The following is a 52,347-nucleotide window of genomic DNA, read 5'->3' on the forward strand; positions in this document are numbered from 1 at the left end:
CGTGCTGCCGAAGGCACACAAAATGAAGGAACATGGCGGCGACGGCGATAGTCGGGAGCATCATCATTTGTCGTGGGTGACAATGACTGGGATCAGTAGGTCACCCCAGTTGCCGTCGCCACCATGATGCCGGGCCGAGCGGACCAATTCCACGGAAACGCCTGCCTCGACCGCCTTCATGACGGTGTAGTTGAGGCGATGCAGATCGTTGGCGAGCATACGGATAACGGTCTGCTGATCCGTGGTCATGCTTGAAGATTGTTCTTCTGCTCTTTCCTTGACGCGTGCTGGCGAATTCATGGAACTGTTCCTCCTGTTTGTCGCCGGGCTGTTATTCAGCAGCCGGTCTGAACTGTGCTGTTTCAGTCGATTCCTTCATGGCGGTGGTCGAAGACTGGCCGCCGGTGATTGCGAGTGACACGGCATCGAAATAACCGGTGCCGACTTCACGCTGATGCTTGGTCGCGGTGTAGCCGTTGGCTTCGGCTGCAAATTCCGCCTGTTGCAATTCGGAATAGGCTGCCATCTGCCGGTCCTTGTAGCCGCGTGCCAGTTCGAACATGCCGAAGTTGAGCTGGTGGAAACCGGCCAGCGTGATGAACTGGAACTTGTAGCCCATCGCGCCCAGCTCACGCTGGAACTTGGCAATCGTGGCATCGTCGAGGTTCTTCTTCCAGTTGAACGACGGCGAGCAGTTATAGGCGAGCTTCTTGCCCGGATGTGCCTTGTGTACGGCTTCCGCGAAGCGGCGGGCCTGTTCGAGATCCGGCTTGGATGTTTCCATCCAGATCAGATCGCAATAGGGCGCATAGGCAATCGCACGGGCGATACATGGCTCGATGCCGTTCTTCACCTGATAGAAGCCTTCCGCCGTACGGCCAGCATCGTAATCGACGAAGGGCTGGTCGCGCTCGTCAATGTCCGAGGTCAGAAGCTTGGCGGCTTCCGCATCCGTGCGGGCAATAACCAGCGTTGCCGTTCCCATCACGTCAGCAGCCAGGCGCGCCGCGTTAAGGTTGCGGATGTGCGCTGCCGTCGGGATCAGAACCTTGCCGCCAAGATGGCCGCACTTCTTTTCCGAGGCAAGCTGGTCCTCGTAGTGAACGCCTGCTGCACCCGCCTCGATGAAGGCTTTCATGATCTCGAAAGCGTTCAGCGGACCACCGAATCCTGCTTCAGCGTCGGCAACGATGGGGGCAAACCAGGTATCGACCGAAAGTCCCTTGCCTTCGGCGGTTTCGATCTGGTCGGCACGCTGCAACGTCTTGTTGATGCGCTTGGCCAGTTCCGGGGCGGCATTCGCCGGATAGAGTGACTGGTCCGGATACATGGCCGAAGCCGTGTTCGCATCCGCTGCAACCTGCCAGCCGGAGAGGTAGATTGCCTTCAGTCCGGCGCGAACCATCTGCATGGCCTGATTGCCGGAAAGCGCGCCCAGCGCATTGACGAAATCTTCCTCATGGATCAGCTTCCAGAGGCGGTTGGCGCCCATCTCGGCCAGCGAATACTTGATCTCCACCGAACCACGCAGCCTTTTTACATCTTCGGCCGTATGCGCACGCTGGATGCCGTCGAAGCGACCCTTTGGTGCCGAAGGAATAAGGCTGTAAAAATCTGTCATTTCGGTGTCTCCTCACACTTTGGACTGGTTCTGGAAGAGCAATTTGTCTGCGCTCTTTCTGTGACCAGATTTACAATCGAGATTGTTAGTGCGCCAGAAAAACCAATAAAAAGAGCTTATAATTGAGGTAATGCTGTCGGAGTTTTGACTGGATGGCACTGTAAATTTGTAAATCTTGTCAAAGTTGAATTTTACAGCTATTTTGTCATGAATTGTAAAACTGCCGTTATGGGTCGGGAGGATCAGGTGAGCGAACGCAAGATATTTGCCGGCCCACGCATCAGGCGCATCCGCAACGAGCGAGGCTTGACCCAGACGGCGATGGCCGAGGCGCTTGGCATTTCGCCGTCCTATCTCAACCTGATCGAGCGCAACCAGCGGCCCTTGACGGTGCAGCTCCTGTTGAAGCTCGCCAGTGTTTACAAGCTCGACCTCGACAGTCTTCAGGCCGAAAGCGGCTCCACGATCACGGGGCTGAAGGAAGTGTTTTCCGATCCACTTCTGACCGGTGAACTGCCGGGCGATCAGGAATTGGTCGAAATCGGCGAGGCCGCGCCCAATGCTGCCGTCGGCATTATGAAACTTTACCGTGCCTATCGCGAGCAGCAGCAACGCTTGTCCGATTTGTCGCAATTGCTGTCGCATGAGGGAAGCGGGGCTGAGCTTTCCGCGACGCGCCTGCCGCTCGATGAAGTGCGCGATGTGATGGCGCGGCGGGCCAACCATTATCCTCGTATCGAGGAAGAGGCGGAGAGCTTTTACACCCTCCTTAAGCCGGACGGGGATTTACCCAGCGCCTTGAAGGACTGGCTGCGCCGCGAGCATGGCATCACGGTTCGCACGTTGCCGGTCGCCACCATGCCGAACTGGCGCAGGCGTTATGACCGGCATTCGCAGCGGCTGTTTATTTCGGAGCGTCTGTCGCCCTTCGATCAGTTGCAGGAAATTGCCATGGAGGCGGCATTGATCCGGATGCAGGTGGTGATCGGCGCAGAGACGGAAGGCTTGAAACTGTCGTCGGGCGAGGCCAAGCGCATCGCGCGGTTCGAACTGGCGCGCTATGCGGCGCAGGCTTTGATGATGCCTTATCGCCAGTTTCGCGATGCAGCCGTGCGGGCCCGTTATGATGTCGATGTGCTACGCACGCGTTTCGGGGTTTCATTCCAGCAGGCGGCAAACCGACTGACTACCTTGCAGCGACAGGGGGCAAGTGCGCAGCCCTTCTTCGTGATGGAAATCGACCATGCGGGCAATCGCCTGCGCGTTGCAGGGGCGGAAGGTTTTCCGACCCGCTTCGGCGGTCAATGCCCCAAGCTGCCGGTCTATGCGGCTTTCGCTCAGGCAGGGCAGGTGCTGGTGGAACCGGCGGAACTGCCGGACGGCTCGGCTTTCCTGACAATTGCCCGCACGCTGGAAGGGCCGCAGGGCGCATTCAGCGAGCGTCCGCGCCGGACAGCGCTGTTGCTTGGTTGTGCGCTGGAAGCGGGGAGCGACACGGTCTATGGCGCGTCACTTTCAAAGGCTGGCAATACCGAGATCGGTCCGGCCTGTCGTCTGTGCGAAAGGCAGGGCTGCATCACTCGTGCCGAGCCACCGCTGACACGTCCGCTCGGGCTGGATGAGATGGTGGCGGGGTTATCGGCCTTTGACTTCCAGTAGGGGCGCGATATTTCGGCTTTGCTGGCCTGCAAATGGCGTGGCTTTTCGCTTCCGGTGCTCACGTACCCAAAAGTACGCTCCGCTCCGGTTCTCAAGCCCCACCATTTTCGACTCAGCACAGCCCAAATCTTATTGCCCCACGGATGGGGGCGGGTGGGTCCTGCGATGCAATTTTTATGTTCGTCCTGTCACGACCCTGTTGACGAATGCTGTGCAATCTAAAAAAGTGCAATAAAGAAACAGTATATCCACCTTGAACCTGCACCGGAATTTATCGTGCAGATTGGAGCAAATGATGGGGATCAAATCCTTCCTTCTGGCAACGACCGTCGTGACGGGCTTTGTAGCGGCTGCCACATTTTCCGCGAGCGCGCAGGAGCGGGTGGTCAATATCTATAACTGGTCGGATTATATCGACGACTCCATTCTCAAGGATTTCACCAAGGAAACCGGGATCAAGGTCGTCTACGACGTTTACGACTCCAACGAAATTCTGGAGACCAAGCTTCTGGCCGGTGGCAGCGGCTACGATCTCGTGGTGCCATCGGGCGAATTCCTTGGCCGTCAGATTCCGGCAGGGGTGTTCCTGAAACTCGACAAGGACAAACTGCCGAACCTCAAGAACATGTGGGATGAAATCTCCAACCGCGCGGCAACCTACGATCCGGGCAACGAATATTCCGTCAACTACATGTGGGGCACGACCGGCATTGGCTACAACAAGGCCAAGATCAAGGAAGCGCTCGGCACCGACACGATCGACTCCTGGGACGTGCTTTTCGACCCGGAAAAGTCTGCGAAGCTTAAAGGTTGCGGCATCTATCTTCTTGATTCGGCCAGCGAAATGCTGCGCCCGGCTTTGAATTATCTGGGTCTCGACCCGAATTCGCCGTCGCCGGACGATCTGCAGAAGGCGCAGGACCTTTATCTGAAGATCCGCCCGAATATCCGCAAGTTCCACTCGTCTGAATATATCAATGCGCTGGCCAATGGCGATATCTGCATGGCCATCGGCTATTCGGGCGATATCTTCCAGGCACGTGATCGCGCTGAAAAGGCAAAGCAGGGCGTCGAGATCGGCTATTCGATCCCGAAGGAAGGCGCGCTGATCTGGTTCGACCAGATGGCGATCCCGGCAGACGCCAAGCATGTGCCGGAAGCGCTTGAATTCATGAACTACATGATGCGTCCGGAAGTGGCTGCCAAGGCTTCGAACTACGTGTTCTATGCCAATGGCAACAAGGCGTCGCAGGAGTTCATCGACAAGGAAATTCTTGACGATCCGGAAATCTATCCGACCGAAGACGTCATGAAGAAGCTGTTCGTGCCCACGCCTTATGACACCAAGACCCAGCGCGTGGTCACCCGCGCCTGGACCAAGATCGTCACCGGCCAGTAAGAGCCGAAATACTATGGGACCGATATGTCCCGCCCGACATCGTGAAGAGCGGCCCACTGTGCAGACGGAGGGCCGCTCTGCGTCTTGTAATACAGCAAATTATCGAGAGCGGTCCCGCTTTATAGACAGGCTTTTGGTTCCGGGTAGATCGGATAGGGGAACGGAATGGAATCTTTTGGCAGTTTTCGCCGCAAATTTGCGCCCTGGAACGATCCGGCGGCCAAGCCCTTCATTTCTTTTGAGAATGTGACGAAAATATTCGGCGATTTTACCGCCGTCGATGATCTCTCGCTCAATGTTTTCAACCGCGAGTTCTTCGCGCTGCTTGGCGCTTCCGGCTGTGGCAAGACCACGCTGATGCGCATGCTGGCAGGCTTTGAGGAGCCGACATCGGGCCGCATCACGCTCGACGGCCAGGATATGCGCGGCATCCCGCCCTATAAGCGCCCGGTCAACATGATGTTTCAGTCCTATGCGCTGTTTCCGCATATGACGGTCGAGAATAATATCGCTTTCGGCCTCAAGCAGGACGGCATGGCGAAGTCGGAAATCGATGCGCGCGTCGCTGAAATGCTCAAGCTCGTGAAGCTGGAGCAATATGGCAAGCGCAAGCCGCATCAGTTGTCTGGCGGCCAGCGTCAGCGCGTGGCGCTCGCCCGCTCTGTCGCCAAGCGCCCCAAGGTGTTGCTGCTGGATGAGCCGCTGGGCGCGCTCGACAAGAAGCTGCGCGAGGAAACCCAGTTCGAACTGATGGATTTGCAGGTCAAGCTTGGCATGACCTTCATGGTCGTCACCCACGATCAGGAAGAAGCAATGACCATGTCCGACCGCATCGCGGTGATGGACAAGGGCCGTATCAAGCAGGTGGCGACGCCGGCGGAAGTCTATGAGGCACCGCGCTCCAAATTCGTGGCCGACTTCATCGGCAATGTGAACATCATCGAAGGCGAAGTGGTGAAAGCCGCCAATGGCGAGGCCGAGATCGCTACCGAAAAATTCGGTTTCCACATTCAGACCGAGACTCGCGAAGAACTCAATCCGGGCCAGAAGGTCTGGTATGCGGTGCGTCCTGAAAAGACGCGGATCACACGCGAAAAGCCGGACGATGCGTCGGTCAATGCGGTGGAAGGCGAGCTTTGGGATATTGCCTATTTCGGCGATATGACGGTGTTTCACGTGCGGCTCGAAAATGGGCGCACGATCAAGGCTGCAAGCCTCAATGCCGTGCGCAAGACGGAAAATCCGCTGACCTATGACGAGCGCGTCTGGGTTTCCTTCGATACCGATGCCGGTCTGGTGCTGACCGCCTGAGGAGGGCACCATGCAGAAGCTCGTCGCTTCCATTGCCAGCCGTCTCGTCATCGCAGTGCCTTATCTCTGGCTGCTGGTATTCTTTCTCGTCCCGTTCTTCATCGTCTTCAAGATTTCCCTGTCGGAAGTCGCGATGGCGATCCCGGCCTATATGCCAACTTTCGATCTGGCACAGGGGTTCGCAGCAACGTGGGAGAAAATCAAACAACTCTCCTTCGACAATTATCTCTGGCTGTTGGATGATCCGCTTTATTACAAAGCCTATCTGTCCAGTGTCCGCATTGCGGCTATCTCCACCTTCCTGACCTTGCTTGTCGCCTATCCGATGGCCTATGGCATGGCGCGCGCGCCGACGACAATCCGTCCGACATTGCTGATGCTGGTGATCCTGCCGTTCTGGACTTCGTTTCTGATCCGCGTCTATGCATGGATCGGCATTTTGAAGCCGGAAGGCCTGCTCAATCAGTTTCTGATGTGGCTCAACGTCATCGATACGCCGCTCAATATTCTCAATACCGATACGGCCATCTTCATCGGGATCGTCTATTCCTATCTGCCGTTCATGGTGTTGCCGATCTATTCCTCGCTGGAAAAGATGGACTATTCGCTCATCGAAGCGGCACAGGATCTCGGCTGCACACCGTTCGCCGCTTTCTGGAAGATCACTTTCCCATTGTCGCTAGCAGGTGTGCTTGCGGGCTGCTTCCTCGTGTTCATTCCGGCCGTAGGTGAGTTCGTCATTCCGGACCTTCTCGGTGGTTCGCAGACACTCATGATCGGTAAGACGATCTGGAGTGAGTTCTTCTCCAATCGCGACTGGCCGGTCTCGTCGGCGGTGGCCGTGGTGCTCCTGATCCTGCTGATCATTCCGATCGTAATTTTCCAGCAGGCGCAGGCGCGGGCACAGGAAAAGGGGAAATAGGATGCAGAACAACTGGTCCCGCTTCAATATCGCATCGGTGGCTCTGGGCTTTGCCTTCCTTTATCTGCCCATCGTTCTGCTGGTGATTTACTCGTTCAACGAATCCCGACTGGTCACGGTCTGGGCAGGGTTCTCGACCAAATGGTATGTCGAGCTGTTTCGCAATCAGGCGCTGATGGATGCGGCATGGGTGACGATCCGTGTCGGGCTTCTGTCCGCAACGATTGCCACTGTTCTGGGCACGCTCGCAGCGCTGGCGCTGACACGTTATACGCGCTTTCGTGGACGCATCCTGTTTTCGGGCATGGTTTACGCACCGCTGGTCATGCCGGATGTCATCACCGGTCTTTCATTGCTGCTGCTGTTCGTGGCGATGAATTTCGACCGTGGCTTCTGGACGGTGACGCTTGCGCACATCACCTTTTCGATGTGTTTCGTGGCGGTCGTCGTGCAGTCGCGTCTGGTGAGCTTTGATCGTTCGCTGGAAGAAGCGGCAATGGATCTGGGTGCGCCGCCGGTCACGACCTTCATGAAGGTAACTCTGCCGGTCATCCTGCCTGCCGTGGTTTCAGGCTGGATGCTTGCATTCACCCTGTCGCTCGACGATCTGGTGATTGCAAGCTTTACCTCCGGTCCGGGCGCAACCACGCTGCCGATGAAGATCTACAGCCAGGTGCGCCTTGGTGTGACGCCGGAAATCAACGCTGTCTGTACAATCCTGATCGCGCTGGTGACCATTGGTGTCATCATCGCCTCGGTCGTCAACAAGCGTCGCGAAGTGCAGCGCCGCCGCGACGAGCAGGCGGCATTCCGTATGGGATAATGAAAAACGGGGCTTACTGCCCCGTTCCCATGGATGACGGTGAAATAAATGGCCGATCCCACGAGCCGCCGACGAAGAAATTGAGCGGCGGCTTGGCGGGCGGAGTTTCGGCTGGCGGCTGGCTATCCTGACCGTCTGTGCTGCCTTCCTGTGGCTGCTGCGGCTGGCTGTTCGGGAAAACGACTTCACCACTCAGCGCCAGACTGCGATCCACGAAAGGCACAATACCTGCCAGCGTCAGCGTGCCATCGGAAGTGTCGAGACGCGCATTTTCCAGCGTCGCCACACCATCGGAAAGATTGGCTTTCACATCCAGACGATTGAAGGCAAGCGCGACGTTTTCCTTCCGCTCCAGAGCGAAGAAGCGCTGGCTCTGCGCCTTGGTCAGAAAATCCTGCACGGCAAAGCCCTGCATCTGACCATTGTTGAGCTGGATGGAAACATTGCCCTGCGCATTGGTCAAAAGGCCGGACCAGCGATTGGCCGGACCTTTCATGAACAGGGAAACATTGCCTTTGCCGCTTACGAAAGGCTTGTCGAAGCCAAGTGCCGTAAAGAACTGCGAACTGTCGATATCTGAGGCGTTGAAACGCAATTCGCCGCTCGCACTTTTCAGGTCACGCACGATCTGCACATTGGCTTGCATGATGCCGTTGAAGGCTTTGGCGTCGCCGATGTCGAAGATGGCACGTCCGCCTCGTATCTGAACCGCAGCAGCTACACCCGTCATGTTCACCGGGCCCGCCGTGGCACTCTGCGCGGAAAGGCGAAGGTCGACTTCTGCGCGATCAATGAAGCTCGTATCGACCACGTCGCGGTCGTGATTGTTGCGCTCGTTCGGCGAGCGCGCGCCGCTGTCGGGCAGTGGAATGAAGGCTGAAAACAGGCGACCAAGGTCAAGCTTGTCGAAAGCCAGTGTTCCGGTTACCGCAGGCTGTTCCTGTTCCAGACCGATCTCGATCACGCCCTTGGCCGGGCTGTCGCTGGCGGTCATTTCCACATCGGCGAATTTCAGCCGTTTCGGCGTCGCGGTTATGGTGGATTCCAGCGAGAATGCACCGATTTCGGCGCTGCCCGCAATTGGCGGAAGGCTGAGCCAGCGCACCGCGCCGCTGAGTGACGGGGTCTTGGCAGTCAGATCTCCTTCGAAAAAACGATCCTTGGAAATATTCGCCTTGCCCTGAAATGTGAGGCTTAGCGGATTGGCGGTCAGGCTTGCGGTCACATCCGATGTGCCGCCCGCCAGAAGCGGCAGCGCTTGTGCGGCAGTCAGGCTGAACTGGGAGGTCTCTTCGCGCCATTTGGCGCTGCCTTTCAGCGTTGCGGCACTCGATGTGCGCGGCCATTCCAGCGTTGCGTTGACATCGGTTATCTGTTCGTCACTGGTGATTTCCGGCTCGCTATCCGGACGGTTGAAGGCAATCGTCCCATCACGAACCACGACACGGCCAAACGGTTGTGAAGCCTGCTGCGTTGCCTGTGCATTATCTCCGGAACCGTCTTTTTGCAGGGCGCGCTGCGCACGGATCGCGGTGCCGAGGCGTCCGTTGGAATTGGCGATGGCGTCGAGGAGCTGTGAGAAATTCGAAATCGGTCCGTCGAGGTTCACATGCGGACGGACGATCTGCGTTTCGGAAAACGAGATATGTCCCATGATGGCATCGAGCGGAGAAAGCTCCACATCGATGCGATCAGCGCTCATGAGTGGCTTCTGCCCCTGATCGGTAAGTTTGCTGAGCGTCACGCCGTTCAACGATGCGCGCAAAACGGGGAACACCTTCAGGCGAGGGGCTTGTCGCAGTTCAACGCTATAGCCGGTCCAGGCGCTGATTTCCTGTGCAACGCGGATACGGATGGCATCGGTAGAGACGATAAAAGGCACCACGGCCAGCAAGGTTGCTGCAGCCGCGGCGCAGAGAATGACGAGCGCAATTATGAGGCGCGTAAATCGGGGCCAGCGCATCAACCATCCAATCAGTGAAGTTTCATAGAAACACGCCACGTTTTTTCTTCGCGCCGCGCCTCTGGTATTCGTTTTTTGCATATAGTTATCGCAAAACTGCTGAGCACTTTTGCGCGACGTATTTCAAGCTGTAAACCAGCAATGGGTCAAAGCAAAGACGCTAGTTTTATGATAAGTCGTCTACGGTTGCAGAGAACGGAATCAAATCAACAACGCTGCTTCTTTCCTATGGTTAATCAATTGCTGCGCGGAAATTAACCCTGATTTTACAGTCGCTACTAATGCGTAAATTCTGAACGAAGAACTTAAGGCGTCGTTAACCGGCTTCACGCGATAAGGAATGCAACACTGAGTGATGATCGAGCTGCCGTTTCCGGTGCTCCGTTGCGAATTGCTTTTGTGTCCTTTGTCTCTGAGATTCTGATAGCGCCGGTTCGTCCGGCGCTTTTTTTTGTGTTGAATCAGGACATGAAAAAACCTCCCGCAAGGGGAGGTTCTTTAGTCTTTCAAGGTGCCGATCAGTCAGCCAGTACGCGTGTGGGCGGGAAGGCAATCTCGACCACCGTTCCGTGTCCCGGAGTGGAATCGATGGCAAATTGCGCCCGATTGGCTTCTACCATGGCTTTTGTCAGGGGCAGGCCCAGCCCGGTGCCTTCACTGCGCCAGTCCTTCGCGGTCTCGGCCTTGCGGCGTTCCAGCGCGTTGACCTGCCGGAATGGTTTCAGTGCCTGCTCGACCTCGGATTTGGTCATGCCGATGCCGGTATCGCGCACCCGCATCACGACATCGCCGTTCATTTCATAGCTTGTCGACACGATCACCTGACCGCCCGGAGCCGTGAAGCGCACAGCGTTGGACAGAAGGTTCAGGGCTACCTGCTTGATTGAACGCGTATCGGCAACAATGTCGGGCAGGTTGGATTGGAAGCTCGAACGGATGATGACGCGCTCGCGGTTGGCCTGCGGTTGCATCAGTGCAATGGCTTCGGCAATAGCATCGTTGAGTGAGACCGCTTCAAACTGCATGTCGAGAGCGCCAGCTTCGATCTTTGAAATGTCGAGCAGATCATTGACCAATGCCAGCACGTGATTGCCGGAACGGTTGATGTCGCGCAGGTAATCCCGGTAGCGATCATTGCCGATGGAGCCGAACTTTTCATCGGCCATCAGCTCGGAAAAACCGATGATTGCATTGAGCGGCGTGCGGATTTCGTGGCTGATGCGTGCCAGAAACTCTGTTTTCTGGCTTGAAGCGCGTTCAGCTTCCTTGCGCGCATTGGTCAGTTCTTCCTCGGTGCGTTTCCACTGGGTGATGTCACGCAGAACGGCGCAGAACCCACGCGTGTGCGGTAGTTTGCCGATGGTCATGAACAGCGGAATAAAGCCGCCCTTGGCTTCGCGGCCGATCACTTCGCGCCCATCATTGAGGACACTTAGAACACCGTTGCCGGAAAGTCCGTGCAGATAGTCCATGGCGGCGCGCTGGCTTTCGATGGCGAACAGCATCGAGAAGAACTTGCCTTCCGTCTCGTCGCGTTCATAGCCGAAGAGGGCGGAGGCCGAATGGTTCATCGAGCGGATGCGGCCTTCAGGGTCAATAAGGACAACGCCATCCGTCGCCGTGTCGAGAATGGTCTTCAGTTCCTCGACATGATCCGCAAGTGCCTGCTTCTCGTCGTCCTTGTCGATCGCAACCGGCGCTTCAGCGGGGGGCGCAACGGCTTCAACGGATACCGGTGCAGCTGCCACCGGCATCAGGCTCAGCATGAGTGCGCGGCCTTCGCGCCAGGAAATGGCGTTGAGATGCGCATCGACAGGTTCTTCACTGCCATTGGCGCGGCGCAACACCATACCCTGTCGCGTTTCGCCATCGTCGCTTTCGCTGTTGAACAGCACATCGACGCCACCCGCACCGCGAATATCATCAAGCGATTCATAGCCGGTGAGATCGAGCAAGGCCTGATTGACGTAATGGATCTTATCGCCCGAATGAATGATGACCGGCACAGGCAGATTGGCCAGCAGGGCCGTTTCATCTCCATAGGCCATTCCGGATGACGGAAGTGATGCTTCGTCGGCGCTAACTTCGTCGATGAGCGACGCTTTCACTTCGGTCTTTTCGACCGGCTGCGAGCTGTCAATAACGGTCTCGTCCGATATGGCGACCGTTTCGGTTTCGGCGCGCGAATTGGCAAGACCCTGCTTGCGCAGACGATCAGCAATTTCGCGAAATGCGTTGCGCTCGGTCTTGGTCAGCCCGCCTTCGGGACGCTCTTCGCGCTCCCGTTCTTTAAGCATCCGTGCCTGGTCCGCAGCCACTTTCTCTTCTGCGCAAGCGTTCAGTAAGCTGATCACCTTATCGGATTCTCGGCGTCCCGGTGTTGGCGCGATATCCAGCGGCGGCTTGGGCAGCGTTGCGACAGGACTGTCGTCATTGGCAATTTCTTCGCCTAGCGCCAGAACATCGTCGTCTTCGACAGGCGTTGCCGTTTCGACCGGTTCGCTGACGGGCTTGCGCGCCTGCGGAATGCCGCCTGCAAGCACCAGTCCGATTTTTTCCGGGTCCTTTTCGGCCTCAGCCGGACGCACCAGGCCAAAGCCGCGGAAACCGGTAAATTCCCGATCGCGCGAATAAACGGGCAGGGCGGCAAGCTCGACCGGCACGCGCAAATCCGTGCCTTCCACCGGCCACATCAACCGTTTTCCCGACCATGTGTCACGCTTGTCCAGCAGCGCCGCAATACTGCCATCAGGGTCGAAGCCGAAGACATTGGCCACATCGGCAAAGCGACGCCCGACGACATCAGCCGCATTCGGCCCAATCGTGGCGGCGAGGTCCGGCGATATTTCGCTGAATGTGCCGTCCGGTCCCACCTTCCAGATGAAGCGCGCGGGCGGAGCATCCTGTTCGAACACAAAACTGCGGGGCTTCTGCTGATCAGCGGAAGCATCTTCAGTATTTGCGCTCTCCACAGGCTCTGGAAGTATCTCTTCCAGAATTTCTTCGGCTTCACCCTGCAGAGCAGCGGGTGCTTCCAATGTCGCGACGGGAGCATCACCAATGATGCAAAGAAGATGCATGGGCGGTGTATCGGTCAGCCGCGTAATCGCTCCCGGCACGGAATGCTTTCCGGCGCGGATACGGCGCTTGACGATACGGTCGGTCGCATCTGCAGCTTCGATGACAAGGTCTTCCAGTGTCGTGGAGGAAATGTCGAGCACAGCAAAACGCGGGCTTGCGGCAATCACCCGGCTGTTCGCGTCGATCAGCGCAATATGCGTGCTGTCGTCGCTGAGGCCGGAAATGATGTCTTCAGCTTCTGTGTCCTTGCCATCGGCAGTCAGCAGCAGCCCGGACACGCCGTCGGGAAGTGTAATATGCGACACGCTGAACCGGGTAAGGTCGGAACGTAGTCCGCCGCCGAGGCGAACGGAAACGGTTCGGGTTTCACCCTCCGCATTGCTGTTCGAAGAGGCGATCTGCCGGCGTGTGGCGATGGGCAGATCAAGGCCGCCGCCGATCATGTCTTCCACGCGATCGAAGCCGAAAAGCTGCGCGCCGGGGCCGTTGACCCAAAGCACTGCCGACAGGTCGTGCTTCAGCACGAGCTGCGCATCGCCCTTTGCAAAGCCTTCGCGGATAGAATCCAGCGCGGCAATATCGATGAAGGGGTATGATCCTGACATACCTGTCCTTACCTGTTCTTTCGACCGCCCGCAGTGCTCGTTAACACCCTGTTAATAAGCCTCTTATGGGCGCGGGTCCACATTGCCATTTGGTATGGGCTGCATTTTCTGTTTCATTAGTTAATACGGGAAAGGCAATTTTACAGGCTCGGGCCAATATCCGGGTTGTGCACAGCCGGTCACCTATAATGGTTACCAGCCGGTGACCGTTAACAGCAGGATTTGATATTGAACCCCGCAATTGGGAATTTCTCAAAAAAGAGAGCTATAATCACTTGCAATATGGATCGATTCTCCGTATGTGACCCCCTGTCGGCGACGCCAGAGCGTCACGCAGCCGACACAAAGGTACGCGGTCGTAGCTCAGTTGGTTAGAGCGCAGGATTGTGGCTCCTGAGGTCGTTGGTTCAACTCCAACCGACCGTACCAATTTCACTTTCAGGCCATCACTATAAGACATTGAATTTACAGCGAGAAATGACAATCGCGCTGTAAGGCTATTGTTGCTTGCGGAAAATTTGGCTACATATGCGGACACAAACGGGTGCACTTATGGGTGCACAAATTGCCGGATTGCATATGTGGAGCTGCCTATGGGGCGCAAGATTGACGATAGCAGTGCAGACCGTCATCTGACCAAAATCAGGGGCATTTACTATTACCGCCGTCGCGTACCGGGAACCATCGGAACGCTCGATTCTCGCTCTCCCATCATTAAACAGTCAATGCAAACGACAGATCTGGTCGTTGCGCGATCCAAGCGTGATCTGCTCGAAAAGGCAGATGGCGAGCTTTGGGCCTCGCTCATCATGGGCGGCGACAAGGACGAGGCCAGAGCGAAATACGACGCTGCAGTTAAGCGCGTGGAAGCTCTAGGCTTCACATTTCATACGGCAAGGGAAATCGCTTCCGAGCCGCTGGATAAGATCCTCAAGCGCATTGAGACCATCCTCGCGCCGAGTGCCCCGGTTATGCAGGCCGCCGCCATTCTGGGTACCGTCGATGCGCCAAAGGTGACGATCAATCAGGCGTTCAAGATTTATCGCTCTCAGATTGCAGCCGACCAGCTCCGCGACAAGAGCGAGGCGCAGCGCCGCAAGTGGGTGCAGCAGAAGCAGTCGGCGGTGAATTATTTTGTCGAGTTGAATGAAGATAAGCACATTGATGAGATCACCCGCGCTGACGCGCTCAAGGTCTATAATTTCTGGTTGAAGCGGATAGCCCCTGACAAAGGGGAAGCCACGCACACAGCGACGGCTGGCAACCGGATCCTGTCGGATCTGAAAATTCTCTACGGTCGCTACTTCACGCACAATGGTGAAAGGAACCGCGAGAACCCTTTCGCAGATCTCGGTTTTATCGAGAAAAAGAGATCCAGACCGCCTTTCAGCGCCACCTGGATCAAAGATAGTATCCTCAAAAAGGGTGCCTTGGCTGGTCTGAATGATGAAGCGAGAGGCGTTGTGCTCGCTATGATCGAGACGGGCGCGCGCCCCAGCGAGATATGCAACCTTCGTCCTGAGCATATCCACGCGAACGATAAGCTGCCCTACATAGAGGTAACAGCTATCGAAGATGGCGAGGGCAAGCGGGAAATCAAAACGGAATCATCCAAGCGCATTATTCCGCTCGTTGGGATAGCTGTTGAAGTGTTTAAAAAGCACGGTGGGGGATTTCCGCGTTACCGGCATAAAGAAACCCATATGTCGAACACGCTGAATAAGTTCTTCAAGAACAACGGGCTGTTCCCAACCGACAAGCATAAGATCTACTCGTTTCGTCATGCGTTCGAAGATCGGATGAAGGAAGCTGGTCTGGATGCAGAACTGCGCCGGTCGTTGATGGGGCACACCATCGACCGGCCTAATTATGGGGAGGGCGGTTCCCTTGAATGGCGCCATAATGAGCTGCAGAAGATTGCGCTGCCGTTTGATGCGTCGATCATATAACTGAAGTGAGCGACAGGGAGGATAAAGTGGCCTTATCGAATCAATGCTTAGTTGTTATGTTTATGATTAGTATTCTGGTTTTGTTCTCACATTCTCGGGGCTTAAATGGCTTTTTTTCGTAAAGACGCTAGTCTTGATCAATTGGCCAGAACTCACAATGTTGCTCAGTTTGTGAGTTTTTCCCCTGCGAAGCTCGGTCCAATCCAGCAGTTTTGTCGGGTCAGGGGATTTGAAGCAAACTATCGGTTTCAGTCTACGGCAGTTGCGGTTGGGTCTTTGCTCAATGCGAGCAATTCTCATATGGTTAATATCCGTAGCTATAACGCAAATGAAATGCAGAGCCGGGAGTTTATATACGGGCTTACAGATGCACGGCTTATTGAACTCCATCTTGAACGCCTTTCTCAGGAAGGGGCGTTCACCATATTGAACGAAACAATCAACGTCTCTGACGGAGGTGTTTCGGGGGTCGTTCTTGGTGATGTAGTGGAATTCCGGCCAGATGCTACTCCCAGAGGAGTTGAGAAGCCCGGCTTTGCTTCTCTTCCGAGAGATTGGGCGCAGCGATTGCTGAGCATAGTCTACGGATTTGGAATAGAGTTTCCGAAAGAAAAGTCAGCGCGTGTTGAGTTCAGTATCCACCCGATAAAAGCAGGTTGGCGAAGGTCTCATCTGTTGTTTTGGGAATATGAAGAACACGCGAATCCATTAAGCTCCTCATCGATCATCACTTGGCCAAATGATTTTTCTCGACTCATTGGTGATAAAGCTTATGGACTATTAATGGCTCATCTGTGTGGGGAATTGGTTCCTTATACAACGGTAATCGGTCGGCGAGTTGCTCCTTTTTCTTTCGGTAGGCAAACCAGTTCTGGCGATGTTTGGCTCAGAACATGCCCCGTTGAACAGGTGCCGGGTAAGTTTACGACCGTGTTGGGCTGGATAGATCCCTTCCGATTGCTTCAACAAGAGGATCCTGAAAGCGAAGCCGTCGCATCAGTGCTTTCACAACAATCAATTGACTCAAGCTGGTCCGGTGCATGCATTGAGACAGCTGATGGCAAAGTTGTAATCGAAGGTGTTGAAGGATATGGCGACCGTTTTATGCAAGGTGAACACGAACCTGAGTCGTTGCCGCAAAATGTTCAAATGCAAGTCCTTCGTGTCGCCAACGATGTAAAGCGGCATTTGGGCCCGGTTCGTTTCGAATGGGCGTATGATGGTTCAAATGTTTGGGTTTTGCAGCTGCATCACGGTCGCAGCGCTTCTAAAGGGCACTCGATCGTACCCGGAGAGGCGCAGAATTGGCGAGACTTCGACATTCGTGACGGGCTTGAGGCGCTACGAAGTTTATTAACCGAACTTTCGCCTGACGAAGGCATTCTATTAAATGGTAATGTGGGGCTGACTAGCCACATAGCAGATGTAGTAAGGCGAGCGGGCGTTCCTACGCGCATCCAAAAATAGTTGGATCACAGCAATTAGCTAAGCTTAGACATTCACATTTAGGTTATGGAGGGAGCTACACATGACCAGTACGGCGATGTTACAAGCATTGAAGGCAGTGCGGAAAGAAAATACGGCGGTACGAGAGGCTTTACGGCTAAGAACCGAAAGACTAGAGCGTGAGCAGAATGTATCGAGAAAACCGGGGCCGCTCAAAAGTGCATTAGCAAATTCTTTGAAGAAGGGCTAGAAATGTATTCTGCGGGGGATAGAGCAAGAGAAGTACCTAAAAAAGACGGTCAAGAGCGAAACTGGCGTGACGGGTTCAGCCGAGATTACGGTCGGATCATTCATAGCGCCAGTTTTCGCCGTTTACAGGGTAAGACACAGGTCTTTCCGACGAACGAATCTGATTTCTTCCGGAACAGGCTGACTCACTCGTTAGAAGTCGCCCAGATAGCGGAGGGTATCGCTGAGCAGCTAAACTACAATTATAAGAGCGTTTTGCAGGTAAAAATCGATCCAACGATATGTGCAACCGCGGGCTTAATACACGATATAGGACATCCCCCATTTGGGCACAACGGGGAAAGAGCGCTTGATCGTGCGATGCGGCGTCTGGGCGGGTTTGAAGGGAACGCTCAAACGCTTCGAATACTTACAAGACTGGAGAAAAAGCGAAAATACGACGTCGCAGAGCGGGGCGATTTTAGAGCTGGCTTTAATCTCTGTTACCGCACCCTTGCTGCTGCATTAAAATATGATCAGTTGATCCCTGCTCGGCGGGCTAAAACCCATAAGAAGCCCGCTAAAGGCTACTACTACACTGAAAGTCAGATTGTTGCTCGTATAAAGGCAGCTGTACTGAATGGATATCAGATGCCAGAGGGGCAAAAGTTTAAAACAATTGAATGTTCAATTATGGATTTAGCTGACGATATTGCATATTCCGTTTATGACTTGGAAGATTGCTTGAAAGCTGAGTTCGTTACTCCCGCAGGCGTATTTTCTGAGAATGGTGAACTCTTAGAGCGAGTCTCGGAGGAGGTATCAAGGGAGCTTGGCGAGCCTATTCAATCACAAGACGTTGTGGATGTATTTGGAGAGGTGTTTGGTTTCGACCAAGTGGATGCTGAAGCGGAAGAAGAAAGAGAAAAAAAATCGCGGACGCAAGAATTCGCTGATATTTACAAGGCCACTCAGTTAATTTGCCAGAATGCTTACGAGCGGACGAGTCTATCTTCGGGTCTCGTTCATGATTTTATTACAAACGTTCAACTAGAATACAATGAAGACTGTCCCCAGTTGAGTACAGTTAGCCTTCCACGAAAGCTTAGGATACGGCAACAGGTCTTAAAACAGTATACGTTTTACTCAGCTATATTTTCTCCTCGTGTGAAAATGGGAGAGTTTCGTGGAGATCAGCTTGTAACGGAAATATTTGAAGCGCTAATCGGCGATAAAGGGGACTTACTCATGCCCAGCGACGTCAGAGAAATGTATACGAGTGCCCGAAGAAAGTATGAAAAGGCCCGCATCGTCTGTGATTTTGTTGCTGGAATGACCGATAGATACGCTATCGAATTCTGGTCGCGATTAAAGTCAAACGATCCTCAGAGTATTTTCAAGCCAATCTAAAGAGGTCAACGCGCGCCAGGTAAACGGCGCGCGTTTTTTGCTCTAGCCACTATTTCAGCCATCTTGCTTTCTGTGGATGAAAGTGTTTCCAGCTCCCGCTCAAGGCGTTCATATATTGGGAGGCATTTAACGCCATCTGGGCCAAGTCGCACCATCCACTGGGCAAGCGCATCCATCGCACGCTCAATGCGGTCACGCGTGATTGGCTGTGATTGACTGGACCCGGGGTTAACCACGTTTGCTGCCATCCGGTAGTTGAATGAGAGTGACCGCCTTCATCGGCGCATCCTCGCGTTCCGAATGATGACAAGGGCGGCGTCGTCGTCGCCAGATACGCCATGCAGGGCCATCGCCACTTGGCACGGGTCGATCTTGTGCTTTTGCCAGAAGTCCTGCTCGTTCATGGAATGCTGTTCACGGTGCATTTCCGGTGAGAGCGGAACCGTCCAGCGGTCATCCGGCTTTTCAGCCTTCCCGGTTTCCCGCTTCCCAAGATGTGGAGCGGCATAACGGACATGAGCGGCGTCAACTCCATACTGCCCGGTAATGATGCACGGAAGGGTTCTTACCCAAGCAAGATGTTTGCCATTCTCAATGCGCGGGCGCTTCTTCCCCTTCGCCGGGGCCAGTGAGAATGCAGTGTCATATCGTGGCATTCTGAATGCAGCAGCCATGTCAATGCCTCGCGTAGCCGAGTTCTTCGGCCAGTTGCTCGGCCATCAGGCCGTTAAGTTCGTCGTAAAGGTGGCTTCGTGGGCGGTGCTGGCGCTTGGCCGTCTCGATTTCTGCGATCTTGGCGTTAATCTCGGCCTGAAGGTCGCGGCGCTCCGGTTCGGGGAAAAGCCAGTTGAACAATTTTGCAATGAAAGAGGGGATCATGCTGCAGCCCTCGCGGTTGCGCCGGGTTCCACGCCTAGCAACCTGTCGATTGCGGCAAGAACGGCTTCTTTGCTTTCCTGAAATTCGCGTTTGCCCATGGCCTTGAGGCTTTGGCTCTGCGCGGTGTAGACCTTCACAACGGCTTCGTGGAAAATCACGACAGCGTAGTTGTCCATCGGCTTGATAAATGCGGCTACGCGCTCGGCTTCCGCCTTGCTGCCGCACACTACGGTGCGTTCGTCGGCAAACCCGCATTTGACCAGCATCTTTTTGCGCAGATGCTCGGCAGTCGGATACTCGGCCAAAAGATGGTCCGGCAGCGTGTTCCAGGCATTGCTGATGGAAGCGAAATAATGATTGTGGCTCGCTTCTGATCTATCGTGGTGCTCGACAAGTTTGTAAGTTTCACCAACGACAAATTGGCGATCTGCGCGGGATGCCCAATAAGGGGAGGCTGGATAGAAGGCCTCTCCATCCCATGAGAGGAGGATAGGAGCGCTGGACATTATGCTGCCTCTCCTGTCTTGCGAGCAGGTTTATCGGCCAGCTTTGCTTCAATGATTTTCTTCAGTTCAAGCGCATCGGAAGGGGCTTTAGCCCAAAATGCCTGCAAAGGTTGCTTGTTTGCGTCCTGCCAGCGTCGAACGTCTTCGGGATTGGAAGATCGGATGAAGTCAGCAGCACGGTCTGCAAACTCACCCACTGGAACATTTTCCAGCTGCCAGCCATCGCCCCACGTGACGGTAATTGCGTTGTGAGCACCGATGCGCTTTGCACGCTCTTCCTGCTCGTTATGGGCGACAATTTCGGACGCCGTTAGATCGAGCGTCTTTGCGCGATCCAGTTCTTCCTCAACATAGATTCCGCTGAATTGATCTGGCCAGCCAGCACGCAAAGCCTGAGCCTCGGCGCATTTGGTTATCATTACGACTGGCATTTTCGCCCAGTTGCCCGAAGTGTCGAGCATCTGCCGTCCAGTCTTTTCGCCGCGACCAGTTTCAGGATTATCAATCCACTCATCTTTGAGCGGGGCAAATTCATCCCAATAAGCCTCGCCAACGACCTTGAACCACTCGCCCTTGTTGTCCTGCTGCCAGAGATAAACGCGGGCGTATTCAATGCCCTTTGGGTTCGTTGCCGATTTCAGTTCATCGTTGAAGACAACTTCAGCCGGCTCCGATGCTGGCCGATAGTTCTTGCAGCGTTGAGCAATGACGCGGAGACCGTCGCGAGAGACGACAATCGACATGCGCCGTTTGGATTGATCCTTGGCGTTCTTGCCGAAAACGAGAGGCATAATCTGCTTGCGGAAAGGGTCGAGGCCATAAGACCGCGCTGCCTCCATGAACAGATTGAATTCGTCGTCATTGCAGTCCTTGGCAATCGTGTGCTTAACGAGTGCGATCTGCTTCGGCGTATGTTCGAGAACGGTAACGTTTCCCATTACTTCCTCCGTACAGTCAGGCTCACAGAGCCGTTATCGAGGCGCGCGCCGGGAATAACTTCTCCAGCTTCGAGCGCTTCGAGCAGTGATTTCTTGTTGAGCTTGGGCGCTGGAGGCTCTTGCGGCGTCCAGAACCGAGAAGGGATATCCGCCTCAGCTTCGATAACCGTCCCCGGTTTCACCTTGCGCAAGGTCAGGGTCGCTGTAGGCAGACGCATAGTTTCCTGCTCTGCGATGAGCATTGCCTGCTCAATCGAGGTTCTAAGGAAGTCGGTCTGCTTGCGTATGGCCGAGCGGCGTTCTGTAAAATCGTTGATCTTTGATGTTAGGCCAGCGTCCAGAACGTCATTTTCATCGACCTTGTTAAGAGCCTCTGCGATAACCTCAAGAAGATTGGTTTCGCTTTCAATCGCGATACCAACGCTATCTTCATCATCCATTCCCGCTTCACGAAGCTGCGCTATGATGATCCTGGCTGCATCTTTCTGACGGATTAGAGCGTGAGAAACATTGCTCATGCTGCAATTCCTTCCTGTTCCTGTAGAAGGTCGGTGAGTTCGAAAAGCTTTTCAGCGAGATAGCGGCGGGTCGGGACGTGTGGATCAGTCTTGAGACGGTGCTCAATCTCTGCGATCAGCCGCTTGACTTCGGTTCCGGTGAGGTGATCAGCCATTTGCTTCACCTCTGGCTTTAGCGAGAGCAGTCAGCGCCGCATCAAGCTTCGATTGCGCAAAATCGATATCCGAGTTGTTGCCGTCATCTCGGGCACAGTCGACGCTGTATTCAAGCGCTCCGATTGCCCCTTGAAGGGCTTCATAAAGATCAGGCCCTGCGGCGATCAGATGCCCATCACCTTCATGAATGGCAGCGTAGAACCCTGACCCATCTGGGAAGCCAATATATCCAGCTTCTTTTCCGGACGGTTCAAAGTCCCACGGCCCGGGCGTAAACTTTGTCTCGGCCATGTCTCTCACCTCCACCGGCTGTCAGAGCCGATAAACAAGCTCTGCTTGGTCGTGATGAAAACCGGGCCAAGTTCTTCGATGGAAATGGCGCGATGAGCGTCTTGAAGAGCGTAGCCGAACTGCTTGGCGTTGAATGACGTGTTCCGCTTAAACCAACGCTCGAATTGCTCCGGCGTAGCTTCGGCGCGGTACAGTTCAATGTCCTTGAGTTCCGCAGCCTGTTTTGCGCGGTAAATGGACCATGCAAGATGCATGACGCGCTTTTGGCGGGCGGCTTCACGTACCGGCTTTGGTGCGCTTGCTTTCAGGCACGTGAGAGCCTGTGCAAGGTCGTTGAATGTGGTCTGGATTGAGGTTTGCATAATCTGTTCCTCGAATAAGCATTCGGGAAACCGCCCTTCCGGGCGGAAACCGGAAGGCTTAGTTTTTGCCTGACATGCGGTCTTTGAAAATTTTCTGCGCCTCCGCAAAGGTTTCCGCGTAGACGATGATAGGCATTGGCCCGTCTGAGAATTTGTAAGGCTTCATTTCAGTCCTCGCTCATGCAAGCGCGCAAATACTGGTCTTCGTCGTGACACTTCACTGACCCCCAGTCGCCGAACGTTTCGTCTGGGAAACCGTCATCACCGAGCACGTTGACCGCATGAGACAGCACCCACGATTTGCAAAGAGCGCGGCGGGTGATTTCGCTACGCGTTCCCGTCACGGTTTCGTTGACAAACGTCACGTAGTCGGACTTGCAGTAAGAAATCGTCCGGGTCATGCGGTCCATTTCGGGTGTCTCCCCTTGTTTTGTTGAGGCGTATATTATACGCATACGTATAAACGTCAACACAGAAAATGCGTGAACGTATAAAAATAATTGCGTTGCCGTATAATCGCGCATAATAAAAGCCCCAGCATTAACTGGGGCTTTGCATTTGGTTAGGAATAAGATGTCAGGTTTATTTTATCAGTGCGAATATACCAGCCGTAGCGGCTATCACAGCAAACGAAAGTCCAAAAACCGCGATTAATAACGTGATGATCCATCCTTGGTCAGGCTTGCCATCGAGTTTGGTATCAATGCGCGCGAGCTGGCGCTGTATGCTCTCAAGCGTACTGCGTGTATCCTCTGCAAGGCTTTCGAGTTTAGAAACGCGTGCTTCCATGTCATCAAATGTGCCACCGCCATCGCCGGATTTCAAGGATGATGTTTCGTGTTGACGCAATAGGTCTAGGCGTTTTTCGAGAAACCGAATATCGATGGGAGCTTTATTGGTCATCGTACTTCTTTATGTTTCTCTCAATGATAACATCTAGCGACGAGGAAAGTTGGTCAATCTCTTCCTTTATCAAAGAGCCGTCTTCTTTGGGAAGTTTTCCTTGTATTTTAACCAGTGCAGCCAATATCTGGATTAGACCGTTCATTATATCGATCTGATCCTTTCGAAGGGATTTTTGCTCTTCATATTGCTGCTTCAATAATTTGAAAAGTTCCGCCTGAAAATCAGTCGCCATTTTTTGCTAATCTCTCAAACTCTTCTATTGGAAGCGCTGATTTCAGCACTGTATCCACCTCATCGAGATAGCTTTCCCACATCGGACGACCTTCGAATTTTGTGTCTTCTGGCACTCGGTTTATCCGGCACAGGGCGCGGGCTGCTTTTCGCGGGGAGGTTTCTCTTTAGACATTTTCTGACACCATTCTTAAGCGATCTTCAACCGCCCCTGAATGCCGCCTTTGCGTTCGATGTGACGAATAGAGGTGCGCGGCAGAACGGCGAATATCTCCCCGACCCATTCCAATTGGGCATTCTCAATTGCCGCTGCGTTCCAGGAGAGAAGATTTACCCCGTTTACGCCACGCATGACGGTTTTGATGAAGCGTTTCCCATCGGCAGTGCGCACAGCAGCTTCTTCACCATAGAATGCTTCAAGTGGTCGCTTCTGATCTCGATAGACGATAACGATATGCCCATCCTTATATACCGGTAGCATAGAGTCGCCTCGTATCTGAAAAGCAATCATTTCGTCCGGCAGCGGGAACGGGACCTGTATCTGATCCAAGCCATCTGGCGGTGTCTGTTCGAAATCTGGCTCTATCTCGGCACCTGCGCCTACATAACCCATAACGGCAACAACGCTTCCCTCATCTTCAGATGCTTCAGGAGCCTTAACGACCGCGTTGTACAGGTAAACGATAGCATCGCGCCTGTGCCCTTCGGGTTCGGAACCCTTCAGCCATCGGCTTACTGTCGCTTGCGTCGTATCAAGCCTCTCGGCCAACTGAGATTGGTTCCAGCCGGTCTCCTTGAGGATAGATCGAAGATAAAAGTCAATTTTTCTCATAGCGGTAGCTAGCCACATTGCGAGCAAAAAGAAAAATACGAGCGCGTATAATCTTCCGCTTGAATTCTATACGTATGCGTATAATATACGCAACTATGAACACGCTCCGACACATCCGAAAGAATGTCTTCAAGCTCACCCAGACGGAATTTTCTGCTTTGGCAGGAGTAACGCAGGCAACGATATCTAGGTGGGAGAATGGCGTCGCACCATCTCTGGATGAGATGCGGGCCATCCGTGCGGCCGCGTCCGAACGAAAAATTAGATGGGAAGATGCTTGGTTTTTTGAGCCTCCTTCTCCCAAGCGTCCGCGCAAAGAGGCGAAAACAGTCGACCAACCACCAACCCTATCAGGAACCGTATAATGAGCGACGATATTACATCGGAAGCGCAGACGATTGCCGTTGGCCAGCTTCGAGACTTCATTGAGCGTTACGAGCGCCTTGAAGAAGAAAAGAAGACGATCAGCGACGATCAAAAAGAAATTGTCGCGGAACTGAAGGGTAGCGGCTTCGACGCCAAGGCCTTCAAGGAAATCATTCGCCTTCGCAAGAAGGAAGACCACGAGCGTCAGGAAGAAGAAGCGATGCTTCAGCTTTACATGGACGCTCTGGGGATGTCGTAAGCCATGACTGCGACCGTTTTCCCAACCCATGATGGAACATTCATCGCCTCTTGCCGTAAGACCGGCAGGAGCGCGAGCGGTCGCACGCATGCACATGCATTGCAGAATTTTCATTCGTTGGTGAACTCCTCCCACACTGACGAAGAAAGCCGCGCCACCTTCAAAAAGCTTGGCGCGGCTCCCTTTTCGAGCGAGGGGCGGCGATGAGGAACAAGCCCCGCTCAATCTCAAATTCACGAACCCGTGGGGCGCTTTTTGCGCGTTCTTTCAAGTCCAGAGCGTTCTCCCACGGTAGGAGAAGCGGCGCTCTGGCGCGTGTCCGGGTAACTACCCGTCGCAACCTTGAACAAGGCAGGATCACGCTCTCCCGCTTCTTCGTCATTTCCTCGGGCAATTGCTGCTTTTCGTGCGTTCTGCAAAACGCGCCATGCTGCATGCCCGATGTGCTCCATGTCCGTCCTTCTGTCTGGTTCCGGTCGTCTCTGATCAGGAACTTAGCGAAGGGCTTTGTGCATGACGGACTCAAAAATTCAGTCAATCGAACATCAATTGAAATCGGAGCGCTTGCCTATGAGTAGGTGCGAGACGGCGGGCAGATATGTGCGCCAAATGGTTGAGAAAGAGTCGAAAGGTTGGGGCGATGAAGCAGAAGCTTTGAAGCGCCTGAGTAGCCGTTACCGGATTTCCTTCTGGACACTCAACAACCTCAGAATTCGCCGCGCAAAGTCGGTGAATGAAGAAGTCTTCCCCCGCATCCGAGCCGCATATCTCGACTTCTGTGAAAAGCACATTGCTCGCCTGCAACACGAACTTGAACTCGAAAAGGCGGTGAACGTCGATGCTGATATGGAGGATTTTATGGGCGAGGCTTCGCAGCTTCTGGCGAAGGTTCGTGAAGCGAAGAAAACATCCAAGACAACAGCTCGAACGACGCGAGGAGGGTGAGAAATGAACCCTGTCGCTGTCGCTGTTCTCTCAACTCTCCTAACAATCGTGCTGGTCTGTTTGATCGGCGTCTATCTCGCATGGAGGATGTAATGGAAGCCCAGAAAATACCGCATTACGTGAAACCGGCTCTCGGCCGTCTCTATGGGGGGGCAACCCTTGCTCGCGAGGTATCGCAGACAGAAGAAGCCATAAAGGGCGGTGGTTTCGTTTATTTCACACTGCCAGACGGCAAGTCAGTGGGGCCAGCCTCGGGGAAATGGCTAATCGAAAATGGCTTTGTAGCAGCAACTGGAGACGATTTGTTTCCGGGTGGCTCGCAAACCTATCGGATAGCGTGAGGCCCTGATGCTCTCCCTGCGCCAGATGCACGATATCGCCATAGGCGAAGTGCGGTCGATGGATGACCTGCTTCGCAAAGGCCGCACGTCCAAGCCGCCGCGTCCAGATGTGTGGATCGCGCAGCATGAGCGTATTCGTCAGCATCGTTTGCAGGTCGTCAAACTGATCGAAAGCGAGATTGACCGCCGCAAGGCAGAAGGTGGGGCGGCATGATCAAGCTTGCGCTCCCATTCCCACCTTCTGTCTGGGATATTTACGTTGGATGGGGCAAGGCGCGCCGCCTTTCGCCGGAATATGCGAAGTGGCGCAGCGACTGCGGCTATTTCCTCAATGGGAAGAACGGCTTCATCGAAGGCCCATTCAGCATTCAGGTTGCCTTGAAGCGTCCGCATAAGCGCATGGACCTCGACAACCGCATGAAAGCGCTTCTGGACGTTCTCCAGCACTACAAGGTCATCAAGAACGACAGCCTCTGCGAACGCCTCACAATGACGTGGGACGCCGGTTTGAAAGAGGAATGCGTCGTTATCCTGCAGAGTGCCGAGGAGGCGCAGGCGGCATGAAGAAAAGCAAGCTCTATGGTTTTGACCTTTTACGTCAGCAGACGATCGCTGCCGTTCTGGAAGGGTTTGAGGAGATTGATGAGTGGGTAGTGGGCGACAGCGAAATAGAACGCCTTCTATGCGCAGCCTTAGTAAATCGTGTCCATTACGGCGTTTCTGAATTTCGAGAAGTTCTAATCCCTCACAATGAAGCTGCTGCTGCTGGCTTCTTTACAGAGCCAGAATATAGAATCTCTCTGATTTTGCAGCCTCAGGTTCAGATAGAACAGTTTCGGGTTGATTTTGTTCTGAGTGCATGGACCTTCGGGAAATTCCATGTGAACCACCGTCGCGTGGATATGCCGCCTCACTGGCGCAAGCTTGTGATCGAGTGTGACGGACATGACTTCCATGAGCGCACGAAAGAGCAGGCAACCAAGGATCGCAGTCGTGATAGAGAGCTAAGCAGCCTCGGTTATGATGTGTTCCGCTTCACTGGTTCCGAATTGTGGCGTGATCCGTGGGCAGCAACAGACCAGCTTCTAAGCTGGGCATTGCGTGGGTGGTGATCATGTCAGTAATCGCCACAGCCGTTAAACACATGCTTGCCGCGAACATGTCTCATGATGAGATAGTTGCTGCTATAGCAGAAATGGAAGATAGCTTTTCGCCGGGGGTGGTGCACACCAAGAGGCAGGAGCGCAATAAGCGCTATTACGAGCGTCTTAAATCGTCTGAAAAGCGACTTAATAAGACGGAACAAGACGTTTCAGACGGTGGTGCCCTTTCCCCTGAAAAAAGCTCCCCCACACCCCCTAAAAAACAAACCCCTATCGATCCCCCTTCGCCCCCTAAAGGGGGCTCTTCCCCCACTGGGTCCGGTGTTTCGGAAGCCTTGGACGCCTATCACGCCGTTGCTGATCGATGTGGGTTGGCCTCGGTGCGGGTTTTGACGCCAGTTCGCCAGCGGAAACTTGCCGCCATGGTTCGCCAGCACGGCATGGCTGTTTGGCTCGAAGCTCTCGGCAAGGTCGAGGCAAGTGATTTCTGCACCGGACAGAACGACCGTGGCTGGAGGGCTGATCTGGATTTTCTCCTCCAGCCGTCTTCGTTCACGGCGCTGTTGGAAGGTCGATACGACAACCGAGACGGCTTGAAACGCAAAGAACCACCTCCAAAGCCCCGAAATATCGGGGATGCAATACGCGACGAAGCAAGGCGACTTGGAGTTTTGAAAGATGAACCAGTTAGCGAAAACCGAGGATTTCACGACGAAGGCCACCGAGCAGGAAATGTTCGAGTGCTTGACCTTGCTTTCAAGCCTGCCCTCAAGGGCTTCGGCTAACGATCAGGTCAACATCGCGGGCTACTATCTCGCCCTCGAAGGTGTATCCCGCCACGGTCTGCAAACTGCAATGAAGCTGATTTTGCAGGGCTCGCTTGGTCATGCCTTTCTCCCTTCTCCCCCGGAGTTGCGCCAAGAGTGCAACAAGGTCATGAAGCCTATTCTCGAAGCTCAGTCGCGTGATGCCGAGCGGGCGCGGATTTTGAAGGACCAGAAAGAAATGCTGGACGCTATGAACGGCGGTCACTGGACGCCAGAAAGCCGGGCGAGGGCGACGGAAAGGTGGCAGTCGGCGCGGGCGGCCATGCAGGAGCAGAAGGCTGCGGAAAACGAGCATGACGCAGCCATTGCGCGCTTGCAGGCATCGGCAGCAGCCAACGGCCATGAACTCGATCTGGAAACCATGAAACCGGTTTCAACCGGATCGTTCAAACAAGCGGGAAAGGCGGCATGACAAACCATCCCCCAGTTAGCCGGAGCACTTGCCCGTTGTGGCTCTTTCGATCCGGCAAAGACACATTTGAGATTGCGGCCATTCTCCACGTCCCTGAGCAGGAAGTTGAACGGCGTATTCACATTATTCGAAGTCATGAGACGCGTAAGAAAGCCCGTTTCGAGCGGCACAGCGAGCAAGCGGCATAGGAGAGAGCAATGCTCTACATGGGCAGCAACCTACCTGCAGAAGTCCAGACGCAGAAAAGCATCGACGCTTTCTATGCAAAGACTGGCCCTTGCTGTGCTGGCTGCGATCACTGGCGTTGGATGAGTGCGACAGTTGGCGAGTGTGTCCGCTTTCCTCCTAACCAGAACCACGACGCGGCGGCAGGACTTGGCATGGCTTCATGTTCATTGCCGCGCTCAACTTCAAATCTGACAAAACGGGATCATTGGTGCGGCGAGTTCCGAGACGATCCCGATCAAGACTAACCCCAAGTCAGCGAGGAATGGACATGGCGAAAACCAAAGCGGCAAAGATGAAGGCGAAACGCGGAAGGCCGAAGAAGGAGGGAGCTCTTCGCACGCCTTCTGGTCAGATTAGTAGGGCAAAGGAGCCGCCAGCTAAAGTCGCCCAGCTTGCGAGGATGAGGATATTCGGCATGACAGCATCGGAAGCGCTTTCGGATTTGTCAAGCGACAATCTCGGTAGGCTTCACATGGCCTATAAACGCGACAAGTCGGAAGGCATCAGCACAAGCCAGTACGACGCCGCCGAGCGCTATCGTGAAGTGCTGAATGACCGGCGCAAGGCCGAATGCTCTCCGGCTGCTCATTACGACCAAACAGGCACCGTCGGAACATCTGATCCAGACGATTACGAGAAATGGGTTGCTCGGGCAAAACAAGCCTATAGCGATGCGCGGAGGGCCATTGAAGAGGCTCAGCTTGAGGCACGAAACTCGAACCTATTCGCTGCCGTGCAGTTCATGCTTGAGAACGACCAATACTTACCTCACATGTTAGGGGATATTCGTCTCGCTTGTAATGCACTTCATCGACATTTTTTCACACAAACTCGTAAGAAAGTCGCATAAGTGTCTTGTCACATCGGGCGAAGCAGAATAATCTGCGCATAGTTTCAGGGTGCAAAATAGCGTCCTGATAAGAATCCAGCGGCCTTCGGGCCGCTTTGTTGTTTTAGGCGAGCCGATGTTCACCGCATTTTTAGCGGCCTTCACATTGCTGATCTGTGCGCCTGTGGCGTATCTTTGCCTTAAACTGCCAATGCCAACCTTGTTCAAGTTCGTATACATGGCGGTAATCGTGTTGGTTGCAGGTATCACAATTATTCTTGGCAGGCATTTAGGCTAAGGGAATGAAACCCTCTGCATAGCGGATGGGCACCAATACGCGGCTTTAGGGGCGCTTTATAAGGGAAATTGACGGCAAGGTTGTTGCAATAGTGGATATTATCGAAGCTCATAAGCGTTCCATCCATCACCGACCTGAGATCGAGGCCAGCGGGAAGTGCGGGTGCTTCTACTGTCTGGAAATATTCGAACCGGGTGCAATCACAGAATGGGTTGATGACGATGACACGGCCCTTTGTCCCCATTGCGGCATTGACTCAGTGATTGGTGACGCATCGGGCTATCCAATTGTTGGCGCCTTCTTAACTCGGATGCACAGGCATTGGTTCATGAACGAGGTGTAATGCCTCAACGCCAAGCACCGGGAGCGATATACCCGGAGATCCGTGGAAGTCGGCTCGCGCCAAATCAGAACGGCGGCGCTGAAAGCATCAACATAGCAACAAATGCTGCCGCACTGGCAACAGCAACCAGCAATATAAAACCAAGCACGGGCAAGCGATCCAGCCAGGTGCGATCACGATCTTTTAGAAGTTCGGTCTTGATCCGAAACTCCTGGTCAAACTGGTATCGTCTGGCCCCGCGCCAATTAGCTTGAAAATCTTCCTGCTCCATGCGGGCGAGTTTGAATTGAACAGCTTAATTTCTGGTTGAAGTCCCGACCCCGCCATAGAGCGGGCTTTTTCATTTCAATAATCGGAGAACGATATGCGCTAGTCGTCCATATCCTTCAAAAAAGGAGCGACGGTCGGTCTCGGTTTAGTATCTTTATGAAATCGATCGATTGCGGTTTTGCAGAAAATTTCTACATCCATCGCGCCGTTGTTCATGGCGCTTGTCATGCGCTTATCAAAGGTTGGGTCTTGCATAGGCTTTATATATTCAAGGTTTTCACCGAGGCTATCAATATAATCATTATTCAAATCGAGCGAGGGGCAATAAACAAGGGCTGCAAAGGAATCCGCAAGATTTGCCATGTACTCTTCCTTTGAAACGCCGGGGAAAAACCTAGGTTCTCGGCCATCAGCAATTGCCGTTTGGTTGGATAATAACAGCAGTAGAGCGATTAGAGCTTTCTTCATGTAAATTCGTACCAAACTAATTTTACAAACATTAAGAGGCAGATTTAAAACAACGAGCCAAATTTATGCAATCCCAAAAGTCATCCTCATAATGCGGCGTAAGTGGGCAAGATCGGCATTAAATCTTTGGGTTCCGAGTAACCCATTCCCGATAGATCATCAAAAGAAGGGCGATCGGTAAAAGGACGCCTAATGGAAACGTGTACTAGCTGGCTATTGCAAGTGTAGCGGTGGCGATAGCTGCTGTGATAATTCGTCCCCAATGTCCCAAGATGTCTCCTTATTCGACGCCTTCCTATAGCATAATCCGAAATTCAATGATTTGACCATGCGTAGACGCACATTCCTCAAATTCCTTAGCCTCGCTCCTGTAGCTGCTGCCGTTCCTGCAATGGCGCTGCCAAGGGCGGAGAAGCCACTGGCTACCGGCGGCGTTTTGAAGGGTAAGGTGGGTTACCTCATGGGTGAGACCCCGGGCGAGAGCATTCTCATTGATGTCGACATGTCCGCGCCGAGCCGTCTTGTGATCGACATTGACGCTCTTAACCGAGACTTGGACGATATGCACAAATGGCTGGGCGATGAAGGCCGCCGCATTATCAGCGAGCTTTACTGGATTGGCCGTGTTGGAGGCGAAGGGCTAGTAGCCAAATAACCACGCAATGCCGCCGAAGAATAATGCTGACAGAGCGGCACTGATGATTAAGGCAACAATCCCGGTCGCGTTAAATTCGAAACGGCCCGTAGTCGAATGTCGAATATTTTGCCTGGCACTGCCAATAATGCCGATAACCGCCCCAATGATCCACCACATGATCCCCTCCGGTAAACTAACGACGAGATAGAACCCTGAGTCTCATGCTGAAACAAGATGGGGTTTCGGCCCGGCTTCTCAGAAGTTTCTGTCTGTTTCCCCGGTATAGGGTTGAGATATATGCGTGGCTTAACCGTCCTGCTCGGCTATCCCTTCGATGTTTTCGTTGAGGTAGTTGGATATTTCACGGGCCTTTTCAAGCGAAATACCGTTAGCTAGCCGTAGATTGACGTGCCCCCGAAACATATTCAGATCGTCGCCTGAGTGCGGTTCCACAACGATGAAACACTGGCCGCCGTCAAATTCTCCGATGCGAAAGTGCGGTCTTGCGATACGTAGAGCCATTTCGTCCTCCCAAGGTTAGCCCATGCCAGTTCTGAAAAATGCCCGTCATGAAGCGTTTGCGCAAGAGCTCGCCAAGGGCAAAACGGCTGATGAAGCGTATCGGATGGCAGGCTTTAAACCGAACCGCGGGAATGCAGCGACGTTAAAGCGGAAACAAAGCATTTCAAAACGCGTGAGTGAGCTTCTCGAATGGGAGCAAACGGTAGAGCGCAAGGCCACTGAAAAGGCCATCGACAAGCTTGCGATCACCAAAGAGCGAGTGCTCGCAGAACTCGCCAAGATCGGGTTCTCGGACATCCGTAAAGCCATCAAATGGCAAGGATCGCTCGTAACCGAGGAAGACAATCCCGGTGGCGGCGACGTGCTGGTCATCAAGAACGTGATCACGAACAACGTGCAGCTCGTTTCGAGCGACGAGATTGACGACGACACGGCGGCGGCTATTGCGGAGATCAGCCAGAATTCAACCGGCGGGATTAAGCTGAAGCTGCACGATAAGAAGGCGGCGCTTGTCGACATCGGCAAGCACCTTGGGATGTTCATCGAGAAGCACGAGCATTCAGGCGAGATTTCGCTGACCGTGTCGCAAGAGGATGCTGAACTGTGAGACATGGCTTCAATTCAACTTACGGAGAAACAACGACAGGCTAACCGCCTTTTGGCTGGTCCTGCGCGCAACATCATGCTGCGCGGCGGCTCCCGGTCGGGAAAGACCTTCGTACTTGTCCGAGCCATCATTCAGCGGGCAATCAATGCGCCAAGCTCTCGGCATGTCATTTTCCGTTTCCGGTTCAACCATGCCAAGACCTCGGTTTGGTCCGATACGCTGCCAAAGGTTTTGAAACTGTGCTTTCCATCGCTGCGCGTGCGGTTTGACAAGACTGACTTCTATGTCGAGTTACCGAACGGTTCTCAGGTCTGGATTGCGGGGTTGGACGACAAGGAGCGCGTTGAGAAGATTCTCGGGCAGGAATACGCAACCCTCTATTTCAATGAAAGCAGTCAGATTCCGTGGGCATCGGTGGAAACCGCAATGTCCCGCCTGGCCCAGAAGTGTGAGCTCGCCGCTCAAATAGCGAAAGCCACCGGACGGCAGTATCTGGCGCTTAAGGCCTATTTCGACTGTAACCCGCCGTCAAAACTGCATTGGAGCTTTCAGCTATTCCGGTCGAAGATGAAGCCTGGCACGAAAGAGGCGCTTCCCAATCCCGACGACTACGTCGAGATGAAGGTAAACCCGTCCGATAATGCCGATAACCTGCCGGCGGAGTATTTCGACGTGCTGGCCTCGATGTCGGCAGCAAAGCGGCTTCGTTTTGAAGCGGGTGAATGGGCAAGTGAAGTCAACGGCGCCTTGTGGGCGCTGGATGACCGCATGGCTGCCGATGGCAAAATCATGCCGGGTATAGACAGCCTGCGCGTGAAGCAGGCCCCGGAACTTGTTCGAATTGTGGTTGCTGTCGACCCCTCGGGTACGCGGGGTGATGACGGTGGCGACGACATCGGCATTGTTGTCGCAGGTCGTGGGGTAGATGGTCACTCATACATTCTCGAGGACGGCACTTGCCAATTGTCGCCGGAAGGATGGGGCAGGCGGGCAGTCGACCTCTATCACCGTTTCGAGGCTGACCGGATTGTCGGTGAGCGGAACTACGGCGGCGACATGGTGCGCTTCACGGTGGCGACCGCCGATAAGAAGGCTGCCTTCAAGGAAGTTGTTGCCAGTCGTGGCAAAGCCGTTCGAGCCGAGCCGATCAGCGCCTTGTACGAGCAAGGCAAAGTGCATCACGTGGGCATTTTCCCCGATCTTGAAGACCAGATGTGCAACTTCACTGCCTCCGGTTACGTGGGTGATGGATCGCCTGACCGTGCCGACGCCCTTGTATGGGCAATCACTGAACTGATGCTTGGTGCTGAGATGCCGAAAGCTGTCTTCGGAACCTATGGACGGATAAATGGCTGATACAGATTTTCTCGCTACATCAGCCGATTATAAGGCGATGCTCGGCTACTGGACGAAGGTTGCGGCGATCCGCGGTGGCGTCGACGCCATGCGGAAAGCTGGTAAATCCTATCTTCCGCAGTTTCCCAATGAGAGTGACCCGAACTACGATTATCGTCTGGCGAACTCGAAGTTCACTGACATCTATTCGGATATCGTGGAGAACTTGGCGTCCAAGCCGTTTTCGAAGGAAGTGACGCTCGCCAACGATACCGTGCCGGAAGCGATCAAGGTTGTGACCGAGGATATCGACGGTGGCGGCAATCATCTGCATGTGTTTGCCGATACGGTGTTCTTCAACGGCATTCACAACGCCATTGACTGGATACTGGTCGATTATCCGACTGTTCCGCAGGGTGCCACGCTTGCCGATGAGAAGCGGATGGGTGCCCGGCCGTGTTGGTTGAATATCCCCGCTACCGACATGCTCTGGGTCGAAAGCAAGGTAATCAACGGCAAGGAACAGTTCACCTACGCCAAGATATACGAGCCTATCACCCAGCGAGACAGCGTCGGCAAGGAACAGTGCATCGATCGTGTTCGCATCCTGATCCGGGATGAACTCGAAGGTGGTCAATATGGGCCTGCCCGGTATGAAATCTGGGAAAAAGGCACAAAGACGGACGCAGGTTGGTCACTAATCGCGGAAGGACCGATATCGATTGGTGTGATCGCGCTTGTGCCATTCTTCACCGGCAGACGCGAAGGCTCAACATGGCGCATTCGCCCGCCGATGCGAAACGTCGCTGAATTGCAGGTCGAGCATTATCAGCAGGAAACTAATCTCAAGTCAGCCAAGGAACTGACCGCCTTTCCGATGCTTGCGGGCAATGGTGTGACGCCGCCGGTAGATGAGAACGGCGAGCCGATCATGGCGCCGATTGGGCCATCGGTTGTTCTCTATGCTCCTCCGACGCCAGATGGCACGAAGAGCGGGCAGTGGCAGTTCATCGAACCCTCGGCCTCGTCGCTAAAGTTCCTCTCGGAAGACGTGGACAAGACCGAGACACAGATGCGCGAGCTTGGTCGTCAGCCGCTTACAGCGGGCACTAGCGGGATCACGCAGGTTGCAGCCGCCTTCGCTTCCCAGAAGTCAGCCAGTGCCGTACAGGCATGGGCTCTCATGCTCAAGGACTGTCTGGAACGGGCTTACGTCTTCACATCGATGTGGCTGAAGGTGAAGCTCGAGCCGACCGTTTACGTGAATACTGACTTCGCAATCGAACTCGGCGAGGACAAGGCGCCTGACACGCTTCTGACCATGAACGAGCGCGGCAAGCTTAGCACACAGACGCTCTGGCAGGAAATGAAGCGCAGAAGCATCCTTTCGCCCGAGTTCGACGCGGACGAAGAGGAAAAGCGGATCATGGATGAACTCCCCGCTGACGACACCGAGGATGATCTGACCGCTGCCGTCACTCCACCGGTGAAAGAGCCGGCGGAATAGTCGAACGAACAATCTGACTTCACACGGCTCGGCGGGATCATCCTTCCGGGCCTTTTTCAATGCGCGGGACGCGCACAACTATCCGGGATGGATAAACATGGCTCTCAAAGCAATTCTGGCATCGCTTGACGGTATCGATGACGCAATTTCGGCTCTCTATGTCGAGAAGGATGGCAAGTTCATTCTTGATGTCGAGAGTGTCGACGGCTTCGCACTTGAAGACGTGAATGGTCTCAAGACTGCACTCGGCAAGGAGCGCACGACACGCGAACGTCTTGAGCGCGATGTGATCAAGTTCAAGGACCTTGACCCAGACAAGGCTCGTGAGGCTCTGGCAAAGCTTGAAGAACTGACCAGCATCGACCCTGCCAAGGAAGCCGACAAGATCGCCAATACGAAGTTCGAGGCCGCCAAGGCACAGCTTCTGGAAAAGCACACTGGTGAGCTTACCAGCCGTGATGAGCGTATCGGGCATCTGACCAAGACCGTTGAGGGCCTGCTTATCGATGCGGCCGCAACGTCTGCGCTGGCCGAAGCCAAGGGATCGGTGGAACTGCTTCTTCCTCACGTACGGGCTCATACCCGCGTCAAGGAAGTCGACGGCAAGTTTACGGTCGAGGTGATTGACAAGGACGGCAACGCAAAGATCGCGGATTCCAAGGGTACGCCGATGGATATCTCTGGTCTGGTTGCCGAAATGAAGGAATCGGATGCGTTCGGACGCGCCTTTGAAGGTTCCGGCCAGTCGGGCAGCGGTAAACAACCGGGCGCAGGTGGCGGCGGTAATGCTCCGCAACGCGGTAATTTCGGCGGATCGAAGGAAGAGCGCGCAGCCGCTATCGCTTCGAAGTTCCCCGAACTGAGGCGCTAATCCCCTCAAATCTCTCTGCTGCTGTCTCGGGATGAGAAGCGGCATGCATCAGGCGGGAAGCCTACCAACCCATTAAATCCCGAGACAAGCACAGGAGAAACCTCATGTCTCTTTCCCAGATGCAGGTATTTAACAAGTACTTCATGCCTGCCACCATCGAAACGCTGGCCCAGATGGTCAACAAGTTCAATGCCGCTTCCGGCGGTACAATCCGTCTGACCACGGAAGGCTTCGAAGGCGATTTCCTCCAGGAATCGTTTTACGCGGCGATCCATTCGGCCCGTCGTCGTGTTGACCGCTATGCGGCCAATGCCGATCAGGCTGCGACCGATCTGACCCAACAGAAGCATACCTCGGTCAAGGTTGCCGGCGGCTTCGGCCCGGTTCGCTATGAGCCTTCCCAGATGACCTGGCTTGAAAAGCCGACCGCTGAAGGCATCGAAGTGGCTTCGCGCAACTTTGCTGAGGCACTGCTTCAGGACCAGCTCAACACGGCTATTGCAGCTCTTGTTGCCGCAATCAGCAATCAGGGTGCGGATACGACCGTTGATGTGTCCGCAACTGGTCCGGTGACCTATGCGGCAATCAACAACAGCCATGCGCTGTTCGGCGATCATTCCGGTCTGCTCGTTGCGCAGGTTATGGACGGTGCGACCTATCACGGGTTCATCGGCCAGAACATCGCCAACGCTCAGCAGCTGTTCCAGGCTGGAACTGTCCGCGTGATCGACATTCTGGGCAAGATCTCGGTTATCACCGATGCTCCGGCGCTCTTCACTGCAGCGGCTGGCGAGGATCCGGCAATGCGTCGTGTCCTTTCACTCGTTGCTGGCGCAGCCACGATTACGGATAGCCGGGATATCATCTCGAATATCCAGACCACGAACGGCAAGCAGCGGATCGAAACGACCCTGCAGATCGATTACACCTTCGGTCTGGGCCTCAAGGGCTACACCTGGGATGAGACCAACGGCGGCAAGTCTCCGACCGATGCCGAACTCGCCACGGGCAGCAACTGGGACAAGGTCGTTACCTCGATCAAGCACACGGCGGGCACTCTCGCGGTTGGTGCTGCGCAGTAAGGCAACACGGGCGGGCTCAGGCTCGCCCTTTCTCATTCGAGGGTTCCACATGACCAAAGAACAGAAGATCGCCTATGTCGTTCACCCGGTATCGGCCAAGATGAAGCAGTCTCTCCGTGAAAACGGAATGAAGATTGTCGATGCCCGGTTTGCTCCGGAAGACACCAAGATCATCAATCCGCACAAGAAGCGGGAGAAGGCGCCAGCTCAGCAATCACAGGTTACCGTTGATGGCATCGGAACCGACAGCGGCAACCAGTTCAGTGAAGAGCAGCTTCGGGCGGCGATTGAAACCGCAACCGGCAAGGCTCCGCATCCTTCAGCCAAGCTTGAAACGCTGATCGACAAGTTCAACGAACTGAATGCGGCGGCGAGCGCAGAATGAGCAACAAAGACCGCGTGATTTGGTGTGATCGCGGTTGGCAACCAGTCTATTTCGGCTTCTGCCCTTCAAAGCAGGCATGGAAGCGCGAGATGAAACGATTGGACTGCAAGGAACCCTATCCAGATACAGACGGGCGATGCACCACTTTCACCAATGACGGGAAGGTGGTTGTCCTCGTCACGATCCGCGACGGGAGCGAGAATGAACGGTCGATTACTGAAATCACCGGCCTTCTTGTCCATGAGGCTACTCACGTCTGGCAGACAATCCGCAATGACATTGGTGAGCAAGACCCGTCGCCAGAATTCGAGGCATATTCGATACAGGCGATATTCCAGGGCTTACTCTCAGCATTTCAGGAAACGCGAGGTTTGAACTGATGCCACTCATCACCACTCCTGGCGATCCTGACGCTGACAGCTACGTCGATCTGGACGAGTTCAAGGCCTACTGCGGAAAAGTCGGCTATGACCTTGAAGGTAAAACCGATGCCGAACTTGAGCAATCCTTGCGTCGTGGCACGACATGGCTAGACGGAACCTATGGTCAACGGTTCATCGGTGAACCCGCTACGGTAGAGCAAGCACTGGAATGGCCTCGAAAGAACGCCGTGTGGCGCGGCGCGCTGTTGCCGAGCACGACGATACCGCAACGGATCAAGAACGCGCTGTGCGAAGCCGCTTGGCGGGAATTGAGCGCACCGGGAAGCCTCTCGCCTGACTACGTGCCAGCCGAAGCGATCAAACAGGAGGTAGTGGGGCCAATCTCGACCACTTATCAGGATACGAACGGTGGAGCCTCCGATGTTCTACCCGTTTTGAGCATCGTCGACGGCATCCTTGCCGGGTTCACCCGCGGCAAGGGCCCCGGTGTGTTCGGATCGGCAGCAAGAGCCTAAAGCATATCGTTATATGGCTGCTTCGTTTCGCCAACCAAACGGGCAAGTTCGGTGAAGTTCCACGGACGTTCTGCGCCGGTAGTATTGGCGATTTGAAGAACCCTGATTGGAAAGCAGATTGCATCGCGATTGGACGGATTTAAGTCCTCAACAAAGCGATCATCTCCACGAGCGGTTGCTTCGGCCCGTCTGAGGGCTTCGTCAATCTCAACCTGAGAGAGAATGCCCTTCTCGACCAGTGCATGATTGATCGCGGCGAAAGCGAGGCACAGACCCTCGAGCTGCAAGTTTGCGACGTTCATGTTGTCCTCCTTCGGTTCCCGATGTTTTTCAACGCATTTGGTCGGGGATTTGATCCATTGGAGAGCGCCATAATGGCCAAGTTCAATTATGCCCGCTCGGTAGCCACTGCGAACCGATTGATCGACAAGTTCGGCCAGACTGGCGCTATCCGGCGTACTGAGACATCAGGCGTTCCGTGGAACCCCGGCACAAGCGATACCGACTATCCATGCACTCTTGTCGCGCTGGATTACGACCAGAAAGACGTAGACGGGACACTGATCAAGTCGACCGACAAGAAGGTTTATGTCGCCACCAAGGGCCTGACAATCCAACCGACGACAACCGATAAGGTTATTATCGGCGGTGTTGTCAGCACGATCGTCGAGGCAAAGCCACTCAATCCGGCGGGCATCATCGTGCTTTTCGAGTTTCAAACTAGGTCGTGATAATTATCTCATTCTACTATCGATGAGATTAGAAATTTCGTCATATGTCTCGTTCAGCTTGAGAGCGCTGCGTCTTGCGGCTTTGTATGCTCGTTCAAGTTCAGTAAACCGTCCTGAGTACCTATCGCCATACTCTGAATCTAGGAAGTTCGTGGAGTCGGGGGCATAGTAGGTATTCTTATGAATAGCAAAAGTGTAACCCAGCTCGCCGGTATCATCATCAACGTACTGGCGCGTCACGGCTACCACATTTCCTAGCTTACAAACGTAAACTTCGTGCGCTTGTTCTGTCCATTCGAACTTCCCTGTTTCAGTGGCCTCGGTTATTTTGATTATTAGCTCGGATAATTTCATAGCTGTGCACTCGCTTTTGTTTGGGCCACGGCTTCCCATCTGGCACTGATCTCCATCACGCCAGAAATTGCCTTAGTAAGTGAAACGCGATTGAACTTCTGATTGGGTTCAATCGCGAGGATCAATTGATAGTCAACAATTCCAAGTCTTCGTTTCAGATCTTGAGCGTCAGACTCGAGAAATTCGGCGTGCAGAGACTGTATATGTAAGCTTCTCTTGATTGGGTCAAACAACGCTTGTGCGACCGAGAATTGGTTATTTTGGATAGCGCTGGAGACCGCAATTAGCTGACCGCTAGCAAAGGCGGCGTTAGATGCATCAATGCGCAATTTAAGGGCGTCCGCGGCTGTTTTGGCAGCTACAGAAGCGCGCTTGGCAGCAGTTGCTTGATAAATCGCAAAGATTAGCCCAACGAAAGTTAGAATAAAGCCGATCCAGGTAACCCAGCCCATAACAGGGGCGGACACAAACCAATCAGCCCAGCTGAGTGGATCTATTGCCGTAGTAATAGGTTCGAGCCCGGATTCTGTCACGCTATCACCCCAAATGATTCCCCACACATTTGTTTATCACGGAGTGTAAAATGCTCAAGCGTCTCACGCCCCGCGAGCGGGTTGAAGCATTTATCGCGACATACGAGCCAATTCTGCGCGCCGCATTTATGGCAGCCGTGGATGATATCCGGTCCAACGTTGTCCTTCGGAGGGTCGTTGAACGGCTGGAGAAGGGCGATATATCCGGCGCGATTGATGCAATGTTCATTGAAGAGGCGGCATTCAATCCGCTCGAAGAGGCTCTACGTCAAGCGTTCAACGCGGGCGGCGTCGACACTGTATCCAACATGCCAGCTCTCAAAGACCCAGAGGGCCACACCGTCGTTATTCGATGGGATGCGCGAAATGTCGTTGCTGAAAACTGGCTACGCGATCATTCAGCAAGCCTTGTTTCGGGAATCGTCGCTGATCAGGTCGAAAGCATCCGCACCGCTCTGACGGAGAGCCTTGCTCGAGGCGACAACCCGACGAAGGCCGCAAAATCCATCGTTGGGCCGGTGAATCGGGCTACTGGAAAGCGAGAAGGTGGGATTATCGGTCTGACGGCAGCACTGGCCCGGTTCGTCCAGAGCGCTCGCGATGAACTGCTGTCCGGCGATCCTGCGCTGTTGCGGAACTACCTGGAGCGCGGCCGGCGGGATAAGCGATTTGACCGAACGGTGATGAAGGCGCTCAAAGAGCAAACCCCGTTGCCGGCGGATGTCGTGGACAGGATCGCCAATCGATACAGTGCGGGTCTGTTGAAACTTCGCGCCGATACGATAGCGCTGAATGAAACATTCGATGCGATGGCAGCGGCCAAAGACATCGCTTTTCGTCAGCAGATCGATAACGGGAACCTTTCGGCAGACATCGTCACCAAGACTTGGCGGCATACACCGCAGGAGCACCCGAGAGCGCAGCACGTGGCGATGAGAGGCCAGAAGGTCAGATATGACCAGCCTTTTGTCGCGCCTGACGGGACGTTGATTATGTATCCGCATGCGCCAGGCATTCCGGCTCGGCACAAGATCGGATGCAAGTGCATCGCCGAATACAAGATCGATTTCGTCGCTCAGTTGGTGGAATAATGGCCAAGTCTTTTGCTGCAACCGTCGGACAGTGGGCCGTTAAGGTCGATGGCGCGCTAGAAGTCGTGTTCAAAGAGAGCGCGCAGGAGCTAGTCAGCCAGATGGATAAGCTTCTGTCTGACATGGTCTATGACCAGCCATCGTCTGAGAAATACCGGCGAACCGGCTATCTTCGTGCGTCTCTGATGGCATCGCGTGAAGCCATGCCGAGGCTGTATCGTGACAATCCCGGCGGGTCGGTTCCTCCTGATCTGCAGCCAGTCATTCTGGTGATCAACAGCGCTGATCTCGGCGATACGATCTATCTCGGCTACACGGCGAACTATGCGGCCTATGTGCACTACGGTGCCAAAGGTTCGGCTCCCCGCCCGTGGGTAACGCTCATCGCTCAGTGGTGGGAGGAAATCGTTGCCGCCAAAGCCAAAGAAGTGAAGCAAAGGCTCAAGCTCTGATATGACTATCGAGAAGAGTATAGAAAACGCTCTGTTCGAGCGTGTGGCTTCGTTGGTGCTTAATCCTGCGCTTCCGGTCGCTTGGCCCAATATCGCGTTCCAGCGGCCTGCGACGGGATATTTGCGCGTGACACATGTCCCGAACACATCGCGCCGCCGGTTCGTCGGGTCGACTGAGCCGCACCAAAGACGCGGCATTCTTCAGATTGACGTATTCCTGCCGCTGAACGGTGGCACAACAAGTTCGACAGAGAATGCAGGGAAGGTGGCCGAACATTTCCCGACGGACCTTATGCTGCCGAAAGACGGATTGTCCGTTCGCATCACCAAGGCGCCCGACATCGCGCGAGGGTTCAGCGACGAGACGCACTGGCAAGTGCCGGTGACGATCTCATACGACTGTTTCGCATAACTTTCATCCGGCCTGAGCCGTTAACAGCCCCGATCCGGGGCTTTTTTCATATGGAGAAGACCCATGATTACAACTGCTTCGGGCTCTACGATTGCTATCGGGCCTGCAACTCCCGTAACCGGTGCCAATGAGGCCGCTATCATCACAGCATATAAGGCTCTGGCGTTTGTTCCGGTTGGCGAGGTCCAGAACCTCGGCGAATTCGGCGACGAAGCCAATGACGTGACCTTCACGTCATTGTCGGATGCCCGGGTGCGCCATCTTAAGGGTGCTCGGGATGCTGGCGTTCTCGCCCTGGTGTGTGGTCGTGATCCTCTCGACGCCGGCCAGATCGCGCTGAGGGCGGCTGAAAAAACCAATCTGGCTTACGCTATCCGTATCATCGCGAACGATGCGCCAGATGAAACCGGAACCCCGACCGAGTTCTATTTTCACGCGCTCGTACAGTCGGCCAAGGAAAGCTACGGCGAAGCTGACGATGTGGTCACCACGGCTTTCAATCTCGGCATTACGACCGCTGTGTTTGAAGAAGAAGCCACAGCCGGAACGCCGTAATACCAACAGCTTATCAACCGTTTCTCCACAGACGTATCAACAGGAAACTCACAGATGGATCTGTCAGTATTTGACGGCGCGGCGAAGGCATTTGACGAAGGATTCGAGGTGGATATCGTTCACCCGACCACCGGCAAAAAGCTGGGCATGAAAGTTCGTGTTGCGTCGTATCAGTCGCAGCGCGTTCGTGATGTTCAGCGGCGCCTGGCCAATGCCAATATCCGCGACCAGAAGCGCAACCCAAAGAAAACCCAGACCGTTGAGGAAGTCGAAGAGCGCGCAATCGACGTGATGGTGGCTGCTGTGCTCTCTTGGGAAGGGTTCGAACGTGGCGGAAAGCCGATCGAATGCACGAAGGAGAACGTTCGTACTGTTCTGTCGAATCCCGATCTCTGGTTCATTGCTGAGCAGATCGATTCTGCAGCGGATAACCAATTGGCTTTCATCAAGGCCTTGCCAACGACCTGATATCGTTCGGTGAGGCCGTATTCGCCATACGTCGGCCATCTGTGCTGCCTGACTTCCCAGGAGAGCTACGGCACGTCTGGGAATGGTTTCTCGACCTCAATTCGAGGCGATCTGTCGGCATGGCTGCCAACCCTATCTCCTACGTCGATATTGACGCGTATTGCCGACTTTATGGCATCGCTATGCTGGCGTGGGAGATCGAAATGATCTGCTTATTGGATAACGCCATCCTCGCTGTCACGCGGGCAGGGCAGAAAACGAAATCCAGCGATCAATTGAAGAACGAAACGCCAGCCAGCGATGGCCATGGCGTTGCGTCGCTGTTGCGCGGGTTTAAACGGAAGAAGGGGTAGGAGGTGACAAATGTGTTTCGTTGATCCATATATAGCGAGAAGGAGATTGCTATGGGATTGATGGCACTGCAACAGGAGTTTGAAGGGCTTTCGGCAAACTTGCCGGCGGCTCCGACTTTTGTTGCTCGTGCGAACAGTGAAGCTGACGATCCAATGGCCGACTTTGCTCAAGCTTTGAAGATTTTCAAACGACAGATTACAATCTGGCGATCAAATCTTCTCATATCGATTGAGCAGTTACGCGACATTCTTGACAAGGCAGAGGAACTTGATCGTCAGACAGGTACCGGTGCCTCCATTGCGTTCATATTTGATGAAGCCTTGCCGACTCTTTATGAAAAAATGGATGAAGTTGAGGTTAGCGCGCGACGGAGTTTTATGGATATCCAAGAGAACCCAAAGCTTAGCCTGCTCGAAAAGGTTTCTCCGCGGCATAAAAAGATCGCCCGCCTCATCAGGAAAAAAACTGATGAGGCTTTCCACCTTCAGATGGAATATCTAACTCAGATTCGTCAAAAACTGTGGCAAGTAGCGGACGAATATGACCCAGAGAACAAGCCTACGGGGCATGTATTGAAAGCCGGGGACGATTTCGATAGCTGGTTTGATCGGATCGTCGCCGCAGAATGATGGAAATTGACTATACCAATCGGTTCAAAAAGTCAGTCCAGCGTCTATCAGTAGATCAGCAAAAGCTGGTGGCAGCGGCACTTAAATTGTTTCGCTCCGATCCGAGTCACAAAGACCTGGATTTCAAAAAGCGCACTGGGTCGAAGTATTTCACAATTCGTGCGGATATTCGAATAAGAATCGCGATGACGCGTGAAGGGGATAGGGTCTATCTCCTTCATCTTGCAGGGAATCATGACGACATAAACTCAATGGATCGGCAGAAAAGATAAGGGGGAGCTTGCCCCCCTTAGTTCCCTAACTCCTATTTCAACGATGAAGCCATCTTCCCGCACATAGGGAAGCCACCAATACGAATATAGACAGTAACGCCCCGCGTGTGATCAATTTGCGTGCCCCTTTGCTTTCTCAGCCAATCAAAGCCGAGTCGTGGGCAAGTGTCGAGCTGGCGGTGCGTTACTAATAACAGCCCAACTGTGTCGCTTCGGCTTGTGCCTGAGCCCGCTCAGCTTCAAGTATGCCCGCATAGTTAGTCCGGCTGAGCAGTTGTTGGCACCGGACTTCTTTGTTTGTTTGATTCGATGATTGATTACTCGCGCAACTAGAAAGAACGAGCAGTGCAAAGCAGGCGGTCATAAGTGCTTTCATGTGGTTTCCCTCTTTCGGGGAATTATAGCGCGTGGTTCGAGGGTGGGTAGTGTGGTGGCGGATGTTGTCAGCATAACGGAGCGCCTCCCCAGGGCCGCTCCTAATTTCCTAACTCTTGTTTCAAGGACGAGGCCAACTTCCCGCACATGGTCGGGTTGAATAGCGAGAAATTGGCTTGCTCTTTTTCCTGCGGTTGATCTGCAAGTTTCTTCACAGCGTTGTTTGCAGTCTCTTCGGGGTTCTCCACTTCAGCGAGGGTCAGAAAATTGATTAATGCTCGTCTAGCGTCCTCAACGATTTCCGGCATGTCTAGCCGCTTATTACATTGATCTGCAAAGATGAGGCGTGTGAATGACTTTTGTAGCTGTTCCCTCTTTTCCGGTGCCACCTCAATTGGCTGAGAAATAGCGGGGGCGGCTAAGGTCAATGCAAATGCTAAAACACTTGACCTAATCATTTAAACTCTTCCTTCGACCCATCTTCGTACAGGACGGCGGAAACGCAGATCTTAGCGGTGACATCTTGAGGGCGGACTTTTGCCAGACGGGCCGCGCTCCAGGCTCCCTTTTCGACTAGGACGGCTTTGGGTTTGATTACGGTATCGGGATCGAGAGCAAGGTTTGCGATTTTCTCGCCAAATGGATCAACGAAAAGTGCGACGGCTTTGAGCATGCGGATTTGTTTGTCGCTGTTGCTTTGTAGCGTCATACTGACGGACACGCTCCCGAAATCCCCAGGTTTCGCTGACCAATCTTTAATCGTGAGCAGTTGAGAATTAAGGTTGCCACAGTCTGCGGTTTCAGCCGCTGCCGTGCTGGCCCAGAGCCCCGCAATCATTGCCCCGATGAATATGTACTTCATGCCCCGTCTCCTTCTAGGTGGCGAGGACGATAGCTTTCGCCTGAAAGGAACGCAACATGGCTGATATCGCTACTCTCGGCTTGGAAGTCCGCAGCGATCAGGTCGAGAAAGGCACTCGTTCGCTCGATAAGATGTCCGGTGCTGCTAAGCGGGCGGAAGCGGCAGTAAATGGCTTTTCCTCGACCAGTTCTGGTGCAGCGTCAGCGGCTTCGCGGCTTTCAGCCGGAATGAATGGTGCCGAAGCCGGATTAGAACGGGTTGCAGGTGCCGCGCGGCAAGCGCAGCAATCGCTACGTTTGGCCAGTGTAGCGGCCAATGACAACATCAGAGCTGCCAGCAAGTTCAATACGGCCAATATCGCAGCACAGTTTCAGGATATCGCGGTTTCCGCTCAAATGGGTATGGGTGCATTCCAGATCGGCTTGCAACAGGGCACTCAGCTGGCAGCGGTTATCAGCACGATGGAGAACCCGTTACGCGGGCTCGGCGCGGCATTCATGTCCGTCATCTCGCCAGTTAGCCTCTTGACCATCGGCCTTGTGTCGTTGTCCGCGGCTGGCCTGCAGATGGTGGATTGGCCAAAGCGCGCTTCGCAAGCCCTGATTTTCCTAGCGGATAACCTGAAGGCTATAGCGCCATATGCTACTACTGCAGCTGCGGCACTCGCGTTGATCTATGCGCCGAGCGTCATCGCGGGCATGGTAAATCTGATCGCTTGGATGGGCCGTGTCTCTGTAGCTGCGATCAGCATGGGTGCATCGTTCGCGCTCGCTAATCCTGCCACCGCTCTGGTTGCTGGGTTTGCAGCAGCCGTTATAGCCGCAAACATATTCCGCGATGAACTGACCAAGATCATTGGCTTTGATATCGTCGGAGCAGCGAAGAGCGGGGTAAATTCTATCGTGGCTGCTTTTGTCGGCAGCTATAATGCGATTGTGAACGGATGGTCTGCCCTTCCAGGGGCTTTTGCTGATCTGTCCGTTCAGGTCGCTAATAATTTTCTTGGTGGCATCCAGTACATGGTGCGCGAGACTGTAAGTCTTGTGAACGGCATGATTATAAGCATCAATGGTTCCCTACGGAACGGCTTTGATGCCCTGGGATTGGATCGTTCTGGTGCGCCACAGTTTCCGGATCTTGGCCCATTACGTAACTACAAGATTAGCCAAATCGAAAACCCCTATGCAGGTCAGGCCCAAGCATTTGACAACAGCGTCCTAAAATCCATTCAGGACGCGCAAAAGACTGATTACGTCGGTAATATGTACTCCGCTATAGAAAGTGGGGCATCTACCGCAGCGGACAAGCTGAGGGAGCTTGCCAAGGGTCTTACCGATGTCGATGAAAAGACGAAGAAGGGTAAGAAGGGGCGCCACGGCAAGACCGACGCCGAATATTATCAGGACATCATTGACGGTGCTGATCGGCGAATAGCGTCACTTCTGGTCGAACAGCAGGCCCTTGGCATGACCGAAGAAGCGGCAAACGCTCTTCGGTATGAACAGGATCTGCTTAATCAGGCTCAACAGCACGGTATAGAGCTCACACCGAAGCAGGCCGACTATATCAAGATGCTTGCGGGGACCATGGCGGGTCTGGAATCTGCAATCCAGAAAACCCAAGATGCGATTAACTTCGCTAAGGATACGACGAAGGGTTTCTTCTCCGATATGGCGAATGGACTTGCCAATGGGCGAGGTTGGTGGGGTTCACTTGCGGACGCTGCGGTAAATGCAATCACCAAGATTGCGGATGCTCTGATCGATAGCGGGATAGATTCGCTCTTTGGTGGAAGCGGCTTTGGCAGCCTCTTAGGCGGGTTGTTCGGCGGAAAATCGGCAGACCCGTGGTCAGGCCTGCGGCTTGCAAGCGGCGGCTACGTATCCGGTCCCGGCTCCGCGACCTCTGATAGTATTCCGGCTTGGCTTTCTAACGGCGAATTCGTCATGAATGCCCAAGCAACCAAGGCATTCGGGCCGTGGTTGCAGGCGATGAACGATAATAAGTTGCGCGGCTTTGCCTATGGCGGTCCGGTCGACGGGAATGTCGTCTCTATGCCGTCTCGCTCCACCTTGCCGAGTGTTCGAGAGGCTGCTGTTAGCGGCGGTCAGCAGACTGTTCGTATCATCACGGAAACCCGTTTCGTGAACGATGGAAACTTCCAGAACTATATCAAGGGCGAAGTTGAGGAAGGTTCTGTGAAGACCTTCAAGGCCGGTATTCAGAAATACGACAAGGGCGGCGCCGTTCGTGCCGCTCGTGATCTGCGTCAGGTGAACCAGAGAGGTTATGCGAAATGAGTATCAGCCTCCCTGCCTTCATCGAGTATCAAGCTGGCCGTCCACGACTGAACAAGCCAATTTCCATGTCTCGGTATGGTGAACGCGCCATATCAATGATTCAGAACGGTGATGAGTGGTGGACGGTCAATATCGAAACCCAGCCAATGTATGATGAAAGCTTGGCCGAGTTCGAGGGCTGGCTTGCACAAGCGCAGAACGGCATGGAGACGATTGTTTACACGGTTCTCGGCAAGCAATCGTTGCCGCGAGCCTACTGGAGCAATCCGAATAGCCCCGTTCCGGCTGACAATGGTTCGCTGACGTCGGTCACCAATGGGAAAACCCTACTGATTGGCGGCGTGACTGTGGGATTGACGATGACGAAAGGCGATTTGATTTCGCTCACGACTGGAGCCTATCACAGCCTCCATCGAGTGACTGCCAATGCGACAGCAGGGGCGACAATCACGCTGCCCGTTGAGCCGCCGGTGCCGTCATACATCGCCAACGGGGCAACGGTTCGCTTCAAAGACCCGGTTCTGAATACCCGGATTGTTCCGGGATCGACCGAAGTTGAAGATGGCGTAATGCCAACGGCAAAGTTTCAAATCATTGAGGTGCCGAAATGAATGTTACCGAAACTCAATAGTGAAATTCACGGGGCCGATATATTTCGATTTCAAGGGTTCGCATTCCAGAATCAGATCTGAAGCGTCTTTCCCGAATGTAACGTTGCCGTCGTCTCCGTTGTGTCTGACTTCAATCTCTTGAAATATTCCACCTTCCGAGACAACGAGTTTGATCGATGCTTTGCCGTCTAGTGGTATCCCTTTGACCTTACTCAACTTGGATACACACTGGATTATTTCCGTTCGGAGCTCCTCTATTTCCTGCTGAGCGTATTCTTTGGGTGGTCCATAACCGGCCAAGACAATTGATGCAGCAGGTACGAAAAGCAATCGAACATTCCGCTGCATCGTCTTGCCTCCAAAAATCGTCGATCGCTCGTATTACGATGAGTTTATCACATGGCTTTCCCAGCACGTCTACAGCAATTGCTCAACGAGGGCAGGGGCAAGATCGCCTCTGCCGTGAAGTTCGAGTTCGGCACCGGCATTTACGGCTTCTTCTCAGGCAAAGGCAGTCAGGGTTACGGCGGTCTGACCTATCACGGCAATACGCTGATCGATATCGACGAGCCAATGTATGCGCTCGGCACCGCAGCGCAGCCGGTGACAATGCGCCTTCCTGCAGCAGCGGACTTCGGCCTGACCCCAGACAAACTGGGCCAGATCGAGCAGGAAGATTACAAGAACCGTCCTGTCACGTTTTACGACTTCTATTTTGACCCAGATACAAACGCTTTCCTTCACGCCGAGCCGACCTGGTACGGTTATGTGGATACTATCGACCACCGGGAGGAAAGCGACAATGTTTGGCTGGAAGGCAATATCGAGACCGGTGCAGTCGACAATTTCCGCGAAGGTTATCGTTATGCCTCGCATGAGGATCAGCAGCTTGTTTCGGCGGGCGACATGCTTTTCGAGCACGCAGCGAGGACCAAGAATGAATTCTTCAAAATCAAGTTCGGTTAGGGTCACTGGCTGGGATCGGGCGCTAGAAGACCTCGCGACCGCTCATGTCTCGATCATCCCGAAATGGGGTGTTTCAGACTGCCTGATGACAGCAGCTGATGCGATCAAGGTCGTTACCGGAGAAGACCCGCTTTCGCAGTTTCGCGGCAAGTACAAGACGGAAGCAGGCGCGGCTCGCAAGATGCGCGCCAATGGCTGCGAGAACGTCAAGGATGTGTTTGAAACCTATCTCCAGCTTGAGCCGGTCAATCGCCTCTCTGCGCGCCGGGGTGATGTCGGTGTGATGCGGATCAATGACGAATACGTGGCCGGGTTCATCTGTGGATCAGGCTTTGCTGTGAAACAGCCGCACGGGCTCACGTTCTTTCCGGTGACCGATATCGAGCAGGCCTACAGGGTCGGCAGCTAACCACAACTACAATTTGCGCCTTTGAAGGTCCGCCAGCAGCGGGCCTTTTTTGTTGCGCGTGCATGAGGCTTCCATATGCCATTCCTAGCACCTATTGGCGCTTTCATTGGAGGCGTTGTGTCCAGCGTTGCCGCATGGGCGGCAGCAAGCCCGATCCTTGCCGGTATTGCGCAGACAGCCTTCGGCATTGCAGCTAAGTTTGCTCTCAATGCAATATTTCCGCCAAAGACGCAGAGCCGCGCTTCCGAACTGGAAACTCAGTACGGGGCAAACATCCCGCGTTCAGTCATTCTTGGCACGTGTGCGACCGAAGGTCATCATATCTATCGCAACAGCTACGGCAGCGGCGGGCGTCTCATTCAGGACGTGTTCGTCCTGTCCAGCTTCCGTATCACCGCTGTGCCGCGTGTACGCTACAACGGTGAGTGGCGTTCGCTAGTGCAGCAAGATGCTGACGGATACTGGCTTGTGCCGAACGAAGGGACGAGTGGCGACGATCACGACAACGTCCGGGTGAAGTTCTATTACGGCACGATGGATCAGCTAGCAGAGCCGACGCTGATCAATAATGCCCGCCCTGCCGGTCGCTGGACTGCGAACCATCGTGGCGCTGGCATTGCCTATGCCATCGTGTTTTCGGAACTGCGCAAGAACGGCGATGGCCTGACCTCGCCAGCCAAGTTGCTGTTCGAAGTCGTTGGCGCTCCGCTGTACGACTGGCGCAAGGACAGCACCATGGGCGGTTTGGGCGCGCATCGCTGGAATGACCAGAGCACGTGGGAATATTCCGATAATCCGCCAGTCCAGATCTACAATCTGGAGCGCGGTTTCTTCAACGGAACCCAGCGCATGGTCGGCAAGGCCGTTCGTGCAAGCCGCCTCCCATTGGCAGAATATACCCAGGCTGCGAACATCTGCGATGAATCCATGCCGGACGGTTCGAAGCGTTATCGTGCACATGCGATTGCCAAGGATGGTCCCGGAGCGAACCACGATGCCAACCTGATGCCGATCCTAGAAGCGATGTGCGGCTCATGGGTTGAGCGCGTTGATGGTGAATTCCCGATTGCAGGCGCGCCACAGGCAATCGTTGCCACGATCACGGACGACGATATCAAGCGTGGTGCACCGCTTCGCTTCAGCGCGAAACGCAAGCGGACTGAGCTTATCAACACTGTTGCGGCTTCTTATGTCTCACCGGAAGATTTCTACGAGACGAAGGACGCGGCAACCCGCATCGATGCAGGCGCTCTGGCCGAAGATCGGGAAACGCTGGCCAGCGCCATTCCTTACGCCGCCGTCACCGATGTACGGCAGGTGGACAGGCTGGCAGACATCGCAATTCGTGGCGCTCGCTATCAGGCGTCGGCGGAAATCGTCGTTCATCCGAAGTTCCTCGACACGATCAAGGAAGGCCGGTGGGTTCGCTGGAATAGCGCCAAGTATGGCGATCGCACGTTTCAGGTGCTGACCCGCCAGCTTGGTGGGATCAATACCGATGGCGCTCGCGATATCTCGCTGTCTTTGCAGCAGATCAGCAACGGGGTCTTCGACCCGACCGCATACGAAACAAATCCGCCCAACATCATCGTTGTCCCGCCGCCGCAGTATCTGGCCGAGGTGCAGAACTTCGATGTCATTCCAACCATCGTCAAGGCTGATGGAGCTGGAGAACTACCGGGTGCCCGACTGCTGTGGGATACGATCGATGACATTTCTGTTGTCGGTGTCGATATCGAGTACTGGCCGGCCAACGATCCAAACCAGGTATTCAAGCGCTTCGTGACGTGGGACGTGGTGAACGTTCTTCTGGTCGAAGGCCTGACCTCTCTTACGGACTGGTTCGTTCGGACGCGCCTGCGTGTCGATAATGGGCGTGCTGTGGCGTGGGCCGCGGCAAAGCCATTTCGGACGCTGAATGCACAAGGTGATCAAAACCCGATCGATTATGAAGCTCTGGCCGATGATCTGAAAGGTTATCTCGGCTGGATAGGGCCACAGGTGCGCGAACTGATCCGTCTCAGTCAGGAGCTGGTGACACAAATTGCTGACAACCATGCCAATGCCTATGAGGACCGGCAGATGCTGGTCCGCAGACTGGAAAGCACGTTCGGCAGTGCTCAAGCACAGTGGGAGGAAGCCATTTTCGTCGCCACCGGGCCAAACAGCGCCATCGGGCAGCAACTCACGACGATCAATGCTCAGCTGTTCGACGTGAACGGCGCGAGCATCATTCAGTTGCTGCAAGTGCGGGTTGATGGTGTCGAGGATGATGTAGCGGCGCAAGCCAATCTCATCACGCAGCTTTCCTCCAATATCGGTGAAGTGTCAGCCAATGCCACTTTCCGGATGGGCACTTACAATGCTCCATCGGGCTGGAATGCGCGTATCGGCATGGAAGTGC

At 54.3% G+C, this 52,347-nt stretch carries 66 protein-coding genes and 1 tRNA gene (1 of these 67 cut by a window edge); 41 read left to right on the forward strand and 26 right to left on the reverse strand.

Annotated features, from left to right (window positions below; translation table 11 throughout):
• Positions 1–63: 63 nt before the first annotated feature.
• Both AC1RHM_RS11515 and aceA read right to left on the reverse strand, forming a co-directional pair.
• Complete coding sequence (locus tag AC1RHM_RS11515; RefSeq protein WP_010659117.1) at positions 64–300, reverse strand: SMc00767 family acetate metabolism repressor; 237 nt, start codon at positions 298–300, stop codon at positions 64–66.
• Positions 301–331: 31 nt separating this feature from the next.
• Positions 332–1,621 (reverse strand): isocitrate lyase, encoded by a 1,290-nt coding sequence (gene aceA / locus AC1RHM_RS11520; protein WP_010659116.1) that lies wholly within the window; start codon positions 1,619–1,621, stop codon positions 332–334.
• Between the two features lie 246 nt (positions 1,622–1,867).
• Between aceA and AC1RHM_RS11525 the strand changes: the two genes are divergently transcribed.
• The 5 genes from AC1RHM_RS11525 to AC1RHM_RS11545 all read left to right on the forward strand — a co-directional run bounded on the left by AC1RHM_RS11525 (position 1,868) and on the right by AC1RHM_RS11545 (position 7,735).
• Positions 1,868–3,280 (forward strand): helix-turn-helix domain-containing protein, encoded by a 1,413-nt coding sequence (locus AC1RHM_RS11525; RefSeq protein ID WP_010659115.1) that lies wholly within the window; start codon positions 1,868–1,870, stop codon positions 3,278–3,280.
• Between the two features lie 295 nt (positions 3,281–3,575).
• A complete protein-coding gene (locus AC1RHM_RS11530) occupies positions 3,576–4,679 on the forward strand; it encodes a polyamine ABC transporter substrate-binding protein (RefSeq protein ID WP_010659114.1) in 1,104 nt (367 codons plus the stop codon).
• 165 nt (positions 4,680–4,844) lie between these two features.
• Positions 4,845–5,990, forward strand: coding sequence for an ABC transporter ATP-binding protein (locus tag AC1RHM_RS11535; RefSeq protein WP_010659113.1), 1,146 nt, complete (start codon positions 4,845–4,847; stop codon positions 5,988–5,990).
• Positions 5,991–6,000: 10 nt separating this feature from the next.
• Positions 6,001–6,912, forward strand: coding sequence for an ABC transporter permease subunit (locus AC1RHM_RS11540; RefSeq protein ID WP_010659112.1), 912 nt, complete (start codon positions 6,001–6,003; stop codon positions 6,910–6,912).
• 1 nt (position 6,913) lies between these two features.
• Entirely contained in the window at positions 6,914–7,735 is an 822-nt protein-coding gene (locus tag AC1RHM_RS11545) for an ABC transporter permease (RefSeq protein ID WP_010659111.1), read from the forward strand.
• A gap of 13 nt (positions 7,736–7,748) precedes the next feature.
• On the opposite strand, the gene AC1RHM_RS11550 is transcribed toward AC1RHM_RS11545, so the two are convergent.
• Positions 7,749–9,698, reverse strand: coding sequence for an AsmA family protein (locus AC1RHM_RS11550; protein ID WP_010659110.1), 1,950 nt, complete (start codon positions 9,696–9,698; stop codon positions 7,749–7,751).
• A 518-nt stretch (positions 9,699–10,216) separates the two neighbouring features.
• Positions 10,217–13,384 (reverse strand): cell-division control histidine kinase PdhS, encoded by a 3,168-nt coding sequence (gene pdhS, locus AC1RHM_RS11555; RefSeq protein ID WP_010659109.1) that lies wholly within the window; start codon positions 13,382–13,384, stop codon positions 10,217–10,219.
• A gap of 352 nt (positions 13,385–13,736) precedes the next feature.
• Between pdhS and AC1RHM_RS11560 the strand changes: the two genes are divergently transcribed.
• The 4 genes from AC1RHM_RS11560 to AC1RHM_RS11575 all read left to right on the forward strand — a co-directional run bounded on the left by AC1RHM_RS11560 (position 13,737) and on the right by AC1RHM_RS11575 (position 18,417).
• Positions 13,737–13,813, forward strand: a tRNA-His gene (locus AC1RHM_RS11560).
• A 164-nt stretch (positions 13,814–13,977) separates the two neighbouring features.
• A complete protein-coding gene (locus AC1RHM_RS11565) occupies positions 13,978–15,333 on the forward strand; it encodes a tyrosine-type recombinase/integrase (RefSeq protein WP_492332518.1) in 1,356 nt (451 codons plus the stop codon).
• 105 nt (positions 15,334–15,438) lie between these two features.
• On the forward strand, positions 15,439–16,800 hold the full coding sequence (locus AC1RHM_RS11570) for a hypothetical protein (protein ID WP_492332519.1): 1,362 nt from the start codon (positions 15,439–15,441) through the stop codon (positions 16,798–16,800).
• A 231-nt stretch (positions 16,801–17,031) separates the two neighbouring features.
• Positions 17,032–18,417 carry an anti-phage deoxyguanosine triphosphatase gene (locus AC1RHM_RS11575; protein ID WP_492332520.1) on the forward strand — a complete coding sequence of 462 codons (1,386 nt, stop codon included), beginning with the start codon at positions 17,032–17,034 and terminating at the stop codon, positions 18,415–18,417.
• 275 nt (positions 18,418–18,692) lie between these two features.
• On the opposite strand, the gene AC1RHM_RS11580 is transcribed toward AC1RHM_RS11575, so the two are convergent.
• The 13 genes from AC1RHM_RS11580 to AC1RHM_RS11640 form a co-directional block, all read right to left on the reverse strand.
• Positions 18,693–19,091 (reverse strand): DUF968 domain-containing protein, encoded by a 399-nt coding sequence (locus AC1RHM_RS11580; protein WP_492332521.1) that lies wholly within the window; start codon positions 19,089–19,091, stop codon positions 18,693–18,695.
• A 1-nt stretch (position 19,092) separates the two neighbouring features.
• Positions 19,093–19,296 carry a hypothetical protein gene (locus AC1RHM_RS11585; RefSeq protein ID WP_333885635.1) on the reverse strand — a complete coding sequence of 68 codons (204 nt, stop codon included), beginning with the start codon at positions 19,294–19,296 and terminating at the stop codon, positions 19,093–19,095.
• Positions 19,293–19,802 (reverse strand): hypothetical protein, encoded by a 510-nt coding sequence (locus tag AC1RHM_RS11590; protein ID WP_204157865.1) that lies wholly within the window; start codon positions 19,800–19,802, stop codon positions 19,293–19,295. Before AC1RHM_RS11590 ends, AC1RHM_RS11585 begins: the two co-directional genes overlap by 4 nt.
• Positions 19,802–20,740, reverse strand: a complete 939-nt coding sequence (gene bet, locus AC1RHM_RS11595; RefSeq protein WP_204157867.1) for a phage recombination protein Bet — start codon at positions 20,738–20,740, stop codon at positions 19,802–19,804. Before bet ends, AC1RHM_RS11590 begins: the two co-directional genes overlap by 1 nt.
• Positions 20,740–21,258, reverse strand: coding sequence for a siphovirus Gp157 family protein (locus AC1RHM_RS11600; protein WP_492332522.1), 519 nt, complete (start codon positions 21,256–21,258; stop codon positions 20,740–20,742). The genes bet and AC1RHM_RS11600 overlap by 1 nt, the downstream gene beginning before the upstream one ends.
• The gene (locus AC1RHM_RS11605; RefSeq protein ID WP_194531625.1) at positions 21,255–21,413 is read right to left on the reverse strand and encodes a hypothetical protein; all 159 of its coding nucleotides are present in this window, start codon (positions 21,411–21,413) and stop codon (positions 21,255–21,257) included. Before AC1RHM_RS11605 ends, AC1RHM_RS11600 begins: the two co-directional genes overlap by 4 nt.
• On the reverse strand, positions 21,406–21,705 hold the full coding sequence (locus AC1RHM_RS11610) for an XkdD/Y8K6 family phage-associated protein (protein WP_492332523.1): 300 nt from the start codon (positions 21,703–21,705) through the stop codon (positions 21,406–21,408). Before AC1RHM_RS11610 ends, AC1RHM_RS11605 begins: the two co-directional genes overlap by 8 nt.
• Positions 21,706–21,710: 5 nt before the next feature.
• Entirely contained in the window at positions 21,711–22,067 is a 357-nt protein-coding gene (locus AC1RHM_RS11615; RefSeq protein ID WP_376912267.1) for a hypothetical protein, read from the reverse strand.
• A gap of 167 nt (positions 22,068–22,234) precedes the next feature.
• Entirely contained in the window at positions 22,235–22,477 is a 243-nt protein-coding gene (locus tag AC1RHM_RS11620; RefSeq protein WP_376912266.1) for a hypothetical protein, read from the reverse strand.
• A 172-nt stretch (positions 22,478–22,649) separates the two neighbouring features.
• Positions 22,650–22,970: a hypothetical protein gene (locus AC1RHM_RS11625; protein ID WP_376912265.1), complete on the reverse strand. Its 321-nt coding sequence runs from the start codon at positions 22,968–22,970 to the stop codon at positions 22,650–22,652.
• Positions 22,960–23,205: a hypothetical protein gene (locus tag AC1RHM_RS11630; protein WP_376912264.1), complete on the reverse strand. Its 246-nt coding sequence runs from the start codon at positions 23,203–23,205 to the stop codon at positions 22,960–22,962. The genes AC1RHM_RS11625 and AC1RHM_RS11630 overlap by 11 nt, the downstream gene beginning before the upstream one ends.
• Positions 23,195–23,320 (reverse strand): hypothetical protein, encoded by a 126-nt coding sequence (locus tag AC1RHM_RS11635; RefSeq protein WP_492332524.1) that lies wholly within the window; start codon positions 23,318–23,320, stop codon positions 23,195–23,197. Before AC1RHM_RS11635 ends, AC1RHM_RS11630 begins: the two co-directional genes overlap by 11 nt.
• 74 nt (positions 23,321–23,394) lie before the next feature.
• A complete protein-coding gene (locus AC1RHM_RS11640) occupies positions 23,395–24,036 on the reverse strand; it encodes a LexA family transcriptional regulator (protein ID WP_376912263.1) in 642 nt (213 codons plus the stop codon).
• A gap of 95 nt (positions 24,037–24,131) precedes the next feature.
• Between AC1RHM_RS11640 and AC1RHM_RS11645 the strand changes: the two genes are divergently transcribed.
• The 10 genes from AC1RHM_RS11645 to AC1RHM_RS11690 all read left to right on the forward strand — a co-directional run bounded on the left by AC1RHM_RS11645 (position 24,132) and on the right by AC1RHM_RS11690 (position 29,367).
• On the forward strand, positions 24,132–24,401 hold the full coding sequence (locus AC1RHM_RS11645; protein ID WP_492332525.1) for a helix-turn-helix transcriptional regulator: 270 nt from the start codon (positions 24,132–24,134) through the stop codon (positions 24,399–24,401).
• A complete protein-coding gene (locus tag AC1RHM_RS11650) occupies positions 24,401–24,661 on the forward strand; it encodes a DUF2312 domain-containing protein (RefSeq protein WP_376912261.1) in 261 nt (86 codons plus the stop codon). The genes AC1RHM_RS11645 and AC1RHM_RS11650 overlap by 1 nt, the downstream gene beginning before the upstream one ends.
• 513 nt (positions 24,662–25,174) lie before the next feature.
• The gene (locus tag AC1RHM_RS11655; protein ID WP_376912260.1) at positions 25,175–25,606 is read left to right on the forward strand and encodes a hypothetical protein; all 432 of its coding nucleotides are present in this window, start codon (positions 25,175–25,177) and stop codon (positions 25,604–25,606) included.
• A 92-nt stretch (positions 25,607–25,698) separates the two neighbouring features.
• Positions 25,699–25,947 carry a hypothetical protein gene (locus AC1RHM_RS11660; RefSeq protein WP_492332526.1) on the forward strand — a complete coding sequence of 83 codons (249 nt, stop codon included), beginning with the start codon at positions 25,699–25,701 and terminating at the stop codon, positions 25,945–25,947.
• Positions 25,948–25,954: 7 nt separating this feature from the next.
• Positions 25,955–26,161 carry a hypothetical protein gene (locus AC1RHM_RS11665; RefSeq protein WP_492332527.1) on the forward strand — a complete coding sequence of 69 codons (207 nt, stop codon included), beginning with the start codon at positions 25,955–25,957 and terminating at the stop codon, positions 26,159–26,161.
• Positions 26,158–26,511: a RusA family crossover junction endodeoxyribonuclease gene (locus AC1RHM_RS11670; protein WP_258124779.1), complete on the forward strand. Its 354-nt coding sequence runs from the start codon at positions 26,158–26,160 to the stop codon at positions 26,509–26,511. Before AC1RHM_RS11665 ends, AC1RHM_RS11670 begins: the two co-directional genes overlap by 4 nt.
• On the forward strand, positions 26,508–27,059 hold the full coding sequence (locus AC1RHM_RS11675; RefSeq protein WP_433846130.1) for an endonuclease domain-containing protein: 552 nt from the start codon (positions 26,508–26,510) through the stop codon (positions 27,057–27,059). The genes AC1RHM_RS11670 and AC1RHM_RS11675 overlap by 4 nt, the downstream gene beginning before the upstream one ends.
• Positions 27,060–27,061: 2 nt before the next feature.
• Entirely contained in the window at positions 27,062–27,835 is a 774-nt protein-coding gene (locus AC1RHM_RS11680) for a DNA replication protein (RefSeq protein WP_492332528.1), read from the forward strand.
• Positions 27,795–28,289 carry a hypothetical protein gene (locus AC1RHM_RS11685; RefSeq protein WP_492332529.1) on the forward strand — a complete coding sequence of 165 codons (495 nt, stop codon included), beginning with the start codon at positions 27,795–27,797 and terminating at the stop codon, positions 28,287–28,289. Before AC1RHM_RS11680 ends, AC1RHM_RS11685 begins: the two co-directional genes overlap by 41 nt.
• 496 nt (positions 28,290–28,785) lie before the next feature.
• Positions 28,786–29,367 carry a hypothetical protein gene (locus AC1RHM_RS11690; RefSeq protein ID WP_492332530.1) on the forward strand — a complete coding sequence of 194 codons (582 nt, stop codon included), beginning with the start codon at positions 28,786–28,788 and terminating at the stop codon, positions 29,365–29,367.
• Positions 29,368–30,051: 684 nt separating this feature from the next.
• Here the strand turns inward: AC1RHM_RS11690 and AC1RHM_RS11695 are convergent.
• Positions 30,052–30,258, reverse strand: a complete 207-nt coding sequence (locus AC1RHM_RS11695; RefSeq protein ID WP_376912253.1) for a hypothetical protein — start codon at positions 30,256–30,258, stop codon at positions 30,052–30,054.
• A gap of 98 nt (positions 30,259–30,356) precedes the next feature.
• Positions 30,357–30,725 carry a hypothetical protein gene (locus AC1RHM_RS11700; RefSeq protein WP_376912252.1) on the reverse strand — a complete coding sequence of 123 codons (369 nt, stop codon included), beginning with the start codon at positions 30,723–30,725 and terminating at the stop codon, positions 30,357–30,359.
• 328 nt (positions 30,726–31,053) lie between these two features.
• Here AC1RHM_RS11700 and AC1RHM_RS11705 point away from each other — a divergent pair, with 328 nt between their 5' ends.
• Positions 31,054–31,380: a hypothetical protein gene (locus AC1RHM_RS11705; protein ID WP_492332531.1), complete on the forward strand. Its 327-nt coding sequence runs from the start codon at positions 31,054–31,056 to the stop codon at positions 31,378–31,380.
• Here the strand turns inward: AC1RHM_RS11705 and AC1RHM_RS11710 are convergent.
• Positions 31,366–31,539, reverse strand: coding sequence for a hypothetical protein (locus AC1RHM_RS11710; protein ID WP_492332532.1), 174 nt, complete (start codon positions 31,537–31,539; stop codon positions 31,366–31,368). The genes AC1RHM_RS11705 and AC1RHM_RS11710 overlap by 15 nt on opposite strands.
• Before the next feature lie 129 nt (positions 31,540–31,668).
• Positions 31,669–31,884, reverse strand: a complete 216-nt coding sequence (locus AC1RHM_RS11715; protein WP_492332533.1) for a hypothetical protein — start codon at positions 31,882–31,884, stop codon at positions 31,669–31,671.
• Positions 31,885–31,906: 22 nt separating this feature from the next.
• Here AC1RHM_RS11715 and AC1RHM_RS11720 point away from each other — a divergent pair, with 22 nt between their 5' ends.
• From AC1RHM_RS11720 to AC1RHM_RS11755, 8 genes are all read left to right on the forward strand, one after another.
• A complete protein-coding gene (locus AC1RHM_RS11720; RefSeq protein ID WP_492332534.1) occupies positions 31,907–32,491 on the forward strand; it encodes a terminase small subunit in 585 nt (194 codons plus the stop codon).
• Between the two features lie 3 nt (positions 32,492–32,494).
• Positions 32,495–33,847: a phage terminase large subunit gene (locus AC1RHM_RS11725; RefSeq protein WP_492332535.1), complete on the forward strand. Its 1,353-nt coding sequence runs from the start codon at positions 32,495–32,497 to the stop codon at positions 33,845–33,847.
• Positions 33,840–35,333, forward strand: coding sequence for a DUF4055 domain-containing protein (locus AC1RHM_RS11730; protein WP_492332536.1), 1,494 nt, complete (start codon positions 33,840–33,842; stop codon positions 35,331–35,333). The genes AC1RHM_RS11725 and AC1RHM_RS11730 overlap by 8 nt, the downstream gene beginning before the upstream one ends.
• Before the next feature lie 97 nt (positions 35,334–35,430).
• On the forward strand, positions 35,431–36,204 hold the full coding sequence (locus AC1RHM_RS11735; RefSeq protein WP_492332537.1) for a hypothetical protein: 774 nt from the start codon (positions 35,431–35,433) through the stop codon (positions 36,202–36,204).
• Between the two features lie 104 nt (positions 36,205–36,308).
• Positions 36,309–37,286 carry a major capsid protein gene (locus AC1RHM_RS11740; protein WP_151576520.1) on the forward strand — a complete coding sequence of 326 codons (978 nt, stop codon included), beginning with the start codon at positions 36,309–36,311 and terminating at the stop codon, positions 37,284–37,286.
• Between the two features lie 49 nt (positions 37,287–37,335).
• On the forward strand, positions 37,336–37,671 hold the full coding sequence (locus AC1RHM_RS11745) for a hypothetical protein (protein WP_492332538.1): 336 nt from the start codon (positions 37,336–37,338) through the stop codon (positions 37,669–37,671).
• Positions 37,668–38,051 carry a hypothetical protein gene (locus AC1RHM_RS11750; protein WP_492332539.1) on the forward strand — a complete coding sequence of 128 codons (384 nt, stop codon included), beginning with the start codon at positions 37,668–37,670 and terminating at the stop codon, positions 38,049–38,051. The genes AC1RHM_RS11745 and AC1RHM_RS11750 overlap by 4 nt, the downstream gene beginning before the upstream one ends.
• A complete protein-coding gene (locus tag AC1RHM_RS11755) occupies positions 38,051–38,569 on the forward strand; it encodes a DnaT-like ssDNA-binding protein (protein WP_492332540.1) in 519 nt (172 codons plus the stop codon). Before AC1RHM_RS11750 ends, AC1RHM_RS11755 begins: the two co-directional genes overlap by 1 nt.
• On the opposite strand, the gene AC1RHM_RS11760 is transcribed toward AC1RHM_RS11755, so the two are convergent.
• On the reverse strand, positions 38,566–38,871 hold the full coding sequence (locus tag AC1RHM_RS11760; RefSeq protein WP_151576524.1) for a hypothetical protein: 306 nt from the start codon (positions 38,869–38,871) through the stop codon (positions 38,566–38,568). The genes AC1RHM_RS11755 and AC1RHM_RS11760 overlap by 4 nt on opposite strands.
• 72 nt (positions 38,872–38,943) lie before the next feature.
• Here AC1RHM_RS11760 and AC1RHM_RS11765 point away from each other — a divergent pair, with 72 nt between their 5' ends.
• Positions 38,944–39,300 (forward strand): hypothetical protein, encoded by a 357-nt coding sequence (locus AC1RHM_RS11765; protein ID WP_492332541.1) that lies wholly within the window; start codon positions 38,944–38,946, stop codon positions 39,298–39,300.
• Between the two features lie 350 nt (positions 39,301–39,650).
• Here AC1RHM_RS11765 and AC1RHM_RS11770 read toward each other — a convergent pair whose 3' ends face one another.
• The gene (locus tag AC1RHM_RS11770) at positions 39,651–40,187 is read right to left on the reverse strand and encodes a hypothetical protein (protein WP_204157898.1); all 537 of its coding nucleotides are present in this window, start codon (positions 40,185–40,187) and stop codon (positions 39,651–39,653) included.
• A 50-nt stretch (positions 40,188–40,237) separates the two neighbouring features.
• On the opposite strand from AC1RHM_RS11770, the gene AC1RHM_RS11775 reads away from it, so the two are divergent.
• The 7 genes from AC1RHM_RS11775 to AC1RHM_RS11805 all read left to right on the forward strand — a co-directional run bounded on the left by AC1RHM_RS11775 (position 40,238) and on the right by AC1RHM_RS11805 (position 44,148).
• Positions 40,238–41,278, forward strand: a complete 1,041-nt coding sequence (locus tag AC1RHM_RS11775; protein WP_492332542.1) for a putative phage head morphogenesis protein — start codon at positions 40,238–40,240, stop codon at positions 41,276–41,278.
• Positions 41,278–41,730 (forward strand): HK97 gp10 family phage protein, encoded by a 453-nt coding sequence (locus tag AC1RHM_RS11780; RefSeq protein ID WP_492332543.1) that lies wholly within the window; start codon positions 41,278–41,280, stop codon positions 41,728–41,730. The genes AC1RHM_RS11775 and AC1RHM_RS11780 overlap by 1 nt, the downstream gene beginning before the upstream one ends.
• Before the next feature lies 1 nt (position 41,731).
• The gene (locus tag AC1RHM_RS11785) at positions 41,732–42,142 is read left to right on the forward strand and encodes a DUF4128 domain-containing protein (protein ID WP_258124116.1); all 411 of its coding nucleotides are present in this window, start codon (positions 41,732–41,734) and stop codon (positions 42,140–42,142) included.
• A 63-nt stretch (positions 42,143–42,205) separates the two neighbouring features.
• Positions 42,206–42,697, forward strand: a complete 492-nt coding sequence (locus AC1RHM_RS11790) for a phage tail tube protein (RefSeq protein ID WP_492332544.1) — start codon at positions 42,206–42,208, stop codon at positions 42,695–42,697.
• Positions 42,698–42,751: 54 nt separating this feature from the next.
• On the forward strand, positions 42,752–43,165 hold the full coding sequence (locus tag AC1RHM_RS11795; RefSeq protein WP_492332545.1) for a hypothetical protein: 414 nt from the start codon (positions 42,752–42,754) through the stop codon (positions 43,163–43,165).
• A 41-nt stretch (positions 43,166–43,206) separates the two neighbouring features.
• Positions 43,207–43,518 carry a phage tail assembly chaperone gene (locus AC1RHM_RS11800; protein WP_492332546.1) on the forward strand — a complete coding sequence of 104 codons (312 nt, stop codon included), beginning with the start codon at positions 43,207–43,209 and terminating at the stop codon, positions 43,516–43,518.
• A gap of 51 nt (positions 43,519–43,569) precedes the next feature.
• On the forward strand, positions 43,570–44,148 hold the full coding sequence (locus tag AC1RHM_RS11805) for a hypothetical protein (RefSeq protein WP_492332547.1): 579 nt from the start codon (positions 43,570–43,572) through the stop codon (positions 44,146–44,148).
• 748 nt (positions 44,149–44,896) lie between these two features.
• On the opposite strand, the gene AC1RHM_RS11810 is transcribed toward AC1RHM_RS11805, so the two are convergent.
• Together AC1RHM_RS11810 and AC1RHM_RS11815 are read right to left on the reverse strand one after the other, a co-directional pair.
• Positions 44,897–45,253: a hypothetical protein gene (locus AC1RHM_RS11810; RefSeq protein WP_492332548.1), complete on the reverse strand. Its 357-nt coding sequence runs from the start codon at positions 45,251–45,253 to the stop codon at positions 44,897–44,899.
• On the reverse strand, positions 45,250–45,657 hold the full coding sequence (locus AC1RHM_RS11815) for a hypothetical protein (protein WP_492332549.1): 408 nt from the start codon (positions 45,655–45,657) through the stop codon (positions 45,250–45,252). The genes AC1RHM_RS11810 and AC1RHM_RS11815 overlap by 4 nt, the downstream gene beginning before the upstream one ends.
• Before the next feature lie 56 nt (positions 45,658–45,713).
• On the opposite strand from AC1RHM_RS11815, the gene AC1RHM_RS11820 reads away from it, so the two are divergent.
• Together AC1RHM_RS11820 and AC1RHM_RS11825 are read left to right on the forward strand one after the other, a co-directional pair.
• Positions 45,714–47,957 carry a phage tail length tape measure family protein gene (locus AC1RHM_RS11820; RefSeq protein WP_492332550.1) on the forward strand — a complete coding sequence of 748 codons (2,244 nt, stop codon included), beginning with the start codon at positions 45,714–45,716 and terminating at the stop codon, positions 47,955–47,957.
• Positions 47,954–48,568 carry a hypothetical protein gene (locus AC1RHM_RS11825; RefSeq protein ID WP_492332551.1) on the forward strand — a complete coding sequence of 205 codons (615 nt, stop codon included), beginning with the start codon at positions 47,954–47,956 and terminating at the stop codon, positions 48,566–48,568. Before AC1RHM_RS11820 ends, AC1RHM_RS11825 begins: the two co-directional genes overlap by 4 nt.
• 3 nt (positions 48,569–48,571) lie before the next feature.
• On the opposite strand, the gene AC1RHM_RS11830 is transcribed toward AC1RHM_RS11825, so the two are convergent.
• Positions 48,572–48,916, reverse strand: coding sequence for a hypothetical protein (locus AC1RHM_RS11830; protein WP_151576538.1), 345 nt, complete (start codon positions 48,914–48,916; stop codon positions 48,572–48,574).
• A 51-nt stretch (positions 48,917–48,967) separates the two neighbouring features.
• Between AC1RHM_RS11830 and AC1RHM_RS11835 the strand changes: the two genes are divergently transcribed.
• The 3 genes from AC1RHM_RS11835 to AC1RHM_RS11845 all read left to right on the forward strand — a co-directional run.
• Positions 48,968–49,534, forward strand: coding sequence for a hypothetical protein (locus AC1RHM_RS11835; RefSeq protein WP_492332552.1), 567 nt, complete (start codon positions 48,968–48,970; stop codon positions 49,532–49,534).
• On the forward strand, positions 49,506–49,943 hold the full coding sequence (locus AC1RHM_RS11840) for a DUF6950 family protein (protein ID WP_492332553.1): 438 nt from the start codon (positions 49,506–49,508) through the stop codon (positions 49,941–49,943). The genes AC1RHM_RS11835 and AC1RHM_RS11840 overlap by 29 nt, the downstream gene beginning before the upstream one ends.
• Positions 49,944–50,060: 117 nt before the next feature.
• Positions 50,061–52,347: the 5' portion of a phage tail protein gene (locus AC1RHM_RS11845; RefSeq protein ID WP_492332554.1), read on the forward strand. The gene runs 650 nt beyond the window's last position; 2,287 of the gene's 2,937 nt are visible here — the first part of the coding sequence; the start codon lies at positions 50,061–50,063; its stop codon lies off the right edge, out of view.

The sequence above is a fragment of the Brucella sp. GW823-FHT04E01 genome, from assembly GCF_058796175.1.

Coding starts and splice junctions, on each gene's coding strand:
- AC1RHM_RS11515 (WP_010659117.1), bottom strand. CDS start 300: ATGAATTCGCCAGCACGCGTCAAGGAAAGAGCAGAAGAACAATCTTCA.
- aceA (WP_010659116.1), bottom strand. CDS start 1,621: ATGACAGATTTTTACAGCCTTATTCCTTCGGCACCAAAGGGTCGCTTC.
- AC1RHM_RS11530 (WP_010659114.1), top strand. CDS start 3,576: ATGGGGATCAAATCCTTCCTTCTGGCAACGACCGTCGTGACGGGCTTT.
- AC1RHM_RS11535 (WP_010659113.1), top strand. CDS start 4,845: ATGGAATCTTTTGGCAGTTTTCGCCGCAAATTTGCGCCCTGGAACGAT.
- AC1RHM_RS11540 (WP_010659112.1), top strand. CDS start 6,001: ATGCAGAAGCTCGTCGCTTCCATTGCCAGCCGTCTCGTCATCGCAGTG.
- AC1RHM_RS11545 (WP_010659111.1), top strand. CDS start 6,914: ATGCAGAACAACTGGTCCCGCTTCAATATCGCATCGGTGGCTCTGGGC.
- AC1RHM_RS11550 (WP_010659110.1), bottom strand. CDS start 9,698: ATGCGCTGGCCCCGATTTACGCGCCTCATAATTGCGCTCGTCATTCTC.
- pdhS (WP_010659109.1), bottom strand. CDS start 13,384: ATGTCAGGATCATACCCCTTCATCGATATTGCCGCGCTGGATTCTATC.
- AC1RHM_RS11565 (WP_492332518.1), top strand. CDS start 13,978: ATGGGGCGCAAGATTGACGATAGCAGTGCAGACCGTCATCTGACCAAA.
- AC1RHM_RS11570 (WP_492332519.1), top strand. CDS start 15,439: ATGGCTTTTTTTCGTAAAGACGCTAGTCTTGATCAATTGGCCAGAACT.
- AC1RHM_RS11575 (WP_492332520.1), top strand. CDS start 17,032: ATGTATTCTGCGGGGGATAGAGCAAGAGAAGTACCTAAAAAAGACGGT.
- AC1RHM_RS11580 (WP_492332521.1), bottom strand. CDS start 19,091: ATGGCTGCTGCATTCAGAATGCCACGATATGACACTGCATTCTCACTG.
- AC1RHM_RS11585 (WP_333885635.1), bottom strand. CDS start 19,296: ATGATCCCCTCTTTCATTGCAAAATTGTTCAACTGGCTTTTCCCCGAA.
- AC1RHM_RS11590 (WP_204157865.1), bottom strand. CDS start 19,802: ATGTCCAGCGCTCCTATCCTCCTCTCATGGGATGGAGAGGCCTTCTAT.
- bet (WP_204157867.1), bottom strand. CDS start 20,740: ATGGGAAACGTTACCGTTCTCGAACATACGCCGAAGCAGATCGCACTC.
- AC1RHM_RS11600 (WP_492332522.1), bottom strand. CDS start 21,258: ATGAGCAATGTTTCTCACGCTCTAATCCGTCAGAAAGATGCAGCCAGG.
- AC1RHM_RS11605 (WP_194531625.1), bottom strand. CDS start 21,413: ATGGCTGATCACCTCACCGGAACCGAAGTCAAGCGGCTGATCGCAGAG.
- AC1RHM_RS11610 (WP_492332523.1), bottom strand. CDS start 21,705: ATGGCCGAGACAAAGTTTACGCCCGGGCCGTGGGACTTTGAACCGTCC.
- AC1RHM_RS11615 (WP_376912267.1), bottom strand. CDS start 22,067: ATGCAAACCTCAATCCAGACCACATTCAACGACCTTGCACAGGCTCTC.
- AC1RHM_RS11620 (WP_376912266.1), bottom strand. CDS start 22,477: ATGGACCGCATGACCCGGACGATTTCTTACTGCAAGTCCGACTACGTG.
- AC1RHM_RS11625 (WP_376912265.1), bottom strand. CDS start 22,970: ATGACCAATAAAGCTCCCATCGATATTCGGTTTCTCGAAAAACGCCTA.
- AC1RHM_RS11630 (WP_376912264.1), bottom strand. CDS start 23,205: ATGGCGACTGATTTTCAGGCGGAACTTTTCAAATTATTGAAGCAGCAA.
- AC1RHM_RS11640 (WP_376912263.1), bottom strand. CDS start 24,036: ATGAGAAAAATTGACTTTTATCTTCGATCTATCCTCAAGGAGACCGGC.
- AC1RHM_RS11645 (WP_492332525.1), top strand. CDS start 24,132: ATGAACACGCTCCGACACATCCGAAAGAATGTCTTCAAGCTCACCCAG.
- AC1RHM_RS11650 (WP_376912261.1), top strand. CDS start 24,401: ATGAGCGACGATATTACATCGGAAGCGCAGACGATTGCCGTTGGCCAG.
- AC1RHM_RS11655 (WP_376912260.1), top strand. CDS start 25,175: ATGACGGACTCAAAAATTCAGTCAATCGAACATCAATTGAAATCGGAG.
- AC1RHM_RS11660 (WP_492332526.1), top strand. CDS start 25,699: ATGGAAGCCCAGAAAATACCGCATTACGTGAAACCGGCTCTCGGCCGT.
- AC1RHM_RS11665 (WP_492332527.1), top strand. CDS start 25,955: ATGCTCTCCCTGCGCCAGATGCACGATATCGCCATAGGCGAAGTGCGG.
- AC1RHM_RS11670 (WP_258124779.1), top strand. CDS start 26,158: ATGATCAAGCTTGCGCTCCCATTCCCACCTTCTGTCTGGGATATTTAC.
- AC1RHM_RS11675 (WP_433846130.1), top strand. CDS start 26,508: ATGAAGAAAAGCAAGCTCTATGGTTTTGACCTTTTACGTCAGCAGACG.
- AC1RHM_RS11680 (WP_492332528.1), top strand. CDS start 27,062: ATGTCAGTAATCGCCACAGCCGTTAAACACATGCTTGCCGCGAACATG.
- AC1RHM_RS11690 (WP_492332530.1), top strand. CDS start 28,786: ATGGCGAAAACCAAAGCGGCAAAGATGAAGGCGAAACGCGGAAGGCCG.
- AC1RHM_RS11695 (WP_376912253.1), bottom strand. CDS start 30,258: ATGGAGCAGGAAGATTTTCAAGCTAATTGGCGCGGGGCCAGACGATAC.
- AC1RHM_RS11700 (WP_376912252.1), bottom strand. CDS start 30,725: ATGAAGAAAGCTCTAATCGCTCTACTGCTGTTATTATCCAACCAAACG.
- AC1RHM_RS11705 (WP_492332531.1), top strand. CDS start 31,054: ATGCGTAGACGCACATTCCTCAAATTCCTTAGCCTCGCTCCTGTAGCT.
- AC1RHM_RS11710 (WP_492332532.1), bottom strand. CDS start 31,539: ATGTGGTGGATCATTGGGGCGGTTATCGGCATTATTGGCAGTGCCAGG.
- AC1RHM_RS11715 (WP_492332533.1), bottom strand. CDS start 31,884: ATGGCTCTACGTATCGCAAGACCGCACTTTCGCATCGGAGAATTTGAC.
- AC1RHM_RS11720 (WP_492332534.1), top strand. CDS start 31,907: ATGCCAGTTCTGAAAAATGCCCGTCATGAAGCGTTTGCGCAAGAGCTC.
- AC1RHM_RS11725 (WP_492332535.1), top strand. CDS start 32,495: ATGGCTTCAATTCAACTTACGGAGAAACAACGACAGGCTAACCGCCTT.
- AC1RHM_RS11730 (WP_492332536.1), top strand. CDS start 33,840: ATGGCTGATACAGATTTTCTCGCTACATCAGCCGATTATAAGGCGATG.
- AC1RHM_RS11735 (WP_492332537.1), top strand. CDS start 35,431: ATGGCTCTCAAAGCAATTCTGGCATCGCTTGACGGTATCGATGACGCA.
- AC1RHM_RS11740 (WP_151576520.1), top strand. CDS start 36,309: ATGTCTCTTTCCCAGATGCAGGTATTTAACAAGTACTTCATGCCTGCC.
- AC1RHM_RS11745 (WP_492332538.1), top strand. CDS start 37,336: ATGACCAAAGAACAGAAGATCGCCTATGTCGTTCACCCGGTATCGGCC.
- AC1RHM_RS11750 (WP_492332539.1), top strand. CDS start 37,668: ATGAGCAACAAAGACCGCGTGATTTGGTGTGATCGCGGTTGGCAACCA.
- AC1RHM_RS11755 (WP_492332540.1), top strand. CDS start 38,051: ATGCCACTCATCACCACTCCTGGCGATCCTGACGCTGACAGCTACGTC.
- AC1RHM_RS11760 (WP_151576524.1), bottom strand. CDS start 38,871: ATGAACGTCGCAAACTTGCAGCTCGAGGGTCTGTGCCTCGCTTTCGCC.
- AC1RHM_RS11765 (WP_492332541.1), top strand. CDS start 38,944: ATGGCCAAGTTCAATTATGCCCGCTCGGTAGCCACTGCGAACCGATTG.
- AC1RHM_RS11775 (WP_492332542.1), top strand. CDS start 40,238: ATGCTCAAGCGTCTCACGCCCCGCGAGCGGGTTGAAGCATTTATCGCG.
- AC1RHM_RS11780 (WP_492332543.1), top strand. CDS start 41,278: ATGGCCAAGTCTTTTGCTGCAACCGTCGGACAGTGGGCCGTTAAGGTC.
- AC1RHM_RS11785 (WP_258124116.1), top strand. CDS start 41,732: ATGACTATCGAGAAGAGTATAGAAAACGCTCTGTTCGAGCGTGTGGCT.
- AC1RHM_RS11790 (WP_492332544.1), top strand. CDS start 42,206: ATGATTACAACTGCTTCGGGCTCTACGATTGCTATCGGGCCTGCAACT.
- AC1RHM_RS11795 (WP_492332545.1), top strand. CDS start 42,752: ATGGATCTGTCAGTATTTGACGGCGCGGCGAAGGCATTTGACGAAGGA.
- AC1RHM_RS11805 (WP_492332547.1), top strand. CDS start 43,570: ATGGGATTGATGGCACTGCAACAGGAGTTTGAAGGGCTTTCGGCAAAC.
- AC1RHM_RS11810 (WP_492332548.1), bottom strand. CDS start 45,253: ATGATTAGGTCAAGTGTTTTAGCATTTGCATTGACCTTAGCCGCCCCC.
- AC1RHM_RS11815 (WP_492332549.1), bottom strand. CDS start 45,657: ATGAAGTACATATTCATCGGGGCAATGATTGCGGGGCTCTGGGCCAGC.
- AC1RHM_RS11820 (WP_492332550.1), top strand. CDS start 45,714: ATGGCTGATATCGCTACTCTCGGCTTGGAAGTCCGCAGCGATCAGGTC.
- AC1RHM_RS11825 (WP_492332551.1), top strand. CDS start 47,954: ATGAGTATCAGCCTCCCTGCCTTCATCGAGTATCAAGCTGGCCGTCCA.
- AC1RHM_RS11830 (WP_151576538.1), bottom strand. CDS start 48,916: ATGCAGCGGAATGTTCGATTGCTTTTCGTACCTGCTGCATCAATTGTC.
- AC1RHM_RS11835 (WP_492332552.1), top strand. CDS start 48,968: ATGGCTTTCCCAGCACGTCTACAGCAATTGCTCAACGAGGGCAGGGGC.
- AC1RHM_RS11840 (WP_492332553.1), top strand. CDS start 49,506: ATGAATTCTTCAAAATCAAGTTCGGTTAGGGTCACTGGCTGGGATCGG.